The 57,671-nt window shown below is 33.0% G+C and carries 52 protein-coding genes and 2 riboswitches (2 of these 54 cut by a window edge); of the genes, 40 read left to right on the top strand and 12 right to left on the bottom strand.

The features are described from left to right. The 3 genes in view from LC076_RS18215 to LC076_RS18205 are tightly spaced (at most 13 nt apart) and all read left to right on the top strand, a layout consistent with a single transcriptional unit that may run on beyond the window. On the top strand, window positions 1-1,610 hold the 3' portion of the coding sequence (locus LC076_RS18215) for a CotH kinase family protein (protein WP_226670513.1). It extends 130 nt beyond the left edge of the window; only the last 1,610 of its 1,740 coding nucleotides appear in the window; the start codon falls outside the window, past its left edge; the stop codon is at window positions 1,608-1,610. Beyond that, on the top strand, window positions 1,607-2,305 hold the full coding sequence (locus LC076_RS18210) for a polyphosphate polymerase domain-containing protein (RefSeq protein WP_226670512.1): 699 nt from the start codon (window positions 1,607-1,609) through the stop codon (window positions 2,303-2,305). The genes LC076_RS18215 and LC076_RS18210 overlap by 4 nt, the downstream gene beginning before the upstream one ends. Window positions 2,306-2,318: 13 nt before the next feature. Continuing rightward, window positions 2,319-3,002 (top strand): DUF4956 domain-containing protein, encoded by a 684-nt coding sequence (locus LC076_RS18205; RefSeq protein ID WP_226670511.1) that lies wholly within the window; start codon window positions 2,319-2,321, stop codon window positions 3,000-3,002. A 32-nt stretch (window positions 3,003-3,034) separates the two neighbouring features. On the opposite strand, the gene LC076_RS18200 is transcribed toward LC076_RS18205, so the two are convergent. The 3 genes from LC076_RS18200 to LC076_RS18190 all read right to left on the bottom strand — a co-directional run bounded on the left by LC076_RS18200 (window position 3,035) and on the right by LC076_RS18190 (window position 5,364). Continuing rightward, window positions 3,035-3,790, bottom strand: a complete 756-nt coding sequence (locus LC076_RS18200; RefSeq protein ID WP_226670510.1) for an endo alpha-1,4 polygalactosaminidase — start codon at window positions 3,788-3,790, stop codon at window positions 3,035-3,037. Between the two features lie 907 nt (window positions 3,791-4,697). Beyond that, window positions 4,698-5,096 (bottom strand): hypothetical protein, encoded by a 399-nt coding sequence (locus LC076_RS18195; protein ID WP_226670509.1) that lies wholly within the window; start codon window positions 5,094-5,096, stop codon window positions 4,698-4,700. A 67-nt stretch (window positions 5,097-5,163) separates the two neighbouring features. Then, window positions 5,164-5,364: a hypothetical protein gene (locus LC076_RS18190; RefSeq protein ID WP_226670508.1), complete on the bottom strand. Its 201-nt coding sequence runs from the start codon at window positions 5,362-5,364 to the stop codon at window positions 5,164-5,166. A 213-nt stretch (window positions 5,365-5,577) separates the two neighbouring features. Between LC076_RS18190 and LC076_RS18185 the strand changes: the two genes are divergently transcribed. Next, the gene (locus LC076_RS18185; RefSeq protein ID WP_226670507.1) at window positions 5,578-5,763 is read left to right on the top strand and encodes a hypothetical protein; all 186 of its coding nucleotides are present in this window, start codon (window positions 5,578-5,580) and stop codon (window positions 5,761-5,763) included. 853 nt (window positions 5,764-6,616) lie between these two features. Here the strand turns inward: LC076_RS18185 and LC076_RS24235 are convergent. After that, complete coding sequence (locus LC076_RS24235) at window positions 6,617-6,748, bottom strand: hypothetical protein (RefSeq protein WP_264191599.1); 132 nt, start codon at window positions 6,746-6,748, stop codon at window positions 6,617-6,619. A gap of 21 nt (window positions 6,749-6,769) precedes the next feature. Beyond that, window positions 6,770-6,949, bottom strand: a riboswitch (cyclic di-GMP riboswitch). Window positions 6,950-7,517: 568 nt separating this feature from the next. Continuing rightward, window positions 7,518-7,603, bottom strand: a riboswitch (cyclic di-GMP riboswitch). Window positions 7,604-8,123: 520 nt separating this feature from the next. Here LC076_RS24235 and LC076_RS18180 point away from each other — a divergent pair. Further along, window positions 8,124-9,017 (top strand): ROK family protein, encoded by an 894-nt coding sequence (locus LC076_RS18180; protein ID WP_226670506.1) that lies wholly within the window; start codon window positions 8,124-8,126, stop codon window positions 9,015-9,017. 135 nt (window positions 9,018-9,152) lie between these two features. Beyond that, entirely contained in the window at window positions 9,153-9,365 is a 213-nt protein-coding gene (locus tag LC076_RS18175; RefSeq protein ID WP_226670505.1) for a hypothetical protein, read from the top strand. Between the two features lie 153 nt (window positions 9,366-9,518). On the opposite strand, the gene LC076_RS18170 is transcribed toward LC076_RS18175, so the two are convergent. Continuing rightward, entirely contained in the window at window positions 9,519-9,959 is a 441-nt protein-coding gene (locus LC076_RS18170; RefSeq protein WP_226670504.1) for a VanZ family protein, read from the bottom strand. Between the two features lie 493 nt (window positions 9,960-10,452). Between LC076_RS18170 and LC076_RS24230 the strand changes: the two genes are divergently transcribed. The 20 genes from LC076_RS24230 to rfbB all read left to right on the top strand — a co-directional run bounded on the left by LC076_RS24230 (window position 10,453) and on the right by rfbB (window position 31,460). Further along, complete coding sequence (locus LC076_RS24230; RefSeq protein WP_264191598.1) at window positions 10,453-10,584, top strand: hypothetical protein; 132 nt, start codon at window positions 10,453-10,455, stop codon at window positions 10,582-10,584. A 264-nt stretch (window positions 10,585-10,848) separates the two neighbouring features. Then, window positions 10,849-11,598: a YveK family protein gene (locus LC076_RS18165; protein ID WP_226670503.1), complete on the top strand. Its 750-nt coding sequence runs from the start codon at window positions 10,849-10,851 to the stop codon at window positions 11,596-11,598. Beyond that, the gene (locus tag LC076_RS18160; RefSeq protein ID WP_319005545.1) at window positions 11,588-12,289 is read left to right on the top strand and encodes a CpsD/CapB family tyrosine-protein kinase; all 702 of its coding nucleotides are present in this window, start codon (window positions 11,588-11,590) and stop codon (window positions 12,287-12,289) included. The genes LC076_RS18165 and LC076_RS18160 overlap by 11 nt, the downstream gene beginning before the upstream one ends. A gap of 439 nt (window positions 12,290-12,728) precedes the next feature. Further along, window positions 12,729-12,881, top strand: coding sequence for a hypothetical protein (locus tag LC076_RS18155; RefSeq protein WP_226670502.1), 153 nt, complete (start codon window positions 12,729-12,731; stop codon window positions 12,879-12,881). 86 nt (window positions 12,882-12,967) lie between these two features. Further along, complete coding sequence (locus LC076_RS18150) at window positions 12,968-14,788, top strand: polysaccharide biosynthesis protein (protein ID WP_226670501.1); 1,821 nt, start codon at window positions 12,968-12,970, stop codon at window positions 14,786-14,788. Window positions 14,789-14,941: 153 nt separating this feature from the next. Further along, complete coding sequence (locus LC076_RS18145) at window positions 14,942-15,481, top strand: hypothetical protein (RefSeq protein ID WP_226670500.1); 540 nt, start codon at window positions 14,942-14,944, stop codon at window positions 15,479-15,481. A 4-nt stretch (window positions 15,482-15,485) separates the two neighbouring features. After that, the gene (locus tag LC076_RS18140) at window positions 15,486-16,115 is read left to right on the top strand and encodes a sugar transferase (protein WP_319005548.1); all 630 of its coding nucleotides are present in this window, start codon (window positions 15,486-15,488) and stop codon (window positions 16,113-16,115) included. 28 nt (window positions 16,116-16,143) lie between these two features. Continuing rightward, the gene (locus tag LC076_RS18135; RefSeq protein WP_226670498.1) at window positions 16,144-17,043 is read left to right on the top strand and encodes an SDR family oxidoreductase; all 900 of its coding nucleotides are present in this window, start codon (window positions 16,144-16,146) and stop codon (window positions 17,041-17,043) included. A 22-nt stretch (window positions 17,044-17,065) separates the two neighbouring features. Beyond that, entirely contained in the window at window positions 17,066-18,175 is a 1,110-nt protein-coding gene (locus LC076_RS18130) for a glycosyltransferase family 4 protein (RefSeq protein WP_226670497.1), read from the top strand. A 14-nt stretch (window positions 18,176-18,189) separates the two neighbouring features. Then, window positions 18,190-19,572 (top strand): nucleotide sugar dehydrogenase, encoded by a 1,383-nt coding sequence (locus tag LC076_RS18125; RefSeq protein ID WP_226670496.1) that lies wholly within the window; start codon window positions 18,190-18,192, stop codon window positions 19,570-19,572. A gap of 2 nt (window positions 19,573-19,574) precedes the next feature. Next, window positions 19,575-20,549, top strand: a complete 975-nt coding sequence (locus LC076_RS18120) for an SDR family oxidoreductase (RefSeq protein ID WP_226670495.1) — start codon at window positions 19,575-19,577, stop codon at window positions 20,547-20,549. Beyond that, a complete protein-coding gene (locus LC076_RS18115; protein ID WP_226670494.1) occupies window positions 20,549-21,664 on the top strand; it encodes a glycosyltransferase family 1 protein in 1,116 nt (371 codons plus the stop codon). Before LC076_RS18120 ends, LC076_RS18115 begins: the two co-directional genes overlap by 1 nt. Further along, entirely contained in the window at window positions 21,658-23,013 is a 1,356-nt protein-coding gene (locus tag LC076_RS18110) for a hypothetical protein (RefSeq protein WP_226670493.1), read from the top strand. The genes LC076_RS18115 and LC076_RS18110 overlap by 7 nt, the downstream gene beginning before the upstream one ends. Window positions 23,014-23,244: 231 nt before the next feature. Further along, window positions 23,245-24,357 (top strand): glycosyltransferase, encoded by a 1,113-nt coding sequence (locus LC076_RS18105; protein WP_226670492.1) that lies wholly within the window; start codon window positions 23,245-23,247, stop codon window positions 24,355-24,357. Window positions 24,358-24,631: 274 nt separating this feature from the next. Next, window positions 24,632-26,056 carry a lipopolysaccharide biosynthesis protein gene (locus LC076_RS18100; RefSeq protein WP_226670491.1) on the top strand — a complete coding sequence of 475 codons (1,425 nt, stop codon included), beginning with the start codon at window positions 24,632-24,634 and terminating at the stop codon, window positions 26,054-26,056. A 341-nt stretch (window positions 26,057-26,397) separates the two neighbouring features. Then, window positions 26,398-26,640 (top strand): hypothetical protein, encoded by a 243-nt coding sequence (locus LC076_RS24225; protein ID WP_319005544.1) that lies wholly within the window; start codon window positions 26,398-26,400, stop codon window positions 26,638-26,640. 404 nt (window positions 26,641-27,044) lie between these two features. Continuing rightward, entirely contained in the window at window positions 27,045-28,253 is a 1,209-nt protein-coding gene (locus LC076_RS18090; RefSeq protein WP_226670490.1) for a TDP-N-acetylfucosamine:lipid II N-acetylfucosaminyltransferase, read from the top strand. A 76-nt stretch (window positions 28,254-28,329) separates the two neighbouring features. Continuing rightward, window positions 28,330-29,427 carry a DegT/DnrJ/EryC1/StrS family aminotransferase gene (locus LC076_RS18085; protein WP_226670489.1) on the top strand — a complete coding sequence of 366 codons (1,098 nt, stop codon included), beginning with the start codon at window positions 28,330-28,332 and terminating at the stop codon, window positions 29,425-29,427. 92 nt (window positions 29,428-29,519) lie between these two features. Next, complete coding sequence (gene rfbA / locus LC076_RS18080; RefSeq protein WP_226670534.1) at window positions 29,520-30,407, top strand: glucose-1-phosphate thymidylyltransferase RfbA; 888 nt, start codon at window positions 29,520-29,522, stop codon at window positions 30,405-30,407. A gap of 33 nt (window positions 30,408-30,440) precedes the next feature. Then, window positions 30,441-31,460, top strand: coding sequence for a dTDP-glucose 4,6-dehydratase (rfbB, locus tag LC076_RS18075; protein WP_226670488.1), 1,020 nt, complete (start codon window positions 30,441-30,443; stop codon window positions 31,458-31,460). 1,030 nt (window positions 31,461-32,490) lie between these two features. Here rfbB and LC076_RS18070 read toward each other — a convergent pair. After that, entirely contained in the window at window positions 32,491-33,138 is a 648-nt protein-coding gene (locus LC076_RS18070) for an acetyltransferase (RefSeq protein WP_226670487.1), read from the bottom strand. Window positions 33,139-34,370: 1,232 nt separating this feature from the next. Beyond that, a complete protein-coding gene (locus tag LC076_RS18065) occupies window positions 34,371-34,616 on the bottom strand; it encodes a hypothetical protein (protein ID WP_226670486.1) in 246 nt (81 codons plus the stop codon). A gap of 1,267 nt (window positions 34,617-35,883) precedes the next feature. Between LC076_RS18065 and LC076_RS18060 the strand changes: the two genes are divergently transcribed. The 3 genes from LC076_RS18060 (at window position 35,884) to LC076_RS18055 (ending at window position 39,099) form a co-directional block, all read left to right on the top strand. Then, entirely contained in the window at window positions 35,884-36,222 is a 339-nt protein-coding gene (locus LC076_RS18060) for a hypothetical protein (protein WP_226670485.1), read from the top strand. Between the two features lie 1,544 nt (window positions 36,223-37,766). After that, a complete protein-coding gene (locus LC076_RS24400; protein ID WP_319005547.1) occupies window positions 37,767-37,940 on the top strand; it encodes a magnesium chelatase domain-containing protein in 174 nt (57 codons plus the stop codon). Further along, window positions 37,909-39,099, top strand: a complete 1,191-nt coding sequence (locus tag LC076_RS18055) for a YifB family Mg chelatase-like AAA ATPase (RefSeq protein ID WP_319005542.1) — start codon at window positions 37,909-37,911, stop codon at window positions 39,097-39,099. The genes LC076_RS24400 and LC076_RS18055 overlap by 32 nt, the downstream gene beginning before the upstream one ends. 97 nt (window positions 39,100-39,196) lie before the next feature. Here the strand turns inward: LC076_RS18055 and LC076_RS18050 are convergent, their stop codons facing one another. Together LC076_RS18050 and LC076_RS18045 are read right to left on the bottom strand one after the other, a co-directional pair. After that, entirely contained in the window at window positions 39,197-40,342 is a 1,146-nt protein-coding gene (locus tag LC076_RS18050; protein WP_226670484.1) for a hypothetical protein, read from the bottom strand. A 9-nt stretch (window positions 40,343-40,351) separates the two neighbouring features. Next, the gene (locus LC076_RS18045; protein WP_226670483.1) at window positions 40,352-41,833 is read right to left on the bottom strand and encodes an MBOAT family O-acyltransferase; all 1,482 of its coding nucleotides are present in this window, start codon (window positions 41,831-41,833) and stop codon (window positions 40,352-40,354) included. Window positions 41,834-42,124: 291 nt separating this feature from the next. On the opposite strand from LC076_RS18045, the gene LC076_RS18040 reads away from it, so the two are divergent. The 8 genes from LC076_RS18040 to LC076_RS18005 all read left to right on the top strand — a co-directional run bounded on the left by LC076_RS18040 (window position 42,125) and on the right by LC076_RS18005 (window position 50,595). Beyond that, window positions 42,125-43,279, top strand: a complete 1,155-nt coding sequence (locus LC076_RS18040) for a nucleotidyltransferase family protein (RefSeq protein WP_226670482.1) — start codon at window positions 42,125-42,127, stop codon at window positions 43,277-43,279. After that, window positions 43,279-45,048, top strand: coding sequence for an ABC transporter ATP-binding protein (locus tag LC076_RS18035; protein WP_226670481.1), 1,770 nt, complete (start codon window positions 43,279-43,281; stop codon window positions 45,046-45,048). The genes LC076_RS18040 and LC076_RS18035 overlap by 1 nt, the downstream gene beginning before the upstream one ends. Window positions 45,049-45,051: 3 nt before the next feature. Further along, complete coding sequence (locus LC076_RS18030; protein ID WP_226670480.1) at window positions 45,052-45,966, top strand: hypothetical protein; 915 nt, start codon at window positions 45,052-45,054, stop codon at window positions 45,964-45,966. After that, window positions 45,959-46,816 (top strand): sulfotransferase domain-containing protein, encoded by an 858-nt coding sequence (locus LC076_RS18025; protein WP_226670479.1) that lies wholly within the window; start codon window positions 45,959-45,961, stop codon window positions 46,814-46,816. Before LC076_RS18030 ends, LC076_RS18025 begins: the two co-directional genes overlap by 8 nt. A gap of 17 nt (window positions 46,817-46,833) precedes the next feature. Further along, on the top strand, window positions 46,834-47,757 hold the full coding sequence (locus LC076_RS18020; RefSeq protein WP_226670478.1) for a hypothetical protein: 924 nt from the start codon (window positions 46,834-46,836) through the stop codon (window positions 47,755-47,757). Between the two features lie 223 nt (window positions 47,758-47,980). Then, the gene (locus tag LC076_RS18015) at window positions 47,981-48,265 is read left to right on the top strand and encodes a lasso peptide biosynthesis PqqD family chaperone (protein ID WP_226670477.1); all 285 of its coding nucleotides are present in this window, start codon (window positions 47,981-47,983) and stop codon (window positions 48,263-48,265) included. Between the two features lie 18 nt (window positions 48,266-48,283). Further along, window positions 48,284-50,146, top strand: a complete 1,863-nt coding sequence (locus LC076_RS18010) for an asparagine synthase-related protein (protein ID WP_226670476.1) — start codon at window positions 48,284-48,286, stop codon at window positions 50,144-50,146. Then, window positions 50,143-50,595, top strand: a complete 453-nt coding sequence (locus LC076_RS18005) for a lasso peptide biosynthesis B2 protein (protein ID WP_226670475.1) — start codon at window positions 50,143-50,145, stop codon at window positions 50,593-50,595. The genes LC076_RS18010 and LC076_RS18005 overlap by 4 nt, the downstream gene beginning before the upstream one ends. Before the next feature lie 102 nt (window positions 50,596-50,697). Here the strand turns inward: LC076_RS18005 and LC076_RS18000 are convergent, their stop codons facing one another. The 3 genes from LC076_RS18000 to LC076_RS17990 form a co-directional block, all read right to left on the bottom strand. Then, on the bottom strand, window positions 50,698-52,113 hold the full coding sequence (locus tag LC076_RS18000) for an alanine/glycine:cation symporter family protein (RefSeq protein WP_226670474.1): 1,416 nt from the start codon (window positions 52,111-52,113) through the stop codon (window positions 50,698-50,700). A 201-nt stretch (window positions 52,114-52,314) separates the two neighbouring features. Beyond that, window positions 52,315-52,728 carry a hypothetical protein gene (locus tag LC076_RS17995; protein WP_226670473.1) on the bottom strand — a complete coding sequence of 138 codons (414 nt, stop codon included), beginning with the start codon at window positions 52,726-52,728 and terminating at the stop codon, window positions 52,315-52,317. 287 nt (window positions 52,729-53,015) lie between these two features. Beyond that, the gene (locus LC076_RS17990) at window positions 53,016-53,510 is read right to left on the bottom strand and encodes a DoxX family protein (RefSeq protein ID WP_226670472.1); all 495 of its coding nucleotides are present in this window, start codon (window positions 53,508-53,510) and stop codon (window positions 53,016-53,018) included. 479 nt (window positions 53,511-53,989) lie between these two features. On the opposite strand from LC076_RS17990, the gene LC076_RS17985 reads away from it, so the two are divergent. The 3 genes from LC076_RS17985 to pseC form a co-directional block, all read left to right on the top strand. Further along, window positions 53,990-55,084, top strand: coding sequence for an acyltransferase family protein (locus tag LC076_RS17985; protein WP_226670471.1), 1,095 nt, complete (start codon window positions 53,990-53,992; stop codon window positions 55,082-55,084). 1,303 nt (window positions 55,085-56,387) lie between these two features. Then, window positions 56,388-57,362 (top strand): UDP-N-acetylglucosamine 4,6-dehydratase (inverting), encoded by a 975-nt coding sequence (gene pseB / locus LC076_RS17980; RefSeq protein ID WP_226670470.1) that lies wholly within the window; start codon window positions 56,388-56,390, stop codon window positions 57,360-57,362. 36 nt (window positions 57,363-57,398) lie between these two features. Next, window positions 57,399-57,671 carry the beginning of a UDP-4-amino-4,6-dideoxy-N-acetyl-beta-L-altrosamine transaminase gene (pseC, locus tag LC076_RS17975; RefSeq protein ID WP_226670469.1) on the top strand. It continues 900 nt past the right edge of the window, so only the first 273 of its 1,173 coding nucleotides appear in the window; it begins with the start codon at window positions 57,399-57,401; its stop codon lies beyond the right edge, outside the window.

Genomic DNA, 57,671 nt, shown 5'->3' with positions numbered 1-57,671 from the left:
CTAATCAGGTGGAAAAAACTGAGGATTCACTTGTTGAGGATAAACGAGTTTACGAAGGTCATAACGGCAATAAAGTGAAGCATGTTTATATAACAATTTTTGATCAAAATCGTGTACCAGATAACGACATTAGTTTCTATGAATTAAATGAATCGTATAAAGAATACAGCAATCTAGATGATGGACCAAAGCTGAACATTTTATTTGAAACAGGAACGAAAGAAGGTCCTGAAAAGAATGGCTTTATTGATCTAGGGAAATCGTCTCCAAATGCAAGTATTGAGTTAAGAGGTCGCTCTAGTCGTCTTGAAGCACAGAAATCCTATAAAATTCGCTTAAGTGATAACGGTGGATTATGGTATGGACAAACTGTACTGAATTTAAATAAGCATGCAGATGATGTGACTAGAGTGCGTAATAAATTAGCATTTGACTTTTTTAAAGAAATTCCCGATCTTATCAGCTTGAGAACGGATTTTGTTCAATTACATGTTAAAGATATGACGAATCCTAACTCAGGTGATGAGTTTGTTGATTATGGTCTTTATACACATGTAGAGCAGCTTAATGAAAAAGCACTAGCGGCTCGTGGTCTTAACCCTGATGGACATTTGTATAAAGCAGAGAACTTTGAATTTTATCGTTATCACGACCAACTGAAGCTCTCAGATGATCCAGCTTATAATAAAAAAACATTTGAATCTGTTTTGAAAATAAGTGGTAGTGAACAGCATGAAGAATTACTTACGATGTTAGATGATGTAAATGACATGTCAAAGCCATTTAATGAAGTGTTTTCAAAATACTTTAATGAAGAAAATTATCTCACATGGCTGGCGGTTAATGTGATGTTTGGTAATTATGACACGATGTCTACGAATTACTATTTATACAGTCCACTTAATTCAGAGAAGTGGTACTTTATTCCGTGGGATTTTGATAAAGCCCTTGGTCGTGATGCGGAAAGAACAGATGATTTTCCGAGCTGGCATTTAGGGATTCAACGATACTGGGGAACAGTTATTCATAAGAGGTATTTACGAGATCCGCAAAATGTAGAAAAGCTATCAAAAAAAATGGATGAACTAACAGCAATCATCAATGAAGAATCAATGGCTAAAAAGATTGAAGAATATCGACCGGTTGTTAAGCCTTACACTTTAAGAAATCCAGATCTCAAATATTTAGGAATTGAAGCTTCTGAATTTGATTCCTCATACAACAAGCTAAAAACAGTGGCAACAAGATATCAATCTTTATACAAAGAATCGCTGGAATTCCCAATGCCGATATTTCTCCATTACCAAAGGGAGAAAGATCAAGATGTGTTCAAATGGGAAACTTCTCATGATCTACAGGAAGATACTTTAACCTATCACCTTCAAATCAGTACTGAGCCAACATTTCAGTCAACGATACTTGATATAAAAGATGTGAAGAAGTTTTCCTACGAAACAGATATCCTCAAACCTGGTCGATATTATTGGCGTGTATTAGTAACGGATGAAGAAGGTCATACTCAAATTCCATTCGATTATTATAAAGACAATGCGAGGATTATTCACTGGGGTGTTCAGGAAATTATTGTACCAAAGGGAGCGAGCTCATGAAGAAGTTCCGCCATGAATTAAAATATTATATTACGGAAAAAGACTACTTGATTCTGCGTAATAAGATAGGTGTTATCTTAAAACAGGATAATCACTCAATTGATCAACAAGGATATTTAATTAGAAGTCTTTATTTTGATAATATTCATGATCATGATTTATTCCAAAAGAACTATGGAATACTGCGAAGAAAGAAATTCAGAATTCGGATATATAACCGTTCTGATGAAGTCATAAAGCTTGAGAAGAAAAGTAGGCAGGGAGAATATATCCTAAAAACATCTGTATCCATTTCAAAAGAGGAATACCTGAAGCTGCTTGATTGGGATTATGAATTTCTGAGGAATAAAGAGCAGCCACTTTATAAGGAATTTTATCATTATCTTAATAGTGAATATATGCGGCCACGTGTGATTGTTGATTATATTCGTGAAGCATATATCGGCCATATTAGTAATGTGAGAATTACCTTTGATAAGGAATTGAGTGTTGTGACAAATTCAACAGACTTGTTTAATCCCAACAATAGCTCAACAGAAGTGTTACCACCTTCACAGATGATTCTTGAAGTGAAATATGATGAATTTTTACCAGAATATATTCGTGCTGTTCTTCAGCTTGGTGCTCACAATCGATCAGCGATTTCAAAATATGTGTTATGCCGGATGAAGTCAATTCAATATCACGGTAATTAAAGAGGGGAAACAAATGGGAAATGATGTAACAAAATTCAATGACGTGATAAAAAATAGCTTTTTAAATGATTATATGTTTGGAAATCTAGCAGCACTTGATATTTTACTAGGATTACTAACTGCCTTTATGGCGGGTGCCTTTATTTATGTTGTGTACAAATATACCTATAAAGGAGTGTTATATAGTCCTAGCTTTAATATCACACTTCTAGTGATGACAATGATTACATCACTTGTGATCATGACAATAAGTACAAATGTTGTTCTATCACTCGGGATGGTTGGGGCTCTAAGTATTGTCCGCTTTAGAACAGCGATAAAAGATCCACTTGATGTTGTGTTTATGTTTTGGGCCATTGCAGCAGGTATTTCAAGTGGAGCGGGCTTATATCTCCTCACACTACTAGGAGCTGTGATCATCGGTGCTGTTATCGTTGTTTTATCACGCAAAAAACATACAGATACATTATATTTACTTGTTATCCACTACACTGAGGAAGCAAATGATGAAGTGAAACGGGAATTGCAAAAGCTAGATTATACCCTTAAATCAAAGGTAGTGCGGAAAAACATGATGGAAATAACTGCCGAAATCCGCCTGAAAATTGATAACACTTCATTTATGAATAAATTAGGTGATCTTGAAGGTGTGCAGGATGTTTCATTAGTTCAATATAACGGGGATTATGCGGTATAAGTGGGGGGGATTATTACACCCCCACTTCTTTATTATTGATACGTTCCACCTGTACGCATAAAAGCAGGAAAACGTTGCTTCTTGCTCAGCTTAAGGCTTTCTTCATCTGTTACAACTGTAAGTACCCGTATTTTCCCTAACAATTGCTCTTTCTTAAAATACTTCAGCCAAGTTTTTGCCCACTCACTTTCCTGCAAATCACTAGCCTTAAACCCTTCCCATAACACACTATCAATATAAGGCTTTGAAGCAGCCTTTAGTGTATCAAACCCTCGATTTTGGATAATTAATAATTCTGGGTATGCTGACTTTAACTCCTCTAGTAAAGACACATAGCCTGACCTCATGTTTTGCTGCGTTTCTTGATCTTCATGAAAATAGGAGTCAAGATCATCTACCGTATCAAAAAACACGCCATCAAGTCCATTTGCTATCACATAGTTATCTATCTTCCACCGCAATGCATCGCGATAATGTGACTCACGCAAATCCATCACATAGGTATCCCATTCTTCAATATAAATTCGTTTACCATTAAGCTCAGCATAATCAGAATCAGCAATATGCTTCTTCAGCTCCTCATTCCAATTTTCTAGCTGCATGAGACTTACATAGCCGAATACCTTAACGTCTGATTCTTGTAAACTAGTAATATCCTCTTTAGAAAAGGCTGTGGGCTCCAAAATAACCGCATCAAATTCCTTAAGTTCCTGCACCTTTTGTTCAGTAGGATTGCCATAGAAAATAGAAAAAGATTTAACATCATACAAAGGACCATACCAAAACATATGTAACAACCCTTTCGTTATAAAAAAGATAGCAGTAATAGTAAGTAGAAATAATATAATTTTTTTTATTTTAGTTGTCCTCCTGGTTTGTGGTTAATAAGGTAAAAGTAAAAGTAATGTTATTTTTCCATCGGGGATGGTGGTGTCTGCCCCTCAGTTCGGTAAGTGCTGAGAGATTGACAAGTTTTTTCACAAAATTAAAACTCATTCTCATCAATTGTTATTCATTTATCACATAGCAAACCCAAAACACAAAGTGGGAAATAACTACAAAATATCGCGGACCACTTTAAATAAATAGCACTTTTATCTGTGTATTCTAATTTTCTCATGAGACTTCCTTCCAAACGATTAACTCCTGTATCCCTCATAGTTACATGCCCTCTTCCTCAACTTCTACCCAACGATCATTCTCATCTTTTTCTAACTCTACCGCCCTATAGTAGCTACCAAATCCATCTTCTTAGCAATTGCCATCTGGATTAGCTGGTCCGCCACCGTTTTCTAGCTGTAACCCATTGAATAACATGCAGACATTTTCCCTTCAATTTCTTTATATCTATCAAGTTTTTTTGCTTCTTCTACTGCGGCAGTATGATCAGCAGCTTGTTGTTCAGCTAACTTTCTATCGTAATCCTCTTTAGAAAGTCTTTTGTTATGTTCTGCTTCGATATGACTATCTGCTCTTAAAACTGGCTTTTCAGACTCTAGAAAGGCATATCATTTAAAAATCTCTTCAACCAAGTAGAGAATTTGTTTCCCTTCTTTGCTACTAATCGTTCATACTCATTATGCGTTAGGGGATCTACTGAGAGTCCACTCTTATAGTTATCAAACAATACATTTAAATTGGAAATAATCGTAAGTTATTCTTAACACTAATGCATAGAATTACGACACTGTATTTTTATAAGTTCTCCTCTTCTATAAACTCTTCAATTTCTTGAAATCCAATAAAGCGAATAATTCTTTTAGTCATTTTTTGCCCACTACCTTTTAAACCTAGGTTTAGTTCTCCCTCAGTTACACCTAACCCTACCGATCCATTGCCTTTACTATCAAAGACCTCTTCAATTTCTACTGTTTCTGCTGTTCTAATTCTTTCTGATATCGCTAACTCTTGTTCAATCTTTGCTTGTTGCATCTTTAGCTTGTGAACAAATTCTTCCCTTTTCATGTATTCTTCTAATTCACTGTAATTTTCGTTTTTCACCTTATCAATAGCCTTTTCTGTAAGTTCCCAAGTTGCTAAATGTAAAGGTGCAGTATACTTCAAAAATGTTTTTACTTTTTCTTTTTTAATCATAAGTTCCTCCAAAAATATTAGTCTTTCTTTATATCGACAACCTTTTTTGAAAAATAAATTTTTTCCATTATAAATTAATATAAAAAGGCACCCAATGATGAGCGCCTTTTTTATTCTCGATATTCTTCAATCTTTTTTTCTTCCTCGATGAATTCATCCATTTTGACTGGCAACCAAGTAGTAAAATTAATTCCCCTCTTGCTGCTAATCGATAAAACTCATCAAGTGTTTGTGGAACTACCTTGATGTTTACTCTTGTGACTGACATCGAACTTAACCTCACTGGGTATAATTGTCTGAGAAGTCTAAGTAAATATCAATAAACACTTGTACTTATTTATACTTATTAGTATGTCGTAATAATCACCAACAACGAACCACAAAATCAATAGAAGAGCAATTTTGACAACAAAAGTCTGCATAATTTATAACCCAGTATGGATATACTTGGATTAGGACTGAAATTGAAAGGGTGATATTTTTGGTGAATCATAAAACCTTCAATAGTATCCAAGAATTTTTAAATTGGAAAGAAAATAACCCTGAAGTAAATGTCATTGAAACATCTCATGAAGTTAATGAAAATGTACAAAACATTTATCAACGTTATGATCCAGAAGCCAATGAGGTAGGTTCAATCAAAACAACAATAACTTATACTGACTAAAAGAAAGCACATAATGTGTGGTCTTTTTTATTACTAAATCATTCTTAGATATTATTTTAAACTAAGCAAACGTGTGTAAGTTAAAGGCATTCGGAAAAAATGTATAAGTTTTTTCCGAATGCCTCTAATATTTTCTTTCGTCTAAATAATTTTCAATCAGCAAACATAACATCTGCATCATCGATTACACAACCTCTAGGTGAGTAATGAAGGTAATTTGTATATTCAGGCGCTGCAAACTGGAATAAAATCACTGTTTATTTTTTATCTGGAATTCTGTAATTTTGGTTTGCGCTTCATTCTGTGTTGAAGTTGAATGAACATGATCTTAACAATGCATTAGAAACATAGCACTAACCCCTGCAACCTTAGTATATGTTGTATAGCACCCTGACATTATTCTCAAACACCAAAAATAACTCGAAGAATGATTTGTCTCTACGTACGCTGACCTCAATGCCCATTCTCATATGTCTGATTGGGAAACAATACCACTATGAAAAGTTTGACTGTGAAAAGCCATGTAATTTGAATCGATATGTCCTTCGTGTTGGGCATTTTCTTTTGATTTACTGTTTTTAATAGGTTTCCCAGTCCTAATAAAAGTGGCGCTATATATATGCTGATACTCCAATGGTTATTACTACACTTATGGTACAAGTTCCTATTAATGTACTTTTCGTGGTTGATATGTTGTAATTGTTAGTTGAAATGCATCCTAAATTAACTAGAAGGATTTACTTCTTATTGTGCGCCCGAGAAGTGAATTAGATAAGATAGTATAAAACAAACAAAAAATATGCCTCCCCTAACAATCAGCTAGGAAAGGCATATCATCTAAAACATACATCTATTAGTTCAAAAGCATCGTTACCAGTGCCGTTAATACAACCGTCGCAACTGGCATAGATACGTATAATATTGTTTTATTACGTTTCTTTATTCTCGCAACTTCTTCAGGTGTAATCCATTCATAACTTGACATCAACTTAACTCCCTTTCTACTGATGGTAGCTGGCTGGCTTTGTCTGTAAAAGTAGCTGTTTTCGTTAGCGTTGTTATAAATACTCGAAGTGAACAACAGATATGTCGCCCACTAACAACAATCTTTCAGAAAAGCGCTTTAAAGACAGAGGCCCCTATAGCTTTGCGTCGTCACCTTTAAGTGATTTTGCCATTATAAATTAATTATCGGAAAAAGCCTTTATGCTATGAATAGGAGTTAGTTCCTAAATCCAACAACAAATATAGGTATTAAGACCTAATAATTTCTGTCTTCTTAATTTAGCAAAAGTGATAAAATCTCTACATAACTTTTTTCTAGGGTATTTTCTGTACCTATCCTGTGCAATATTCCTTACTTGTGCCCCAGTAACTTGCCCCATCCTACATTACAAGAAAATGCTCAAATAAGATGTAACAAATATCACAAAAAAGTCTATTAAAGATGATTAGAAATAGACGTAAGACAATATGTACAATAGATTTGTCGTCTCGAATAATCGAAAATCAAAGTAGGACTGAACAAAATAGGGAGAATATAAGTAAAATTGCATTGTGGAATTTCTTGATTTAATGGGAGGTTCTTAATAACTTTTATTGTGGTGTTATTATGGTAGTGGTATTCATTGAGAAGGGCATTCAACTTGTTGAGCATACGTAGAAAATGATTGTAGCTATGTTGATGGGTGTTAATTCTAGTGTTATGGAGAACAAATGGGAGGTTTTTTCATATCTCATTTTTCCTTTCAAAAGACGGTATCTGGCTGGCATTGTATAAATAACAGAAGCCCCTATAGCTTTGCGCCATCACTTTTAAGTGATTTTGCCTTTCACATCATGTTTGAAAAGAAACATCCTCGAAACCAACGAAACATCTATATGTATGTATTTAACCCCTGTTAAAGATAGACTTCTTAAGCACACATCTTTTTAATCTTTCGTTTCCCTATCTTAATATATAATTTACGTTCTTGTTCGGATCGAAAGAATTTAATGCCGAACAAACCTAGAGGAGTGTGAACCTCTTTTAACTGTAACAATGGCATATTATTTATCCCTCCTAAATACCTAAAAATCATACATTTATTGTAAAAGATATAGTGAAAATTGTATAGAAATGCTTTTCTACAAAGTCCGACAATTCCGATCAGAGGAATACTTAAATGTAGAAAAAAGTCGAAAGAAGCGTTCTATGTCATAAATTTTTAAAAAAATTAGTATCCCCTCTAAATTGAAGCAATATATAACAATATCATAATCATAGAAAAATCGATTTCAAAAATCCCCACAAAACTGATAAACTAATTACATTAACACTTATCGATAAAGTTATAAAATAGAAAAGGAGGAACTACCTTATGTATACAATCGGAATTGACCTAGGTGGTACAAATTTAAGAATTGGTTTGTTTAACGAACAAGGAGAAATCATCGAAGAACAAAATTGTTCCACAGAAGTAGAAAAAGGACCTCATTATACAATCAACATCATGGCTGAAGCCATTACTTCATTGAAAGAAAAATATGAAGTTAAAGCCATTGGCATCGGAGCACCAGGACCACTGAACCCACACGAAGGTGTGATCATTGAGCCGCCAAATCTAACAGGGTGGGTGAATATCCCATTAGTAAAACTTCTTGAAGAAAAGGTAGCTCTACCTGTCAAATTAGAAAATGATGCAAACGCAGCAGCACTAGCAGAAGCAACATTAGGAGCAGGAAAAGGGGCAAGTAGTGTATTTTTTATCACAGTTAGTACTGGCATAGGCGGAGGGTTTGTTCTAAATGGCCAGCTCGTATCAGGTGCACAAGGAAATTGTGGAGAAATCGGGAATATGATCGTTAACCCAAGTCATGATGCATACCAAGGCCCAGGCCTTAACAAAGGGGCACTAGAGGGAGTAGCAAGCGGCACAGCCATCGGACGAATTGGCCAAGAACGCTTGAACATTACAAACGGTGCCCAAGGTGTGTTTCAGCTAGCAGAGCAAGGAAATGAAACTGCACAACTAATACTAGACGAAGCCATCAACTACCTTGCAATTGGTCTAGCTAACATCGTTCATACCGTAAATCCTGAAATCATCGTTATCGGCGGTGGGGTAATGAAATCACAAAGCCTGATCCTTCAACCACTAATCGAGAAAACAAAGAAATACCTCTATCCAAGTTTAAAAGCATCACTGAACATCAAACCAGCTTTGTTAGACCAAAAAGCAGGATTAATTGGTGCGGGTTTGTTGCCTAACTAAAAAAAAGCCACTGAAAATAGTGGCTTAATATTTAACTACTGCTTCACAACATACAGTTCAAAATTAATATAACTTAAAAATCTTGTTTAAAATCACCTCTTTTAACAAAACCTATGAAAAAAGAGGTGAATACAATTGACATCAACTGCATCACAACCTGGTAGAATAAACGTCATTTTCCATCATAATGAACACAAACAAAAGCAAACCCTTAACCTAGCCCAACTAACAGCACTACTTCACGCCGACTTAATAAACATCGATATATTCAAAGAACCGAAAAAACTCGATAAAAAAGTATGGACAAGTCATGTTAACGGTACAGACTTACATATCTATTTAAAGTAAAATATTCTTTTTCTATTAGTGTTTTAAGATTGCCCTTCTGAAAGAGTTCAATAATTTACCTTAGCAACATCTATTATTAAGCAATTTTTCAATAAGGGTCTTATACCTTTTATTAAAAAATCACAATGTTTTCATAAAAAAACAGACGGCTCATCACCGTCTGTTAACACTATTACCATTCTTCTTATTAAATACAAACTCAACCATCTGATAACAACCAACTAAAACCAAAAACAAAAATACCCCACTCATATCATAACCAACATCAAGCAATCGACCACTTCGTGAAAAAAACAACTGGGCAACCTCTGTTGATAAAGCAACAGCAAGAGAAATGATTAGACTCAAAAACACACTTCGCCAAACCCAATAAACCAAAACTCCTAAAAAGAAAAAAATAATGATATGCCCAATTTTCTGACTAATATATGTAGAATCTTGTAAGGTGAAATCATTTTGAAAAAACTCCAAGACAGAAGGATCTCCATTAAAGTGAAACGTCACAATCCTCTTTGATAGAAGCAATGATAAACTCTCGGTGCACGTTGCAATAAATATAAATGCAAGATAACAACAAAAAATCCAAACCCTCATCCAATGATCACCTCATCGTAATGATGGTCATAACTTCCGTTAAATAAACTCAAAAAAAGTACTTCCAAAAGTGCCTTAAGCAAAAATTCTTTTAATTGATTTTTTCCAATACTTGATATACAATTTTCCATCCTGCTGGGATTTAAAGACTTTAATTCCTACTACTCTCAATGGAGTGTAAATCTCCTTTAATTGTAATAATGGCAAGATATCCATCCCCCTAAATTCCTATTCTAGTTATAATTATAAATGTTCAGAGTATATAACGAAAGAAAATGTTCTCAACAAAGAACGACAAAACAATACAGTATGATTCATTTAATGCAGTGCTAACTACCTATCGATCATTCTTAAATCATCAAATTCTTTTCCGGTATATTAACACCTACCTAAATTTCCCTCATTAAACCATCTAAAAATAAACAAAATATCACCGATAATAACAATAGAGAAAAAGAGAGAATATTTTGTCGAACGTCGGGGGGACAGAAACATGGAAAATTGGACAACGCCAGAGGAATTGGCAAGAAAGAAAGAATTGAAGAAAAGGCTATACACCTATTCATTTCCAATCCTAGCAATAATTATCGGAGTGCTAGTAACAATGGCCGCAAATGGTTTGTAAATGACGAAAAAAGTCGAAAAGTTTTTCGATATAGCAGTTTACTATTAAACTAACGATGAAAGTGCTTACATGGTAAAAATGGTACAAATTACCCTTAAAAATATGTAAAAGATTTAACAAATGCATGCTAGAATAAGTTACAGGAAATGAAAAACAAGGTGAAAAACCACCTATTTTGTAAGAAAATGTAGATATCAACACTATATTTCTTTATAATAAGACAGTCTTACTATAATAATAGATTACACTATATCGGAGGTTATCATGGAAGAAACAATCAGCTTGAAAGAGCTGTTTCTTACATTAAAGAAACGTCTTTCACTCATTATCATCATCACGGCGATCGCAACGGCCACAAGCGGAATCGTTAGTTATTTTGTCCTAACTCCTATTTACCAGTCATCAACACAAATCCTAGTCAACCAATCAAAAAGTGATCAGCAAGCAGCATATAATGTAGGAGAAGTACAAACAAACCTACAATTAATTAACACATATAATGTCATCATTAAAAGTCCGGCAATTCTAGATAAAGTTATCGAAAAGGAAAATCTTGAAATATCTGCAGGAGCTTTAAACGGATTAGTTACAGTAGGAAGTGAGCAAAACTCACAAGTAGTGAACATCACAGTTCAAAATGAAGATCCACAAAAATCTGCAGCTATTGCAAATTCAATTGCGACAACATTCAAAGAAGAAATTTCAACAATTATGAACGTTGATAACGTAAGTATCTTAACGCAAGCTCAATTAGGTGAAAATCCATCACCAATTAAACCCCAGCCAGCATTAAACATGGCAATAGCTTTAGTAGTAGGGTTAATGGCAGGAGTGGGATTAGCATTTCTACTAGAATACTTAGATAACACAATTAAGAACGAACAAGATATCGAAAATCAACTTGGTCTTCCCGTATTAGGTGCAATTACGACGATTAATATGGAAGGCGAAATGAAAGAACAAAACAGTAAAACGACACTTCCTAGAACGCGAGGTGAGTCTGTTGGCTCGTAAAGATCGTAAACAATTATTTCAATTACAAAATAGAAGCTTAATTTCAATGACAAGCCCAAAATCACCAATTGCAGAGCAGTTCCGTACAATTCGTACGAATATTCAATTTTCAAGTATTGACCAAGAGCTCCAAACAATCATTGTTACTTCATCAGGTCCTGCTGAAGGAAAATCAACAACAACAGCAAATTTAGCGGTTGTTTTTGCACAGCAAGGTAAACGAGTACTACTAATCGATTCAGATTTACGTAAACCAACTGTTCACTATACATTTCGTACAGAAAATCATGTTGGATTATCAAATGTATTAACTAGACAAGCAACATTAGAAGAAGCTGTTCATGTAACATCTCAAGATAAGCTATGGGTATTATCAAGTGGACCAATTCCACCAAATCCTTCTGAGTTACTAGGATCAAAAGGCATGAAAGCTTTGTTAGAGCAAGCAAAAGATGAGTATGACGTTATCATTCTTGATACACCACCAGTACTCGCTGTTACGGATGCACAGGTATTATCGAATGTTGCAGATGGAGTTGTTCTTGTAGTGAGTAGCGGGAAAACAGAGAGCGATTCTGCGAAAAAAGCTAAAGAACTTCTAGAAAGTGCAAAGGCTAAGATATTAGGAGTTGTGTTAAATAACAAGAAGGTACAAGATAGTCAGTATTATTACTACTACGGGGGAAAATAGTCATTTTTCGACAAAATACCCCCTTTTCTTTGAATTTCTACTATGTTACGCTAAAGTGCGCAAGTTGTTATAGGGAAATAGCATTAAGTATTAGTAGGTATTTTCCAGAAGATAGTGGGTATTTTGTTGTAGTTATGTTTTAGTAAGCTGGAAGGACGTTTCAATAATCTGCATTGTAATTTCAATTAAAAATCCGCTTCATTAGAGCAGTAGGTTAAACATTCTATAATGACATCTAAAGAGAATGACTAACATTAACTGTATCCTCATAGCATAGTAAAACTACTTCATTTCTAAACTCATATAACTCGTTAAATATGAAGAACATATATATGTCATGAATTATTGGGAAAGTAAAGTTACTGGAAGTGGCCGATTTGTTTTGCAGTAAGCGTATATAATGTCGCTTGCTATAAATACATGAAAGGAGATACAAATAATGAACCGTTTCGAAGATCTACCAAAGTCTATCAAAAAAACGATCCGTTACCTCTATCAAGATGCTCCACTAGAAAAATTAGTAGAAATTCAAAGGATACTTAACAATGTAATAGAAAAGAGACTGCAAGAAAGTAAAATGGAAACAAAATAGATATCTAATTAAAGAGCACTAAAACAAGGTGTTTTTTCATTAGATATTTATTTTGTAAAAATTTCAATTGAAAAGAAGGGATTTTAATGAGTTACTCAAAGAGAGTGTCACTGCTCGTAGGAATGGATTCACTTATTGTTCTATTCTCAATTTATATAGGTTATTTTATTTTAAACCCTTATTTTAATTTTTACACCATATCACTGCTTACGATTAGCTCGATCACGTTGTTGATCAGTCATCATGTGTTTGCGTCAGTTTATCGTTTGTATCATAAAGCATGGGAGTATGCGAGTGTTGGTGAGTTAGTCGCAATCGTTAAAGCAATTTCTTATTCTATTGTATTAGCTGCAGTTGTTCAGTTAGTGGTTAACGGCCATATTTATGTACGTGTGTTGTTTATCACATGGCTATTACATATGTGCCTTATTGGTGGCTCACGCTTTTCTTGGAGAATTGTACGCGATCGTTATATTAAATCAAAAGTAGAAACAAAAAATGCACTTATCGTTGGAGCGGGCTCAGCCGGAACGATGCTCGTTCGCCAATTATTAAAAAATAGTGATAGTAGCTTAACACCAGTGGCATTTGTTGATGATGATGAAGCTAAAAGAAAGCTTCAAATATATGGAGTAACTGTGCATGGAACAACTGAAAATATTCCAGAAATAGTTGAAAATAAAAACATTGACCATATCATCATTGCCATTCCGTCGTTAAGTAAATCAGAAATTCAAAAGATTTACCAACAATGTAGTAAAACAAAAGCGAAAACAAAGATTATGCCAATGATCGAGGATATTGTAACAGGTAAGGTTGCCGTTAACCAATTCCGTGATGTACAGGTTGAGGATCTGTTAGGGCGAGATCCTGTTGAATTAGATTTAGAAAGCATTGCTAAAAAAGTAACAGGAAAAACAATTTTAGTAACAGGTGCTGGTGGATCAATAGGTTCAGAGATTTGCAGACAGGTTTGTGAATTTAAACCTAAAAAACTTTTATTATTAGGTCATGGTGAAAACTCTATTTATGCAATTGATATGGAAATCAGAAATCGATATCAGGAAGAAATAGAAATTATTCCTGTTATCGCTGATATTCAAGATCGTCATCGAATTTTCGATGTGATGTACGAGCATAAACCTGATGTTGTGTATCATGCTGCAGCACATAAGCACGTCCCATTAATGGAATATAACCCAAAAGAAGCAGTGAAGAATAACGTACTTGGTACAAGAAATGTTGCAGAAGCAGCAGATACATTTGGTGTTGGGACATTTGTTCTTGTTTCATCTGACAAAGCAGTAAATCCAACAAATGTAATGGGTTCAACAAAGCGGATTGCGGAAATGGTTATTCAGCAGCTAGATAAATCGAGTACAACGAGATTTGTAGCGGTTCGATTTGGAAATGTTTTAGGTAGTCGTGGTAGTGTAATTCCACTATTTAAGAAACAAATCCAAAACGGTGGACCTATAACGGTTACACACCCTGATATGACAAGGTACTTTATGACGATTCCAGAGGCTTCTAGACTTGTGATGCAAGCAGGAGCACTTGCTCGTGGAGGCGAGATCTTTGTATTAGATATGGGTGAGCCGGTTAAGATTGTAGATTTAGCGAAAAATCTGATTCGTTTATCCGGTTATACAGAGGATGAGATCGGAATTAAATATGCTGGAATTCGTCCTGGCGAGAAGATGTATGAAGAACTTCTCGGTGAGAATGAGGTTCATAGTGAAGAAGTGTTTCCTAAGATTTTTATTGGGAAAACAGTTGAATTTGAATATGGAAAAGTGAGTACGTTAATTGAAAATCATGACACATATGATAATGGTTATATAAGAGAGTATGTGCTGGGTTTAGCGAATAAGAAAGAAGAACTGTTAGTGAAAAGTGTTAATTAAATTTGAGATGATGAGATGCATAGGGTAACAAAGTCGATTATCTCTGCTGCTGGGCTACTGGATAATACAAAAGTGAGTTTTGAAGTTTATTGGAGTCAAAATAATTTCTTACTACTAATGTAATAAAACAAGGTAGAAATGGAGCTGATATACTTGGATAATAGACTACTTATAGTTGGAGCTGGCGGACATGGAAGAGTGGTTGGGGAAATTGCTACTTCCATGGAATTTTTTAGTAGAATTAATTTTTTAGATGACAATTCTGATATTGCAATTGGAGAATGTAGTGATTATAAAAAGCTTACTGCTGACTATAACTATGCATTTGTTGCATTCGGAAAAAATGAATTAAGAAAAAATTGGTTAGGAAAATTGACGGAGGTTGGATATCAGATCCCAGTTTTGATTGATCCAACAGCTTATGTAAGTCCTTCCGCTAGTATCGCTAATGGCTCCATAATATGCGCTAAATCTGTTATTAATACAAGGGTAAGAATAGAAAATGGTTGTATCATAAGTATAGGTGCATTAATAGACCACGATAGCGTTGTTGGAGAATACTCTCACATTAATACTGGTTCAATTATTAGAGCGAACAGTAATGTAGAACGATTAATAAAGTTGAATGCTGGAATGATCTATGGTGAGGAATTTACTATTAAAGAGAACAGTTATGAATTGAGGTTTAAGTAGAATGTTGTATATAAAGTTTAAAAGGTTGATAGACATTATTCTTTCTTTTATAGGACTAATCGTTTTATCACCTATCTTTTTAATTCTTATTATTGCAATAAAATTGGAATCAAGAGGACCTGTGCTGTTTAAACAAAAGCGTATTGGTATTAATAAAACTCATTTTAATATTTTGAAATTCCGTACGATGAGTATAGACACACCTAAAGACACACCAACTCATTTATTAAACAACCCAGAGCAATACATTACAAAAATGGGTAAGTTCTTGAGAAAGACTTCTCTTGACGAACTACCACAAATTTGGAACATTTTTATTGGTCAAATGAGTATTATCGGTCCACGACCTGCCCTTTGGAATCAGTATGATTTGATTGAAGAACGTGATAAATATGGTGCAAATGATGTACTTCCTGGTTTAACAGGTTGGGCACAAATCAATGGAAGAGATGAACTACCTATAGAAGTTAAGGCACAATTAGATGGTGAGTATGTTAAAAAGGTAAGTATTTGGATGGATATTAAGTGTTTCTTTGGTACAATTACTAGTGTTTTAAAGAGTGATGGAGTTGTTGAAGGTGGAACAGGTGTGAAGAAGGAAGTAACAAGTACAAAAAAAACTGGTTCTTCATGAAGTTAAATAAGATAATTGAGGTGTTAAGATGCTTCTAGTCACAGGAATCACTGGTCATACAGGTAGTTATTTTTTACAAGAACTTATTAATAATAAATATAAAGGTCCTATCCGGTGTGTTGTTAGGGGAACTTCAAACACATCAAAATTGGATAAAAGTTTTTTGGATATAGAAAAAATTATTGGGGATATAAACGATCCAGAATTCATTGAGAGTGCGATGACTGGAGTAGAAACTGTAATGCATATTTATAATATTCACCATTCTCCAATGATAGTTAAATCTGCTATAAAGAAAAAAGTAAAAAGAGTCATATTAGTACACACTACAGGCATTTATTCAGAATTTAAGTATGCTTCTGAAGGTTATAAGAAAATTGAAAAAGAGATTAGAGAATATAAAAAAGAATCTGATTGTCCTACTAGTATTACGATTCTAAGGCCTTCTATGATTTATGGAGATCTATGTGATAAAAATATAAGTAAGTTTATAAAAATGATAGATAAACTTAGAGTAATGCCTGTCATCAGTGGTGGAAAAAGTGTAATCCAACCAGTAAACGCCAGAGATTTAGGGAAAGCGTTCTTCACTGTTTTAATGTCTCCAGAAGAAACTGACGGGAAAGATTACGATCTATCCGGTGAAAAGCCAGTTAAAATGATTGATGCATTCAAGATAATTAGTAAAGAACTAAACAGGAAAACAGCTTACATCAGCATACCTATAAGTTTAGGTGTACTGATGGCAAGGGCTCTTAAAATTCTAACGTTAGGTAAGATTGATTATATAGAAAGAGTTCAAAGAATGGGAGAAGATAGAAATTATTCCCATGATAAAGCGAAAAATGATTTTGGATTTAATCCTATGACTTTTGAAAAAGGAATACAATTAGAAGTTAAAGAGTATTTACAGAGTACTAGAAATTAGTCATATGAGTAGGAGTATTAATATGAAAATCGCTGTACTTTCAAGCCACACATCATCATTGTTTTGGTTTCGTATGGATATGATGAAAGATTTTATAAAAGCAGGGCATACCGTAATTGCACTAGGCTCTGAGCCTGAAGCAGATTGGAAGAAAAGATTTGAAGAACACAATATTGATTATAGGCAACTATATGTTGAACGGAATGGAATAAATCCATTAAAAGATTTAAAAACTTTGATGTCTCTTCAATCATTTATGAAGAAGGAAAAGCCTGATAAGATATTTTCTTACCAAGCCAAGACGGTTGTTTATGGATGCTTAGCTGCAAAGATGAATGGTATATCTGAAGTTTATCCTTTAATAGCGGGACTTGGATCAATATTCAGAGGAAGAGGATTTAAAAATAATATAGTAAAAACAATAATGAATATCCAATACCGGGCTGCTTGTAAATCAAGCAAAATTGTGTTCTTTCAAAATCAAGATGATAAAAATGAGTTTATACTAAATGGTTTGATAAAGGAAGATAAGGCTGTCATTATAAATGGTTCCGGAGTTAATCTAGAAAAATTCAAACCAACTCCATTACCTATTAATCCAACCTTTCTATTTATAGGAAGACTTATCAAGGATAAAGGGATAATGGAATATTTAGAAGCTTGTAAAATAGTTAAAGCAAATTATCCGGAGGTTCGGTGTTTGCTAGTTGGCCCTTTTGATAGTAATCCTTCTGCCTTAAAACCGGAAGAACTAAACCCTTATATAGAAAATGGGATAATAGAATATTTTGGAGAACAAGAGGATGTAAGACCATATATCTCTCAATGTAGCACATTTGTTTTACCATCTTATCATGAAGGTACTCCCAAAACTGTTTTAGAAGCTATGGCGATGGGAAGACCCATTATTACGAGTGATGCTCCTGGTTGTAGAGAAACTGTAATAAATGAAATAAATGGTTATCTTGTAAAAGTTAAAGATGTCCAGGATTTGATAGAGAAGATGGAAACCCTGATAACAAACCAAGAGTTATGTAAGAAAATGGGTGGAGAAAGTTTGAGAATTGCAATTAATAAATATGATGTAAAAAAAATAAACCAGTCAATTATGAAAGAAATGAACCTAATTTAAAAGGAGAAATAATCATGAACTTATACGAGAAAATCGTTAATAAAGAAGAGAAAATATCCATAGTTGGATTAGGCTATGTTGGTATGCCTATTGCTGTTGCCTTTGCAAAAAAAGTCGAAGTAATTGGCTTTGATGTTAGTAAACCCAAAATCGAACTTTATAAGAATGGTATTGATCCTACAAAAGAAGTGGGAAATGAAGTAATTAAGAATACAACAGTTGATTTTTCATCAGATGAAGCTAGACTTAGAGAAGCAAAGTTTCATATTGTTGCAGTCCCTACACCTGTAAAAGATGATCATACACCTGATTTAACACCTATAGAATCTGCGAGCCGCACCTTGGGTAGAAACTTGACAAAAGGCTCAATAGTTGTCTTTGAATCTACAGTGTATCCGGGTGTAACTGAAGATATCTGTGTCCCTATATTAGAAAGAGAGTCCGGACTTAAGTGCGGCTTGGATTTTAAAGTTGGTTATTCACCAGAGCGAATTAATCCTGGTGATAAAATTCATAGACTAGAGACTATTATAAAAGTTGTAGCAGGCCAAGATGAAGAAACATTAGATACTGCAGCAAAAGTTTATGAGTTGGTTGTTGATGCTGGTGTGTACAAAGCAGCTAGTATTAAAGTAGCTGAAGCCGCAAAAGTCATAGAGAATTCTCAGCGCGATATTAATATAGCTTTTATGAATGAGCTTTCTATCATCTTTAATAAAATGGGAATTGATACAAAATCTGTACTAGAAGCAGCTGGGACAAAGTGGAACTTCCTTAACTTCTCACCAGGGTTGGTTGGTGGTCATTGTATAGGAGTTGACCCATACTACCTAACTTATAAAGCAGAGCAAATGGGTTACCATTCTCAAATTATCCTTTCAGGAAGAAAAATAAATGATGATATGGGTAAATATGTTGCTGAAAGTACAGTAAAGAAAATGATTAAAGCAAATAAGCAAATTAATGGTGCGAAAGTAGCTATATTTGGTGTTACGTTTAAAGAGAATTGTCCGGATGTTCGTAACACAAAAGTAGTCGACGTAATAAAAGAATTAGAAGAGTACGGAATAGACGTCAAAGTAGTTGATCCTTCAGCTGATAAAGAAGATTTATGGAATGAATATAGAATAAAACTTAGTGAAATTGAAGATATAAAAGATATGGATGCGGTAATTTTTGCAGTTCCACACGATGAATTTAAAGCTATTCAATTGGAAGATGTAAAAATGATGTTTGAATCAAATAGATATATAAATTCAGAATACATGAATGAAGTAGCTGCAACATCTGATTTTGTTATAGGTAAGTCCAGAAAAGATTGTGTACTGATGGATCTTAAAGGGATATTTAATAGGAAAGATGCAGACGATAAAGGATTTGTATATTGGAGGTTATAAAAATGGGATATGATAATCTGAAATTCCCAGAAGGTAGTACATTTTTAGTCACTGGATCAGCAGGTTTTATAGGATCTAATTTAGTAGAAGCAATCCTTAAATTAGGTTATAAGGTTAGAGGGCTTGATAATTTTTCAACTGGTAAAAAAGAGAATGTAGAAGAGTTTTTAAACAATCCTAATTATGACTTTCTCGAAGGAGATATTCGTGATATTGATACATGCTTTAAAGCCTGTGAGGGAATTGATTATGTATTAAATCAAGCTGCGTGGGGGAGCGTGCCAAGAAGTATTGAGATGCCTTTGTTTTATGAAGAGGTAAACATAAAAGGTACTTTAAATATGATGGAAGCAGCAAGGCAAACCGGTGTAAAGAAATTTGTTTATGCATCAAGCTCATCTGTATATGGTGATGAGCCAAATCTCCCAAAAATGGAAGGTAGGGAGGGGAATGTATTGTCACCTTATGCTCTTACCAAAAGTGTAAATGAGGAATATGGAAAACTCTACAAAAAATTGTACGGTCTTGATACTTATGGGATGCGTTATTTTAATGTATTTGGTAGAAGACAAGATCCAAATGGTGCCTATGCAGCAGTTATTCCCAAATTAATTAAGCAATTACTCAATGATGAGGTACCAACAATTAATGGAGATGGTCAGCAGAGTAGAGACTTTACTTACATTGAAAATGTGATTGAGGCAAACTTAAAAGCTTGTATGGCATCACACGAGGCAGCAGGACACGCTTTTAATATAGCCTATGGTGGAAGAGAGTTTTTAATTGATATCTATATGAAGTTAATGAATGCATTAGAGAAAGATATTCAACCGATTTTTGGACCAGATCGAATAGGTGATATTAAACATAGTAATGCTGATATAACTAAAGCGAAAGATTTGTTAGGATATAATCCTGAGTGGAGTTTTGAACAGGGGATTGTGGAAGCAATTGAGTGGTATAAGGAGAATTTGTAATGTCTGTGCCTATTAGAATCTTGCAGGTTTTTGCTCAAATGAATAGGGGTGGTGCAGAAACTATGATAATGAATCTGTACCGTAATATAGATAGATCTTTGATTCAGTTTGATTTTATAGTACACACCGAAGACAAGTGTGCCTTTGATGATGAAATAAAAAATCTAGGTGGAAGAATTTTTCGGATACCAGCCTATAACGGTAAAAATCACATGATTTATAAAAAAAAGTGGAAATGTTTTTTTGATGACCATCCAGAATATAAAATAGTCCATGGCCACGTTAGGAGTACAGCATATATCTATCTCAAAATAGCGAAGAAGTATGGCATAGTTACAGTTGCACATAGCCATAGTACATCTTCTGGGAATGGTGTACCTGCAATTATAAAAAATATATTTCAATATCCTATTAGATATGTTGCTGATCATTTCCTTGCTTGTTCTAAAGAGGCTGGAGAATGGCTTTTTGGCAATAAAACTTGCAGAAAGAGTAATTTTCATATTTTGAAAAATGCCATCAGTACTAAAGATTTTGTCTTTAATACCGAACTAAGGGAAAAGAGAAGAAAAGAATTTGAACTCGGAGATAAATTTGTCGTTGGTCATGTTGGTAGATTCAATAATCCGAAAAATCATGATTTTATAGTTGACATTTTTAAGGCAGTTCATGAAAAACATAGTAATTCTGTCCTAATGTTAATCGGTGAGGGTGATTTACGTCAATCAATTGAGAAAAAGGTTAATGACCTAGGGTTAACTGATCATGTGATTTTTGCAGGTGTGCGTTCTGATATTCCAGAATTACTACAAGCAATAGATATTTTTCTCTTTCCATCCTTGTATGAGGGACTTGGCATTGTTGTAATTGAGGCGCAAACTGCAGGATTACAATGTCTGGTATCTAAAGGTGTACCGAAGGAAGTATCCATTACAAATTTAGTTGAATTTATATCGCTGAAGAAGAGATCTTGTGAATGGGCTGATGTAGTATTAAAATATTTAGAATACGAAAGGCTAGATTTATACGATGTGGTGGAAAAATCTGGATACGATATTGTGAACACTGCAGAATGGGTTAAAGATTTCTATTTAAAGGTTTGTTTACGATGGTAAGTAATTCATTGATCAGAAGTGATTTTGATAAAAAACAAAAAAACACAGTATCTAGAATTGTATATTTATATATTTCAATGCTATATATTACTGTAAGTTTAGCATATGATGTAAGTTCAATAGTTGTTAAACTTTTTGTGTTTTTTTTAAGCACACTATTAATAATAAAAATATATAAATTATGTAAGAGAAGAATGAGTATTATTGGTTCTTTAGTTGCGTTACTATGTATATCAATGCCTATTTCCTTTAGAAATGTTTTTGGTGGTTCTTATGCTGAAATACCATTACCATGGTTCTATATTATTCTTATAATATTTATAATTGGAAGCTTATTAAAAATATTAAAAGATAAAACAAAAGTTTTGCCTCAATGGAGTTCTTTACTTATTTGGTTAGTTTTAGCAAGCGTGATACCATTAATGGTATCGGGGAATTTAATTGAAGGATTTAAAGAATTTTTATCCTATCTAACTTTTTTGTTAGGAGTTTTAGGAGCAATTATTCACAGAAATAATTTAGTTAAGCAAGAGTACCATGAATTAGTTAATTTTTATATATTTGGAGTGATATTTTCTTCAATTGGCATAATATTGCAATATTTTACTTTTCATCATTTATCAGCAGAATTATTTAGAATGGAATTTTACGGTGGAGGAAGAGTATATTTAAGTTTTTTATTTTTTGATATGAGCGGAATTACAGTATACATGTCAACAGCCATACTTTTTCTTATATTATTGAAAAAGAGAATGAGGTTTACACTTTCAATCTTAATAATATTAGCTATGACATTAAGCACAGCTCGAGCTGGTATTATATCATTATCAGTTGTTATGTTTATATATTTAGTATTTTCGTCAAACCTTAAAAATAAAATTTATATTTTATTATTTTTAATAGTAGGTATATCAATAGGAATAAACATTTTAAGTGCAACCAGAACAAATATTAGTGGACTTACCAATATATTATCTGAAAACAACGGTAGGTTTGAGCCAGTAATACTGACTTTAAAGGCTATTGTAAAATCACCATTAGTAGGATATGGTTATGATTTTGGTGATCAATTGGTAGCGGTTGGCAGTGTGGTTCCTCACTTCGCATTAATAAATATATTAGGACAATCTGGAATAGTAATTGCTATTTGCTATATTATTATTGTCTATAATATCTTTAAAATCGTAAAGTCAAAAAAGATGGATTCTTTGTTATGGGTAATAACTCTTTCCCTAGTAGGTTCATGTGTATCTCCAGGCTTCTTTGATCTTAGGTTTTTTACGATATTAGCAATCATTGGAGTGCTATATAGAAGAGAACCCACAATAAAGGTTGATATTATTCCGTGACAGCACTTTTTAAAATAACTTAACTTTCAGTTTTTATAGTATAGAATATTTATCCTTAAAGTAAAAGCAATTATTAATAATTGCTTTTATTCTTTAACTACAGGATACTTTTTATAATTTAATTCACTGTTGATTTACTAAAAAGACATAGTAAATCATACTGTAATCTAAGCTACAAAAGAAGGTTATCTCTCTGGTTTTTTTAAAATTTTTGATAGAAAGGAATTTCATATGAAATATCGAATTCTTCACTTTGTACCAGGCTTTGATCATGGGGGTATCGAATCAAGATTAATAGATTGGTATCACAAAATAGATAGGAGTAAATATCAATTCGATTTACTTAAACTTACACCGGATGATAACAACAGTTTAATTATGGAATTTAAGACACTTGGTGGTAATGTTTATACAATACCGAAATTCAATATAAAAAATTATGTGAAGTTTAGATTAGAATTAAAAAAATTTTTCAGAGAACATAAATATGATGCTGTGCATTGTCATTCACCAATAACTGGAAAGTTTGTCCTTGAAGAAGCACAGAAAAGTAAAATTCCCATAAGAATTATGCATTCTAGAACTGTAAAATTTGATACTAAGAGTAAGTTTTTGTTTTACAGAGAGTATTTAAAAAAAAGAGTTGTTTCATTTTCTAATACGTACTTTTCATGTTCTAAAGAAGCAGGGGAATGGATGTTTGGTGCTAAGAGTTCATTTAAAATAATTAATAATGGTATAAGAACCGATAACTTTATTTTTAATCTTGAAACGAGACAGAGGGTTCGTAAAGAATTAAATCTTAAAGATTCCTTTGTTATTGGAAACGTGAGTAGGTTTACTCAATCAAAAAATCATGATTTTTTAGTAGATTTACTTTATGAGATTGATAATAGAGGCTATAATAACTGTCGATTGCTTCTTTTAGGAGATGGACCAACTAAAATGAATATAAAAGAAAGAGCAAATGAAAAAGGTCTGTTAGATAAAGTTGTATTTTTGGGTAAGAAGGAAAATGTATGGGATTACTATCAAGCTATGGATATATTTGTATTCCCATCTGAGTTTGAGGGATTCGGAACAGTAGCAGTAGAATCTCAGGCTTCAGGATTAAAAACTATAGTCTCAACAGGCGTACCTATGTCAGTTAATATAACTAACCTCATAAAACATTTACCATTAGAAATAGGTATAGAAGACTGGGCAGATGAAGTTATAAAAAGCTTTAACTATAAAAGAGATAACAGACGGTTAGATATAATTAATAAAGGATTTGATGTAAGTACAACGGTTAAGGAATTAGAAATTATCTATAGTGGGAATAATAATAAACCACAGGATTAACTTTATAATAAAAGAATAAAACCTTTTAATATTAATTTTTAGAGTGTTTTTTTGCTGATAATGTCGTAAATTCATTAATAACAAAGAATGGTTGATATAGTATATTTTCATGGAAGAATATAGTTAAGTTTTTTAAATGGAAATGATAGGATGCCATTGCTAAGTAGTAAGAAGGTATCACTAAAATAACTATTTGCAAATATCGAATACAGTTTTCTTTGTATAAAAATTCAATAAGGTTCTATGATGAAAATTCTAATAGAGTAGGTTAATTATGAACGAAAATTTATTACAAAAATTTCTAAAGTTTTCTTATGGTAACTGGGTTGGTTTAATAATAGGTTTATTTACTACAATGGTAATAACTAGACTACTCTCACCTACTATTCTTGGAAAGGCCTCAATGTTTGAAATATTTATACAAGTAGGTTTCATTATTACAGTTGTTGGTGCAGATCAAGCATTTCTTCGCTTCTTTTATGAAGAACAACCTAATAAAAGAGGTGTACTTTTATATAATTCTTTACGTATTCCAGTCTTAACTTCTTTTACTGTTATAGTATTGATTATTTTATTTTATAAACCTATTACTGCGTTTCTTTTTGAAAAAGAAAGCTTTATTTTGGCATTAGCACTAGCATTTGGCATAGTGGCTCAATTATTTTTGCGTTTTAGTGAATTAGTAATAAGAATGCAACAAAAGGGCAATTTATATTCATTACTACAGATTTTTCAGAAGTTATTTTACTTAAGTCTGATTTTAATATTTTTCTATTTAATAGGTCCGAATTTTGAGGTTCTTGTTTTTTCAAAAGTTGCAACTTTTATTTTAACAGTAGGAATTGCGATTTATTACGGAAAATCTTTATGGAAACTAAGTAACTTTAAAATAAAGGGGGCTAAGCATACACAAAAGGATATATTAAAATATGGTTTACCTTTTGTTTTAACAATTTTTCTATCATGGTTGTTTGAAGCATTTGATAAAATAGCTATCCGTCAATGGAGTACCTATGAAGAACTAGGTTTATATTCTGCAGCTATGCGCTTGGTAATTCTTGTTATGGTATTTAGACATACATTTTCTACTTTTTGGACACCTGTTGCTTATGAAAAATTTGAAAAGCGCCCAGATGATAAAGATTTCTTTCGTTATATTTCAATTGTAGTCTCGTTCCTTATGTTTTTAGTAGCGATCTTTAGTATTGCGGCTAAAGATATTATAGTAATTTTATTAGGAAGCGACTATCGGGATTCCGCATCAATTGTGCCATTCTTAGTATTCATGCCAATTCTATATACTATTTCAGAAACAACCGTAATAGGTATTAACTTTTATAAGAAAATTAATTGGCATATATTCATAGCTGGAATAGCATGTGGAGTAAATATTTTAGGGAATTCGTTAATTGTACCGCACTTTGGGGCAATCGGTGCTTCCATTGTTACAGCATTTTCTTTCGTTGTATTTTTTACTTTGCGAACACTGATATCATTAAAATACTATAAAGTAAAGTACCCATTAATTCGTATATATTTAATGGTAATCATAATTTCAATATATGCACTCATATCTATTGAAATTACTAATTTTATGCATAATATACTCTTAGCCTTAATTCCGTTACTAATATTAAATGTACTATTTTTAAAAGATTTGTGGTACTTTGTGAAAAACAGAAAGATCCTATTAAATTAAATGTTTAATAAAAATGTGAATTCCTTTAAGAAGTGAAATAAGAACTAATACATTTTAATAGATTAATTCTAATAAATGTTTCAATAATTTGGATATAAATCATAGTATGAGGGGAGTAAAAGTCTGTGAGGAAAAATATGGTCGGGAAAATCTTTAATTTGTCTAGGAAGTTATATATAAAAAAAATACCACTGGTTCCAAAACTCTTATGGACTATAAATAGAGTTGTATTTGCATGTGATATCCCTTACACCTGTGATATACACTCTACAGTAACATTTCAACATAACGGTCTGGGAGTTGTAATCCATAATAAGACTAGAATAGGAGAAAATTCAGTCGTGTTACATAATGTGACAATCGGCGGGAACATGGGAAAGAAAGGTATTTATGAAAATCAAGAAATAACATATCCTATAGTTGGAAAAAACGCATTAATAGGGACAGGAGCTAAAATTCTTGGTCCGGTTGTTGTAGGTGATAATGTTCAAATTGGAGCAGGTTCAATAGTTTTAAATAACATTCCTGACAACTCGGTGGTTATAGGTGTACCTGCTAAGATTGTAAGAACACTAGATTCTTAAGATTTGATTTATGCATCATGTATGTGCATATAACATAAATGCTCTCCCTATATTTATAAAAGTTTTATTTAGACTAAAAAAAACTTTTATAATCTATTAATATCAACCATAATCTTAATCTATTAATGTTGTATTTTAAATTTTGTGACGGGAAATATTAATTTAAAAAATTTTATTTTAGCAGAACTGTTTAAATGATGAGATTGGAAATCAGTATGTAAAATAGTTTTTCACCGAAAAAAAGTGCATTTATTCTTTTAGAAAATCCCTATATTTATATATAAGTTCACATATTTTTATTGTTATATAAGATGGGTGGGGATGGGGATTTTATGTTGAAATCCATAGCAGTTGACGCACTGGTATTATAGAAATGCATCCTATTGATTTTTCAAGGGTATACATTGGCACTGAACAATTCAAAAGTTGTTAAGGTTGAAGTACTATTAGAGTTACTAAGATTTTTCAGGGAAATCATTCTGAAAATTAATATATTTGATTTGAAAGTCAAATGTTCTCTAAGAAAAAAAGGAATTGATAGAGTGAAAATTTTGCATTTACAGAGTATGGATAAGTTTATAGAACCATACATTAATCTTATAAATAAGTACTTTAAACCAGAGGATCATTCATTTGCTGTTCTAACCCCGAGTAAGGAAAAAGAATTTAACAGTGTTCATAAAAATATAAATTATATTTATAAAAAGCTTCCTAGTTTGTTGTCTCTGATTAAACTAATGTATAAGTCAGAGAGAATATTATTACATGGGCTTTTTAATAAGAAAATTATTATTTTGCTGTTCCTCCAACCATGGTTGTTAAAGAAATGTAATTGGATCGTCTGGGGTGGAGACCTTTATTGCTATAGTAATAAGAGAGATAAAATAAAGGATAAATTAATAGAAATGATGCGAAGAAAGATAATTCGAAATCTTAGGAATATAACTACATTAGTTAAAGGGGATTATAATTTAGCTGTGAAATGGTATGGAACTAACGCTAAATATAATCATGGGGTTTATGTTAACCCTATTAATCTTCACTACCTTGATAGTATGCCTCATTTAAATAAAACAGATATGGATATACTAAATATTCAAGTTGGTAATTCTGGAAATCCTAGTAATCAGCATATAGAAGTATTAAAATCATTAAAAAAGTTTAGAAAAGAAAATATAAAGATTTATCTTCCTCTTTCATATGGAGGATCAGAGGAGTATATAAAAGAAGTTATTGAATTTGGGTACAAAGTTTTTGGAGGAAATTTTGTTCCATTATTAAAATTCTTGAAGGCCGATGAGTATGCAAAGTACTTGTCTTCAATTGATATAGCAATATTTAATCATAACAGGCAACAAGGCTTAGGCAATATCTTTGCATTAGTGTACTTGAGGAAAAAAGTTTTCGTTAGGTCTGATATTACTAGTTGGGATTACTTAACAGAAAGTTTAGATTTAGATGTCTTTAAAACCGAAGAAATAGACCAGTTTAGTTATGAAGAATTCATCAAGAATATATCTACTGTGGATAATCCTCAAAAGGTAAAAAAATTATTTGAAGATAAATATATTGCACAGATTTGGAATAAAGTCTTCGAGGCAGAGAATAAATAATAATTATCGAAAAATAAGTAATAAAGTAGTACTGAGAGTAAGATAACTAGTTAAATTTACAGAAAGAAGGTTAATTATGAAAACCTCTATCCAAGTGACACAGTCCTCAATGCCAAGTTTCGAAGAGTATACAGAGGAAATTAAAGACTTATGGGATAGTCATTGGTTAACCAATATGGGATTGAAACATAGACAATTAGAAGAAGGATTATCCCACTATTTAAATGTCCCTTTTGTTACTCTTTTTACTAATGGCCATCTTGCATTGGAAAATGCAATTGCTGTTTATGATTTATCGGGCGAAGTGATTACAACACCATTTACCTTTGCATCTACAACACATGCAATAGTTCGAAATGGTTTAAAACCAGTTTTTTGTGACATAAAATTTGGTGATTATACTATTGACACAGAAATTCTTGAAAATCTAATTACCGATAAGACTTCAGCTATAGTACCTGTTCATGTTTATGGTAATGTATGTAATGTAAAAGAGATTGACAGAATAGCGAGTAAATATAATCTTAAGGTAATATATGATGCTGCCCATGCTTTTGGAGTAACAGTAGATGGTGTCGGAGTAGGTAATTTTGGAGATGCTTCCATGTTTAGCTTTCATGCTACAAAGGTTTTTAATACTATTGAGGGTGGAGCTATAACTCTTAGGAATGCTAGTATAGGGAAAACTTTAAATGACCTTAAGAATTTCGGAATTACTGGTCCAGAGTCTATTGAATATGTCGGTGGAAATGCAAAAATGAATGAATTTCAGGCTGCAATGGGGATTTGTAATTTACGTCATGTTGAAACTGAAATAAATAAACGAAAAATAGCCGTAGAGAGATATAAAGAGAGATTTAGTGGAGTGAAAGGAATTAAGCTACTTCAAATACAAGAGGGAGTTAAAAGTAACTATTCATATTTTCCAGTGGTATTTGATGGATATAAAATGACTCGAGATGAAGTGTCTGAAGCTTTGGCAAGAGAAAATATTATTGCTAGAAAATATTTTTTCCCATTAACAAATAGTCTTGAATGTTATAGTGAAAAATATGAAAGCGATATAACCCCAGTTGCAAAATATATTTCAGAAAGGGTACTGACATTACCGTTGTATGCAGATCTATGTTTAAAAGATATTGATAGGATATGTGATATTGTTCTAGGGATATAGGATGGAAATATTATTAAGAGGAAATGTGACAATTAATTTCCTTGAATGAACATGCAATATATTGTATTAATAATATAAAAGGAGATGTATTTATGAAAGGCATTATACTAGCAGGAGGTTCAGGTACTAGATTATATCCACTTACTAAGGCTGTTTCAAAGCAAATGTTGCCGGTATATGATAAACCTATGATTTATTACCCCCTTTCTGTTTTGATGTTAGCTGGAATAAGAGAAATTTTGATTATTTCTACACCCAGAGATTTAGAGGGATTTAAAGAACTTTTAGGTGATGGTAGTAAATTAGGAATGAGTTTTGAATATGCTATTCAAGATAAACCCAATGGTGTTGCAGAGGCTTTTATTATTGGCGAAGAATTTATAGGCGATTCAACAATTGCATTAGTTTTAGGAGATAACATATTTTATGGTTCTGATTTCGGTAATCGGTTGAAAAAGGCTGCTACATTAACAAATGGAGGGATCATATTTGGATGTTATGTTAATGATCCTAGAGCTTATGGTGTGGTAGAAGTTGATGGGAATATGAATGCTGTATCTATTGAAGAAAAACCGGATCATCCAAAGTCTTCTTATGCTGTACCGGGTTTGTATTTTTTTGATGAAAAGGTAGTTGGAATTGCTAAAAGTGTAAAACCTTCCAATAGGGGTGAGGTAGAAATCACTTCTGTAATAGAAGAATATCTCAAAAGAGGAGAACTAAAAGTACAACTTACTGGACGAGGTTTGGCGTGGCTAGATACGGGAACCCATGAATCATTACTTGAAGCATCAAATTTTGTCGAAGCAATTCAAAAAAGACAAGGGTTATATGTATCTTGTATTGAAGAAATAGCTTTTAGAAGAGGTTACATTACTCGAGAGCAACTACATGAACTTGCTCAACCGCTTTTAAAAACTGAATATGGTAAATATATAATGGAGCTAGTAAATCATAATAAAAAATATTCGACTGTTTAAAATAGTAAAAATATAATTATAAGGATGGAATAAATGAATAGAAAAAAGATACTGGTTACAGGTGGAGCAGGCTTCATTGGTGGTAACTTTGTACAGTATATGGTAAATAAATATTATAATTATGATATTTATAATTTAGACCTACTAACATACGCTGGAGATTTAACTAAACATCATATTATTCAAAATAAAAGCAATTATCATTTTATTAAGGCTGATATTGCAGACTCCGAAGCTATAAATATCCTTTTTTCACAAGAAAAATTTGATTTTGTAGTACATTTTGCTGCAGAAAGTCATGTAGATCGTTCAATCACAGATCCTGAAGTTTTCGTGCGTACCAATGTTCTTGGAACACAGGTATTACTAGATGCAGCAAAGCAAGCAGGAATCTCAAAATTTATTCATGTTTCGACAGATGAAGTATATGGCGAGTTAGAGTTTGATCCTACAACATACTTCAGTGAAGATACACCGTTACAGCCAAGTAGCCCGTATAGTGCAAGTAAAGCAGCATCAGATTTGTTAGTACATGCGTATAATAAAACTTATGGGTTGCCAATAAATATTACACGTTGTTCAAATAATTATGGGCCATACCATTTTCCAGAGAAACTGATTCCTTTAACCATTTCACGTATATTAAACGGGCAAAAAGTGCCTGTTTATGGGGACGGAAAGAACATTCGAGATTGGTTACATGTAAATGATCACTGTACTGCGATTGACTTAGTAATGCACGAAGGGGTTAATGGAGAAGTATATAATGTAGGTGGTCATAATGAACGAACAAATCTAGAAGTGGTAAAGACAATTATAAAAACTTTAGGAAAATCTGAAGAATTAATTGATTTTGTAGAAGATCGTCTAGGACACGATAAACGTTATGCAATAGATCCTACGAAACTTGTTAATCTGGGGTGGAAACCTACTTACACATTTGATACTGGTATTGCTCAAACTATACAATGGTACTTAGATAATCAGGAGTGGTGGGGGCAAATTATTAGTGGTGAATATCAGAATTATTTTCATAAGCAATATTTTAGATAATATAAAAGTGCTGTAGCTATAAAATTGTTTAAAGATTTGATTGAACTGAAAGACGGGACATTATGTCAAATAATTGCATAATGGTCGTTTTTAATAGAAGAAGGGAGTATTGACTGGGTCATACTTTCTTTTTCTAAATTTAAATTATTAAAAAAGAAAATTGTAACTTATTTTGCATATGATGACCAATATAATCTTGCAAAGCAAATTAAATTTTTGTTTTTGTAATTAAGGTTTAAAAGTGCTAATAAAACACATTCATTTAATATAATTGATAAAATTATGGTTTATTAAGTTGATTTTGCTGACAGTTTATCCTATGTAACTTTTTAAATTGAGAATATACCTATGATTAATTTGAATATCGTAATACTGCTATAAACATTTATCCAGCAATAATATAGTGATACGATGTAAATTTGGAAGGAAATAGGTATGTTGAATGCAAGAAAAAGGTAAAAATTATAGCTTATTTTAGAAGTGGGTTTTGGATCAATGTCAGAACAGTCTCTCCTCTCCTTATATTATACAATAAAAGTATTTGACAAATATTTAAAGTCCTATCTTCATTCCGCAGAGCCGGTGTTTTTCAATAATGTATTATACCTAATGATATTTTAGACTTCTAGAAAATAACCTAAAGTATATTCGTCACTTCATATTCATCATAAATCTCTTGCACTATTATAGAATGTTGGATAATCAAATTGACTGTTCTACTCCTTGAGAGCATTTAGATGGACATATTGTCGGTTTCTATGATGGTTTCGAGAATCTTAACGATAGCTTAGTCATCGAGTAGGGTATTAAGAATGAGAGTTTTCCTTTTGCATCAGGGTATCTTACACCAAGGAAATATTCTTGTGAACTCTAATCTTTTATAAGTTATCTTCTTGAATCATGGAAAATCCCTCTCAACCATGAAGTTTCTGTCAATCGTTGTTAAGCTTGCATAAGAGTAGACATAGATCATAAAGATTAATTTCATAATAATTAAAATATATGTAGGGACATGTTGTTCTCCCTGCCCCTACATATATTTTTCATTTGGTTCTCTTTGTCGTATCACTTTTGCAGGAGTTCCAAATGCCAAAACACCATCTGGAATATTACGGATAACTGTAGATCCAGCACCTATTAAGGATCCATTTCCTATATTGATTTTTTGAATAACATTGGCTCCCATTGATATTGTCGATAGAGTACCTATATTTGATTTTCCACCGATTTGTGAACCAGGTGCAACTGTTGAAAAATCACCTATTGTTACATCGTGATCAACTGATGACTGAGTATTGATAATACAGTGTTTACCAATAATTGAATTTGCATTTATAACTGAACCAGCAACAATAACAGTTCCCTCACCTAAATTCACATTTTTACCAATAATAGCACCAGGGTGAATGGCAGTTGCAAATTGAAAATCTTTTTTCATTTCTTTTATCTTATTTACTATTAACTGTCTGCTAAAATTATCTCCAATTGCAACGATTCCTTTGTTTGAGCCATAGAAATTATCTATTCTACCAAGTATCGGGTATCCCATATATTTAATCCCTTGCATTTCAGGGGTATCCACAAAAATTCCTAAGATATCATACTTTTCTTGTTTTTCTATGATGTCGATTACAACACCAGCATGTCCACTAGCTCCGAAAATGATTATTTTCTCCATACCTAGAACTCCCTGTAAGATTTTTATGAAAAGATTGGAAATTAATTGTTTTAGGTTTTGTAATTATGTTTGAAAATAGTTATACACAAAGTTTTTTCTGAAATTATGTTTGAAAAGTTCGTTTCTCGTTACAAAAAGGCAATAATATAATACATAATAATTACTCAATAGTATATTATACACTTTTTTATTTATTTTTTAAAATGAAAGTAACAAATAGATATACTATTTTTTTTGAAAAATGATTGTCAAAGGACAGAGTATAATGTCAAATAAGTCAAGCTATCGCTTGTAAGAGTGAAGGTACAATGCTTTTTACCTTATGGATACCGACTAGTGATCATAAACTTAGAATTTGTCTTATTATTTGTATTTACATGAAAAGTTGCAGAATGACAGGGTGATAGCTCACAAAAGGGTGGCTATGGTATTCAATTTATACAACATCAAGGTAACCCCTCTGAAGCTATTGATAATCCCGTTTTTTAACAAGAAGGACATAGAGTTAAGCCTTTCTTCAGGAGGATAGAGACGATTTCAAGCGAACATAGTCCTTCAAATATTGACTTAGTTTTAAACGATTGGAGTTAAAGATTATAAAAACAATAAAGAAAGAATGTAACGATTTAAAGAGTCGGGTTTCTCTGTCAATTCTAATGCATATTCTTCCAAGATGATTTGTGAAAATTCAACATCTTTTGTAATTATGTACGTAGTGGAATTCTAGTCATTCTTTAATTAACATGGTGAATCCCACTTTTATATATAACCGTTACCCTTGCTAACTGCCCAATTGTAATACGATTTATTTTTAAGCAAGCTAACATATCGTCCCTCTCTTTTTGCTTATTTGTTGAATATCTTTATAACTTAATTAAACTTCTCTATAATACTCTTAATTTCTTTTACTATTTCAGGATTATTTATCTCCAATTATCTTTGTTTCTCAGGAAGCACGGGGACGGTACTCACGCTTCTTTTGCGTTGGGACGAATTTAAATAAATCTTAAGGACAGGAGGCAGGTGCCTTGTCAAACAATAAGAACTTAAGATCTTTACACAAAATCCTTTGACATTTCCATTAGTCTGTTGTTCCACTAAAACAAAATACAAGGAACTCACAGCCAAAAAGATAAAGGTTACTACTATATAGTTGATATGATAGAAAGGTGATGCGATCTAGATATTAAAAAGCTGTAGTAACCTTCTCTGAAAACATTGAATATTATTGGTTATTTATATGCTCTACTGTAAAGATCTATCAATGCTTTCTTAGTAGCTTCTCTTTCATTTTGATCTCTTCCTTCTCCTAGACAATCTATAAAAGGTGGTTTCTTTCTAGAGATTGTTGCTACTACATGGTAATAATCTTTATATTGAACAGTTTCTAGTTCAATTTTATCATTGTGTTCATTTGTTAAATGTGAAACATCACGCGAAACGTAAGATCTATTAATATAGTCTTCTTGCCAGCTCATTCCTTCTTCCTCCCTTATATTAAGCATACATCTATTAAAATTGAAAGAGCATGCGTGGATACATTCCCTTCGATTCATTTCTATATTTCAAGTGTGAATTTTCCTTTTGTCCAGGGGAACTGCCCCTGTGGTTGTCCCATTAATCGAGTAAGGGAAGTTGCAGAGGGACTTTAAACCGAATGGTCAAAGTATGCGAAAATATAATATGGTGAAGAAGTAATGGCTAAGCTCATTTAATTGGCTATGAAGCACGGGGACGATTCCTGCGCTTCATACTTGTGTTTTATTATCTTTTCTTCTTAAGAATAAAGGTTACTTACAGTCCCTTGACTCGAATCTATCATGTCTGACCTTCTAGAATAATATGAAAGAGTAAGATCAGACGGAACATATCTATAATAGGTTTTCCTGATTTGTTATATTTTTGGGGTTCTACGCTAAGCTTTTTAATTTAAAATACTTTTTCATTCGGTTTCTGATACCTCATTATCTACTTCATCAATTTATCTACGTGTTGTCTCCTCAACTAATGACATCTAGTTAAATATACAGTAAAACATACTAAACTAAACAGTTTATTTGTAAAAGAAATGATTATTTAAGGTGTTTTATTAAACGAGATATTAAATTAATACATACTTAAAATATCACTACTTCTATCCGATATAATAGTGTAAGTGTCATGCAATAAACAATAAAAATTATAACCTTTCCTTTTTTTGTCCCATTTTGATAACAGGAGTAATAAAATGCTGTTCAATTCATTTGAGTTTATTTTTGTTTTTTTGCCTATCGTTTTTGTTTTTTATTTTTATTTCCTGAAGAAACGGTGGGGAACATTATCTCTACTTTGGTTAGTTCTTACCTCTCTGATTTACTACAGTTGGTGGAATATTTATTACTTACCACTTATATTAATTTCCATCGCGATAAATTATGTTCTTGGAGTTCTTCTTAATAAAAATGCACTTAATCCGTATAGAAAACCAATATTGATACTTGGAATCATATTTAATATTGGTTTATTGATCTATTATAAATATGCTGATTTTTTTATTTCTAATGTCAATGTAGTTTTTTCTACAAATATTCCACTATTACATTTGGCATTACCTTTAGCAATTAGCTTCTTCACCTTTCAACAAATTGCTTATTTGGTAGATATTTACAAAAGGGAAGTTACTAGCTCGAGTCTGCTGGAATACGCATTGTTTGTTACATTCTTCCCTCAACTAATTGCTGGTCCGATTGTGCACCAAAGGAAATCATGCCTCAATTCAAGCAAATAAGAATGAAAGTGATTAATTACAAAAACATTGCCATGGGGTTGTTTCTCTTTACAATAGGATTATTTAAGAAGGTAATTCTCGCAGATTCCTTCGCGGTTTGGGCATCTCAAGGATTTGATCAACCTGATCAATTAACCTTTATTGAAGGTTGGATTGTTTCTTTATCCTATACAATGCAAATCTACTTTGACTTTAGTGGATATATGGATATGGCTATGGGGGCAGCGCTGTTATTAGGAAGCACGGGGACGGTTCCCGCGCTTCCTCCAATAAAACATGAGTATAAAGGATTGTCATGGGCATCCAAGGAAGGATGAATTCATCTTCCATAGGATTCTCGAGAAGAAAGAGGTGTATCTTAAAGTATGGTCATAGTGACACCCCTAAATTTGTCTAAAGATATTTGTATATTACAAAGAAGAGTCAATCACAGAAAAAGAGATGATTGACTCTTCTTTGTAATATCGATGAAACTACTGTTCATCTAAATCTTAATGAAACTATTAAATCTTTTTCGGCACTATAATTTTACATTCCTAGGAGTTAAACGCTATTCCTTTAGTTTTTGAATGATTACAATATAAACAAAAGTCGGTACTTAACATACAGAACAAATGTTTCGTTTTCCTTCTAGTAGATTTTATTGAGAAATGTTAATATAGGGGTAGCAATTACATAAAGCGGATGGGCGGTTGACCATCTCCCAATAGAAGGGAGGTGGGAAAGTTGACGACTTACGAGGCAATAACTGTTGCACTACAATCAAACTTAGTATTGATAGGTGTAATAACATTGATTCTAATCTTCGTCAAAGAAAGAAAAAAGTAACCGTCCCAACCCCGACCAAAGGATAATGGGTAGTTACTTTTTCTAGGTAAAATACTTAATCTTAGGTCAGCCGCACTTCATGCGGCATGTATGTTGCTACTTGACTGGGTGTTCACAGCATCCAGTCTTTTTTATTATACGTTTTATTTAACTACATTATACATGATTCCTCCCTATCATTTCAATTGCAAAAAGGAAGAAGCACAGGGACGGTTCTCGCGCTTCTTTTTGATTGGACAGAGAAGCACAAGGACGGATCTCGTGCTTCTTAAATTTTCTTAGCTACGCCGGGTCTACATACACTGTGTCTGCTAGACTAATAGTTTTAATTAATGAAAATTGAATTATACCCAACTGGTTTTCTAGTTTTTCTTTTTCATCTATTAGCTCTGAAACTTGTTACTTAGCTTCTTTTGCTTTAAATATACAGGTGGAAGCATGGGGAGATTTTCTAGTTTTCACCTGAGTAAAATGTATTTTTGTATTGTTGTGAAAAAAGAAAGAATAAAATATGATAAATCTTAGTAAAGTCCTAAACCTTTCACAAGAATCCCATTATTGCATCTAATCTATTCGCTTTAAGTTTTTTTAACAACTACATAACTAGAAACATTCCTGCCTTCACTTCGACTTTTTCAAAAAGTTCAGATGACTAAGAATGAATAACGACGTATCAACATATTTTTTCGCGTTTAAAATAGTAGAATCAAAAAGTCCTAGTGTTACAAAGCATTAATACCCTTTTATTCAATTTGCATTGCTGAAACAACATTAGCAAACATAGAAACCTCGTCAGACTAACGATATATTATATTTGAAGAAACAACCCATTTTACTAAGTAGTAGGTTCTTTTTTTACATAGTGGAGGAAATTGTCGTGTCTTCAAAAGTAACGAGTATTGGTTTGAAAGGGCTTGAGGATATCGGGTTCAAGTTGAAGTGCAGGGAAAAGATGGGATAGAAATAATGATTATTGTGGGGTTACCGACGTGTTTCAGCTGCTCTTCATAGTTTAGGATTTTCGTTAGTTGATATGAAAGTGACCATTAATCTATCACCAACAGAACAAAAGAAAAATGGTCCATTATTTGATCTTGCGATAGCAGTGGTAGTTTTAAAAAAATGGAAACTTTCTAAAAGAGACTATTCCAAAGGATTCAGGTTTTATTGGAACATTGTCTTTAGATGGGTCAATTCTTCCAGTTGAGGGTATGCTTGCAGCGATTCTCGCAGCCAAGAAATTACAACTGTGCAAACTTTTTCTCCCTTATGACCCTATGATTCAAAATATCGAGATACCAGGGTTAGAGCTTGTATACATTGAAACACTTCAAGATGTAATGGATGTATTACGTGGTCAACAACTCCTGCCATTTACCAGACCGCAAAAAATGAGAGAGGATATCCAGCCTGTTTTACGTAATTTTAATCAAATTATTGTTCCTGATTTTGCAAAACGTGCATTGGAAATAGCTGCAAGTGAGGAGCACTTTGTTTTAATGGATGGTCCACCCGGATGTGGGAAGAGTTTATTAGCCGAAACCTTTCAGTCAATAATACCCCCATTATCAAAAGAGGGCCTACTGGAAAAAATAAGCCTCTATCAAATTGCGGGTGCGTCGTATCACGATTCTTCTCAACCTCCCTTTCGTCACCCTCATCATTCTGCATCACATGTTTCAGTTATAGGTGGTGGAACCTCTCCAAAACCTGGAGAAGTTTCTTTAGCGCATCGTGGCATTCTTTTTCTAAATGAATTAGGAGAATTCTCTAAAAAAACATTAGATATGCTACGGCAACCCTTAGAAAATAAAACGGTAACCATTAGTCGTGTTCATTCAACTGTAACCTACCCTGCAAACTTCATTTTTATCGCCGTCATGAATCCATGTCCATGTGGTTATTTCGGCTCTAGTGATCATTATTGTATCTGTACAGAAAAGCAGATAAAAACGTACAAAAATCGTGTATCTGGTCCTATCTTAGACCGGTTTGATATACTCCTCACCTTACAAGCAGTAAATCTAAAAGAACATAATTTTAAAGATATCGAGTCTTCCGATGACATAAAGCAACGCGTATTCTCAGCAAGGAAAATCCAGTACAACCGGTATGGGAAGGAAATTTGTAACGGTTCGGTTCCTTTTGAACAGTTAATTCAAAGCAGCCCCTTGACTCAAAAACAACAAAATGACCTGCAGCAAGTATCTAGTAAGCAGGGTATTAGCAATCGAGTCCAAATTAAAATCATTCGTTTAGCGAGAACGATTGCAGATATCGAGGGAGAGACTTTTATATCTGATCAGGATCTAATGGACGGACTCTCCCAAAGACAAGCAGTAAGGAATTCTGGGTATTTCTCTTAACCTTATGTTTAAGGCGTAAAAAAGGTTAGGTTCGTTATTAGTATTAAATTAGTATTCAATTAGGAAGCTGAAGAACCGCCCCTGTGCTTCCAAGCTTCTACTCTACTAACCCCTTAACCCGATTAACAATCTTAGGATTTCTATCTCCCCATACATCTCTTTTATATCTAATTGTCTTCAGATGCTTTTCAATATTATCTTTTGTTAACAACACTCCAAAGTCATGAGGTACTTTAGACGGCTCAATATTCATCATTCTATTGATAATTAAATTACCGATTTTTTTCCTGTAATGAGATTGGTCAATATAATAATCAAAATTAACAGGGGGACTTGTAGTAATTGAGTTATAACCAGTAAAATCCCAAACCGGGGTAATCTCAACAATTTGGCGCTTCCATTCTTCAAATTCACTCCAAATTCCTGTAGCCACAATTCCTTCGAGTTGTAATGCATGGACAGGTTGAAGGAAAACATCTAGTTGAATGTTATTTTCTGCGCAAAGAGTTACGATCTCTTTTAAGATATCAAAATTATTGTCAGATAACTGGAATTCATTTGATAAGATGTTGTAATCAAATTGGGATTTTAGATGTTTATAGAAACTATTTTGCCCTGCTGCCAACAACTTTTGGTTTTTGGAGAGTATTTGTTCTTCATTCTGGCTTCCATTTGCTAAGGTATTTTCATTAATATACCTTGCTGATTGAGTGTAATTATCTATTATTACTTTTAGGCTATCTTTAAGCGCACGTTCAGTAATTAAAGTAGTGACTAAATCGTCTTTAATAAAATATTTAGTTGTAAGTCTATCGTCATTAAACTGCTTACTTTCATTTGTTTTTATATTAAAACTTTCAAAATCTATACCGAGAATAACTCTTTTTAATGAACTGTTATTTGAGATAGCGTATTGTAAATAACTCTTATGAATCAAAATGTTAGAGTTAGATAAACCTACATTGTATGCCCTTTCCCCCGTAATTTTTTGAAAATAGAAAGGGTCTAACCCCATCTTTGTTCTTGAAGATCCTAAAAAAATTGTGTTAGGATTCTTATATACTAGCTCTCTGGCTTTCATTAAATATTCCTTAGTTTCAATCTTTTGTTCGTTAAATTTGTTATAAGTGCTTGTTTTGTAGATGTTATACGGATCAACAAAGTAATTGATACTACTAATTAATATAATAGAGAAAAAGATGATAACAATTAGGCTTTTATACCATTTTTCATATCGTTTCATAGAATAACCTCAAAAATTAAAGTATAAAAATTCACTTACTTTTGTAATGTGTAACAGAGAATAAATAAATAAAATGAGTGTGAATAACAAAGTGTACCATGTAGGCTTGAATCTTTCTATTAGCTCGTTTGTGTTCTTAAAGCAAAGAGTTATAATGAAACCAATGATAAGAAACTTAATTGCGCCGTCAATATCTGTAAGAGCCAGCTGATTATAAGTAATAGCATCATAAGATGGAAGGTTTATATATGACAATATCCTTTCAGGGAGAATAATTCCATTAAATCCGAACATTGCTTCTAAGATTTTAAAGGCGTCATTAAAATCGGATGCTCTAAAGAAAACCATAGAAAAGTTAATGAAGTTAAACGTAACAAACCAAGCCAAAACTTTGTTCATTTTACTACCGGTATGTTTCCATAACCTGTGTAATACAGTTGCTGCTCCATGCAAAAATCCCCAAAAGATAAATGTCCAGCCTGCACCATGCCATAAACCGCTTATAAGAAACAATAATAGTAAACTTATGTTTGTCCGTAATTTTACATATTTTTTGATGTTTAGGGGGATAAATACCCTTTTCAGTAAAAATCGATTTAATGGCATAAAAATATAACGATATAAAAATTTACCTAATGTGATGTGCCATCTATTCCAAGAATCCTGTATATTAAGAGCTTTGTAAGGGGAATTGAAATTAATTGGTAATTTAATGTTGAATAATAAAGCTGCCCCAGTAGCCATATCCATATAACCACTAAAATCAAAATATAATTGAAAGGTAAAAGACAGAGATACAATCCATCCCTCAATCATCGATAGTTTATCCAAGGTATCGAATCCCTCAGTTGCCCATATAGCAAAATGATCCGCCAGTATGACCTTCTTAAATAAACCAATAGAAAAAATGAACAATCCAATTGCTTGGTTCCTATAGTTAAAAAGCTTGTTCCTATACTCTGCAAATTGTGGCATCATCTCTTTATGATGAACGATTGGTCCTGCAATTAACTGAGGAAAAAATGTGACAAATAAACTATAGTTTAAAAAGTTGTATTCTCTTGTTTCTTTATGATAAGAATCAACTAAAAAAGCGATTTGTTGAAATGTAAAAAAGCTAATGGCCAAAGGTAAACCAATCTCCAATAGTTTTAGGTTTGCCCCTAAGGTGTTAAGGCTTGAAATGAAGAAGTTCGTATATTTAAAGTAGCCTAAAAAACCCACATTACAAATAATACCAAAGATTAATACAACTTTCTTATATTTTGTCGTGTTAGTTGAACTCAAGCTTCTGCCAATAAAATAGTTAAGTAAAATGGAAATAACTATCAGTGGCAAATAAGATACATTCCACCAGGAATAGAAAAATAAAGAAGATAAAAGTAACCATAATTTAGAAACGTATAATAACCTTTTTTTATTTAGATAAAAGTAGATAAAAGTAACGATCGGTAAAAAAAGGAAGATGTATTCAAATGAATTAAATAGCATGCAATTTCTCCTGAGTAGATATTCATGATTAGCTAATTAGTCAAAAAGTTTTATATATTTCAATAACTAGAACATTGACTAAAATAACTTCGATTTTTGAGAATGAAAAATTTTCACACACTAAATCTGCATTCTATTTAATATTATAGGTTACATTTGAAAATAGTCGACATAAAAATACAAATCTCCTGAAATTTCTCCTTTACTTCCAAAGAAAATAATAGATAATTAGTACTATATTAAAGAAAAATCTGCAAAAATGTAAATTATATAGAGATTGGGGGGAAGAGTATGAATATAAACAATGGATTTGCCAATGAAATAGAGCTACTTCTCGATTGTATAAATAATGAGGATGTGGAACAATTTCATGCAAAGAAAGTCAATTGGGATGAAGTATTAAGATTAGCTAAATTCCACAGACTTTATCCAATCCTTTCAGACCGTCTAACGAGCAACCGAAAAAATAAAAGCCTTCATTCATTAGAATTTGGTAATAAATTATTAAGCACAACTAAAAATGGTAAATTTAAACTCTTCCAACTTACAAGAGAATTAACAAAGATTTCGAACACATTTGCTCAACAGGATATTCCACTTATCTGCCTAAAAGGACCGGTTATTTCTTCAAAACTATATAATGACCCTATGCTTCGTCCAACTAGAGACTTAGATCTTCTAGTTCCTTTTAATAAGTTAAAGGAAGCCGAAACATTATTAATAGAAAATGGATATATTGAAGAGTATGAGATAGAGAACTTTGAAGATCTTAATTATAAGAAGCTTCATCACAAAATTTTTGTTCATCAAGAGAGTAAAGTCCTGGTTGAATTACATTGGAGGCTACACCCTAATCTTTATAAAGAGCCATTATTTGCAGAATTATGGAGTCGTAAGGAACAGATTCATATTGGAGGAACCACAGTTAACATTCTTGGTGAAATGGACTTGTTTTTATTTTTAATCACTCATGGCTCTCGTCATGCTTGGTTTCGGTTACGGTGGCTTTATGACATTCATCTTTTTTTACAAAAACCTTTAGATTATGAATCAATTAAGGAAACAGCTCAAAAGCAAAAAGTTGAGCATATGATCGGACAAGCTGTTGCATTAAGTAACTTTTTCTTTAAAACGAAAATTCCTACTGAGCTAAGTATTTATACAGGTTCGCGTAAGTGTATAAAGATATCGAGAATGGCACTAACTATATTAAAGAAAAATATAGACTTTACAAATTCTACAACTCTTAATCATTATCTTCTTCAAAGAAGGTATCACTATGCTTTACGTGTAGGAATTAGACAAAAGCTCGACTATATTTTTCAACATTTCTACCCTAATCAATATGACATTGAAACGTTAAAGCTACCTGAAAAATATTATTCACTCTACTACCCTCTCCGCCCCTTTTTATGGGTCGTTCGACGATTTAGAAGGATTAATTAATGAAAATCTTTTTTGAATTTATCTCAGATGTGTACAAGCAATTCGATCAAAAATTCATACAGGTCATATTTTTTACGGTATTAATGGCTTTTACAAACGGTTTGGGAATTATGATGCTTGTTCCACTTCTTACGATAATTGAAGTGCCTAATGAAGAAGCATCATATACGCATTTATTTATCTCAAATTTAACAAATGAAGAACAGATTATGTTTATCTTATTCATATATATACTTTTAATCTCAGTGGGAGCAATTATTAATAGAAAAGTAGCCATATTAAATACTGAGTTAATGCAAGGATATACACGGCATGTGAGAACTCAGTTGTATAGGGGCATTATCTATGCTGAATGGGAATATCTAATCGAGCAAAGGAAATCAGATCTCATTAATGCATTTACAGTAGAAACGGGGCGAATTAGTGCAGCTTTACTAAGTTACTTAAGGATACTTTCCCAATTACTTGTGGCAGTAGTTCAACTAATTATAGCCTTTGTCATTTCTGTTCCTTTAACTCTTTTTGTATGTTTGAGTGGATCGGTTTTGTTCGTTGTTCTTAGATCAAGCTTAAAGGAATCCAAACAACTTGGTGGCTCTTTACAAAAATTTAACCAAAAGCTACAAGGTGAAATAAATGATCAATTAAATGGAATGAAAGAGTGGAAAAGCTATGGGATTGAAAAAAAACAACTACATGAATTTACAAGAGTAGCAACAAAAGTAGAAGAAAATATCGTTCATTTTACTAAGGTTCAATCAAAGCCTGATCTTTTCTACAGAATTGGGGCAGCAATCATTATTAGTTTGTTTTTTTATATTGCTTTATTCGTTTTCCATGAAGAAATAACGTCAATTGTTATTATTGTGTTTATTTTCTCACGATTGTGGCCAATGTTTTCTTCTTTTCAGAACAATTTACAATTGATATTCTCTGTTCTGCCAGTGTATGACAATATAAACAGATTAAAAAAAGAAATGAATCATGCCGAAGAGATACATCAGGCAAGTGTGATTCTTCCAAATCTTCCATTAGAAAAAGGTATTACCTTCCAAGAGATTAATTTTTCATATCAATCCAACAACTCATTTAATATAAATAACTTAAATATTAAAATTCCTCCAAAAAAAGTAACCGCAATAGTTGGTGAATCTGGAGCAGGCAAAAGTACGGTTATTGACTTGCTATTAGGGTTATTAAAGCCTCATTCAGGAGATATTCTAGTGGATGATATTGTAATTGATCAAGAAAGGTTAACACAATGGAGAAGCCTAGTCGGCTATGTTCCTCAGGACACATTTTTATTGCACACAACCATTAAAGAAAATCTTCATAGGTTTAATCCTGAGGTAAGTGAAGAGGAAATGTGGAATGCCTTGCATTTGGCATCAGCAAAAAAATTTATTGAACAACTTCCTGAAGGACTAGATACGGTTATTGGTGATAAGGGAATTAAGCTCTCAGGAGGAGAACGGCAGCGACTCATCCTAGCTAGAGCCATCCTAAGAAAACCATTGTTGTTGGTGTTAGATGAAGCAACTAGTGCGTTAGACAATGAAAATGAATGGAAAATAAAACAATCAATTGAACAGTTGAGAGATAAGATGACAATTGTGTTGGTCGCTCACCGGTTATCAACTGTCAAAACGGCAGACCATGTAATCGTTTTGGACAAAGGAAGATTGATAGAAGCTGGCTCTTATGATGAGTTAGCTAGTAAAGAAAATGGATATTTGCAAAAAATGCTTAAACAAAATTATGAGGTGTAAATGGTGAGTAAGGTAAAGTGTTTGGTAACAGCTTATGGGTTAACAATCGAGTCGGATCTCAAATTGCCGGAACTTCTGACGGTTGTGTTAGATAAAGAAGTAGACGTGCGGGTTAGGTATGGTAAAGTACCACAGCATCTATCTCTACCTTCAAATGGAAACCCATGGTATGAAATTGCAAAAGGGGAATTTTTATTAAGAGTAGATGGTGTTGCCAAATATTATGTTCAAGATGGTGAGACAATTACGATTGAATCCGAGTTGCATGCTTCTGAAAAAGATATTCGCACATTCTTATATAATACGGTTTTTTCACAGCTTTTATTTCAAAGAAGTTTGTTAGTATTACATGGTTTTGCATCTATTATAGAGGGTGATGGTGTCATTTTTGTAGGAAAGTCCGGATCTGGGAAAACATCGATTGCTTTACAGCTAAATCAATACGGACACAAGATACTGGCAGACGAGCTATGTGCAATCAAAATAAACTCTAATAAGAGAAACATTCTACCGGGAATTCCTCAATTACACGTATGGGAAGATACACTAATAAAAGCTTGTGAAGATGTTAGCCAATATGAAACCGTTCGTGAAGGAATTCAAAAATATGCTATTGACCTTAAAGAGGATTTCCATCTTAGAGAAGTTAGCGTTTCAACTATTGTTGTTTTATCGAATCATAATAAAGATAACCTTCAGTGGAAATCGGTACAAGGTGCAGAAAAATACAATTCCATTATGAAAAAGCTTTATAACATCGACATGTGTGAATATGGGGAGATGAAGGGGATAACTTTCATGAATTGTACGGCGCTAGCGAATGGAGTGCGTGTGTATGAATTAGGGTTTAATCACCGGGTACATCCGCCTAGTACTCTCGTTGATTTTGTATGTAAGGAGTTAAAAAAGCATGAATAATATTATTTGGCTCTCTTCATATCCTAAATCTGGAAACACATGGTTCAGAGTGTTCATCTCACATCTATTAAAAGAGTCATACGGTGATGTTACGATTAATGGCATTAAAACAGATGGGATCTTTAGCTCAAGAATTATTTTTGATAGTATCGTAGGGATCGAATCATCTGATTTAACGTTTGATGAGATTGATAGACAAAGACCAAAAGTATATAACTATTTGGCTCAAAATTTGCAAAAGAACTTGTTTATAAAAGTTCACGATGCTTATACCTATTTGAAGGATGGAAGCCCCCTGCTTGGAACTGTAAATGCTAAAGTCATTTATATTGTAAGAAATCCATTTGATGTCACTGTGTCATTTTCTAATCATTTATCAAAAAGTATGGATAAGACAGTCGAAATTATGGGAAATGAAGAATATGCTTTCTGTAGCAAGAACGGCTCTTTATCCAATCAACTAAGACAAAAGCTACTTACATGGAGCCTGCATGTAGACAGCTACCTACATGCAACTGAAATAGATGTTCATATAGTGCGATATGAAGATATGAAGCTACACCCGTTAGAGACATTTACAAAAGCCATACAGTTTATAGGATTAACACATACCGTCGATCAGATAAAAGACGCGATTGGTAAATCAGATTTCGAGAAGTTAAAAGCAGAAGAACAATTAAATGGCTTTAAAGAGAAGCCGTATAAGGCAAAAGCGTTCTTCCGTAACGGGCAAGTCGGGGACTGGAAAAATCATTTGACGGATGCTCAAGTTGAGAAGTTGATTCTCGATCATCAAGAAACAATGAAGAGATTAGGATATATAGATGATAATGGGCAACCAGTTTATTAATAAAGGAATTTATCGTTATGAAAACATATAAAGCATTTGGACTTATCATCTTCTCAGATGTGTTATTGTCAGAATTAGTTGAGGTACATTCGCAAAAAGCTGATGTGTCGATAAAAATAGGTAAGGTTCCTGATACTTTTGATGGTATTGTGTTTGATCAAGGTAACAAAAAAATCAGTGTAGATACATTTCGTTTAGATAATGTAGGCATTGCAAAATATTATGTGAATAATGGTGACCTTATTATAGTAGAACCTTATGAAAATAGTCTATTCGAAGAAGTGAAGCTCTTTTTACTAGGCTCTTGTATGGGTGCTATTCTGCATCAAAGAAAGATTCTCCCACTACATGGTAGCTGTATCCATGTTGATGGACAAGCTATTCTATTAACAGGAAACTCAGGAGCAGGGAAATCGACCATTGCATCAGCATTCCTAAACAAAGGATATAAAATGATCACAGATGATGTTGCAGCTATTGTCATGGATGAATTAAATAGTCCGATGGTTTATCCAAGTTATCCTAGTCAAAAGCTTTGGGAAGATGCAATTGAGAGACTAGGTCGAAATGACCGTAAGAAATCACTAAATCGTATTTCGAATGACTTGGATAAATATTCTGTTGAAAGTAGGGAGCAATTTTTTGATAAATCTACTAGACTTGAATTTGTTATAGAGTTGCTTCCATCTGATGCTAAAAGAGTAGAGGTTCAAAAAATTACTGGACCGGAGAAGTTGAATATTATTTTGAAGAACACGTATAGAATGTTTATGGTCGCTGCCACAAATAACGTAGAATTGCACTTTTTACAGTGTGTGAATGTGGCGAATAAGGTAGAAGTATATAGAGTGGTTAGGCCTAGGGATGAGTGTTTGGAGAATGAAATTTGTGAAGGATTGTTAGAGATAATATTGAAAGGAGGTGAAGGGAATGAATACTGAGAAGAAAGAATGGAGTGCTCCTAAGGTTGAGGAGTTGGTTTTTACTCAGACTGCTGGTGGTTCGCCTACGCCTGGGGCGGAAGTAACAGTGTCTGCAACAAGAAGCTAATAAAGCAATAGGTAATTTAGTATTATATAAGCTCATGATAAGTATAGGGTGTAAACATAATCTTAAATGAGCTTATATATTTTTAATAGTTAAATTATAGGAAGGGTGAGTTAAATGGAGAGTATTGAACAGAAGAGTTTAATCAAAAGAAAAAGTAATATTCTAGCATCAGACATGGATGGAGAAACTGTCATGATGAACATTGAGACAGGAAAGTACTATAATATAGGCAATATAGGTGGAGCAATATGGAGCTTAATAGAAAAACCAACACAGGTTGATACACTTATTGTTCGGTTAACGGAAGAATATGAAGTGGAACGAAGTCAATGTAAAGCAGATATACTACCGTTTTTAAATAAAATATTTCAGCAACAATTAATTGAAATCGTAAAGTAAAGTCAGAGGAGAAAAAAAATGAGTGCTATCTTTGGAATATGGCATTTTGATGATAAAGAAATTAGAGAAATTCATATTGAACGAATGAAAGAGTCCCTTCTCAGCTATGGGAAGGATGATCAAGATGTGGAGATTGATAAAAGTATTGCCTTAGGAAGCTGCCTCCATAAATTAAGTATTCCTTCTCAAGAAGAGAATCTAATCATTAAGCATGAAAATATCATACTTGTGGCTGATGCTCATATCTATAATCGAGATGAATTAATAAATGACCATAAACTAACAAATCATCAAAATCTTTCAAATCAAAAATTATTGTTGCTTGCGTATTTAAAATGGGGAAAAGATTGTCCGATATATATTAACGGTGATTTTACCATGGCCATTTGGGAGAAAGATAAACACCAACTCACCCTCATTAGAGATCACTTAGGAGTTCGTCCCCTTTATTATTTTCACAACGATTCAGTTTTTGTTTTTTCCACAGATTATCGATCGATTTTGTCTCTCCCATTTGTTCCTAAGAAGTTGGACGAAAGTATATTGTTCAAATTGCTTTCAAATTCAAATAAAATGGAAGCAGAGAGTACTTACTATGATGGTATTAAAAGAGTACCACAGGCACATGTCTTTACGGTCAGCAATAAAGACATCGCAAAGAAAAAATACTGGTCACCAGGATCGGGGCAAAAAATTTCGTATAACACAGAGAATGAGTACTTTAAGGCACTTACTGACCTTGTGTCCGATGCTATTTCAAGAAGGATAAAAAGTTCTGACTTGAAAATTGGGGCGCAAATGAGTGGGGGATTAGATTCATCTGTTATTGCGATAATGGCTAATAGAGACTTGAAAAAGCAAAATAAAAAGTTGCCATTGTTTTCGTGGTCCCCTTCTTTTAAGGTCTTTGAGAAGCAACAAAGAGATGAAAGACAGTTTATTGAGGATGTTTGTAATCAGGAGAAGCTATCCTGTTCTTATTATGATGCAGTTAATAATTCAAAAGATATTGATAAAATAAGAGCGATTGAACTCAGTGAGACAGCACCATTCTATCAAGAGCTGGATTATATGAAATCAGAAGGAGTGCGACTCATCTTGTCTGGATGGGGTGGAGACCAAGGGATTAGTCACCGAGCGAATTTATTTGAATTATTTGTACATGGATATTTTAAATTATTCTTTCAAGAGTCTTTATTGTTATCCGAAAAATCTCCATTAAAGCTAGGTAAGATTATTTTGAGTAATACAATAATGAAGTTTATCAAGTTAAAAAGTGATAATGTTTCGTCTAAAGTGGATCCTATAAATCTTACAAAAGAGGAATTTTATGATCGAATGATAACGTCCTCCAAGAAAAACTTACATTATTTTAATCTTAATCCAATCAAGCATCTAGAATCGGGAAATATCCAAACGAGAACGGAATTATCTGCTTGGTTAGGAGCGGAGTATAATGTGCAGTATTTGTTCCCATTTTTAGACTACAGGGTCATTGATTTTGCCATGTCCATTCCAAAGCATATGTTTTATAAGAACGGTATTAATCGTTATGTCTTTAGAAAAGCATTTGAAGAAATCCTGCCTAGGGAGCTTTGTTATTATGTTCCCAAAGATGATGTTGCTCGATTGACTTATTATATTGATCATGTCAAAAATGATGGATCTGAAAAATTGATTTTGAATGAAAAATTAAATAGAGAGCTTTTTGCTCCTTATATTAGTTTTGATAAAGTGCAAAATTTACAGAATTTGATAGAGCAGCAAGACAACGATTTGGGTAAACTTCAATTTAAGAAGAGAATGCATATCCTCTATAATCTTCAGAAAATCATTAAACAGGCTGAAAATAATGGGCTAATAAAGGAACGACAGGAATGAGATCTATCGTTAAATTTATCAAACTACCTTTTAAAACAAAATTACTATTAGTAGAGGCTTATATTTTCCTGGGCTTTTCAAGGTTTCTTATTGTAACTACGCCATTCAAGAGAATATCCAAGCTTCTAGGAAGTGAGTATCAAGAAACAGCGGTTTCTAATGATGGCATCAATCTAAAACAGGTTCGTCAAGTATCAAGAGCGATTCAGATCATGAGCAAATATACCTTCTGGGAGAGTAAATGCTTAGCTCAGTCATATACAGCAACATTTATGTTATCAAGAAGAAAGCTTCAAACAACAACATATCTTGGTGTAGCTAAAGATGAAACAGGTAATCTGATCGCACATGCTTGGACTCGATGTGGGACGGTTTATGTGACTGGTGGGAATGGTGGGAAGTTTACGGTTACTGGTAGGTTTGCGACAAGGGATGCGTTAAGGGGTTAAAGATGAAGATCAGACCTGTCCCTTATCCTTCATCAATGTAAAATAAAAAACCTCTTTCCTATTCAAATCCTATAGGAAAAAGGTTTCTTAATTAAGTATGACTTACTTACCTTGACCCTTCTCTAAATCCTCACCCCATGCCTCAACATTCTTCAAGCCTTCAATAGAATTCGAATAAAAAACCGGATCTTTCCCACTTGCTCTCTGCTTCGTATAATCAGTAAGCGCCGAAAACGCGATCTTACCTAATAAAGTAATCGCAATAAGATTAATAATAGCCATTAACCCCATAAACATGTCTGCTAAATTCCATACAAAGCTTAAAGAAGCTAGTGAACCAAAAGCGACCATGAACACAACAGCAACACGATAAATATTTACATATAAACGTTTATTTTTAATGAATTCTATATTCGACTCTCCGTAATAATAGTTACCAACAATTGAACTGAATGCAAACATAAGAACCATGATAGAAAGAAAGATACCAGCCCATGAACCTAAAGATGTCTCAAGTGCACTTTGCGTTAAGACAATACCGTCTGGCTCTGCTGACGTGTATAGACCTGATAAAAGAATAATAAAGGCAGTTGAACTACAAATAATAAGTGTATCAACAAAAACACCAAGTGATTGAATCAGGCCTTGCTTAACAGGATGACTGACATCAGCTGTAGCAGCAGCATTTGGCGCACTACCCATACCAGCTTCATTTGAAAATAATCCTCGTTTGATTCCGTTCATCATGGCTGCACCTAAAGCACCACCAGCAGCTTCTTTAAATCCGAACGCACTTTCGAAAATTAACATGAAAACACTAGGAATCTCCGTAATATTTGTAATCATGATAAACAGAGCAACTAAAATATAAGCACCAGCCATGATTGGTACAATAACTTCTGATACCTTTGCAATTCTTTTAATGCCTCCGAAAATAATAATCGCTGTAATGACTGATAAAATGGTAGCCATCACAACTTTATTCACACCAAATGATGCATGAAAAGCACTTGTGATTGTGTTTGCTTGAACAGAGTTAAAAGCTAGACCGAACGTAAGCGTGATCAATACGGCGAATGTAACACCCATCCATCTAGCATTTAATGCTTTTTCCATGTAATAAGCAGGACCGCCACGGAAAGTATCGCCATTCTTTACTTTATAAATTTGCGCAAGCGTACTTTCAACAAAAGCAGACGCAGACCCAATTAAGGCAATAAGCCACATCCAAAAAACAGCACCAGGTCCACCAGTCGTAATCGCGATCGCCACACCTGCTAGATTACCAGTTCCAACACGAGAAGCTGTACTAATACAAAATGCCTGAAAAGAAGAAACACCCTTCTTATTCGCTCTTGCTCCTTCACCTAATAACCGAATCATCTCTCCAATTAAACGAAACTGAACAAACTTTGTGCGTACAGTAAAATATAACCCCAAACCGATCAACATAACTATTAAAATATATGACCATAACAATGTATTTGTACTACCAATGATACTTTCAATAACCTTCATATATGTACTCCACTCCTAGTAACTTATCTAGTTTGGTGTTTAATTGTTTAAACACCTATATTATTTTAGCATAGTTTTAGGATGAAGTTAATTAGTAATAACGGTGCCTGTCACTCCCCGAATAATCTTGTTACACATAATGTTTCACAAAGACATAGGGACAAGGAAACTGTTCCTATGTCCCTCAATAAGCGATTCTCACTATTTACAAAACGATTCATACAGTCTGCGAATTTCCTCTTTATGAATAGATCCCGAAACATATGAAATAAGCGACAAATCCTTAACCTGTTCTAATTCAGAAATCAAATTCCGTTTTCCGCCCTTTAGTTTGATATGTTTCCCAAAGTTTTTGATAGCAAGTTCATACGTTTCTGGATTGTAACAAATCAATTTATGATGATTCATAAATCGTTCCATTAAAGAGGTAACATCTTCAACAGAATAGCCTGATTGACAAGCCATAAGTTTTCTCGATATACGATAGATACCAATTCTATTCACATGTCTGTTTGTAAGAAGATAAAGATAAAAATATTTTTCCTGTGCTGTCATATCTAGTAAATCAAAAGAAGTATTCCAAATATTAGCATTAACCATTTGGTATTCTACCATTTCTCACCACTGCCCTTTCTCTACTTGAAATCTTTTCTTAGACTATATAGGCAGAAATGGAGAAATAGTAGCGGGTGATTTTGAAAAAGTGTGTGTCATCATTAGTCTTTTCATGATTATCATATTTTTTTAGAAAACTAGCTTTAATGATAGACAAAAAGGTGACTACAGAAAATTCGGGTGGTGACAGTCACCACCCGAACGTTATCAACACTATTCCTCAGAAAGTTCCGCTGATACGGCAATCGCAAAGCCAATAGCTAGTGAAAGACTCATAATAACAAGTGTCATGCAAAATTCTCCTTTCTTTTGTGAGTTTTTTTGAAGTATTTTGTATATTTGTTAAAGTGATTTTTGATATAAGGATCTAATCCGATTCTGCCTGCATTTCCTGCGAGAAGAATGATAAACAAATGTATAATTAACATTTGTAAATCCAATGAAGCTTGAAATGTCATCAAGAAGGAGAAGTTCATTAAACCTCCCATTAAGGCAGAGAAGCGTGTGAATACTCCTAATAAAAGGGCAATTCCTACACAAAATTCGCCAACAGTTACTAAAGCTTCAAAAAGATTAGTATTAGGTAAAACAAATAGTTTCATAAAGCCTGCCCACCAAGAAGGGAGGACCCCACTGTTAACTTGAGTTTCTAACATTGAACCTATACTAAAATCATAGACGATCTTATTTTCTGCATTAGACAACCACATATAACTTAAATAGATTCTAGCTATAACAAAAGTAGCTGCAATAAACAAACTATTCTTTAGAAAATTTCTCATTTGAAAACCTCCAAGTATATTGTTTTGTGAATTAATTCACAAGCGTAATCAAAAAATTTTAGACTGTGTTTATACTTTTATGTGAATTATTTCACATAAAAGTATAAAAAAATAGGATTCTTGAAAAAATGACCTAACAAATAGATATAAAGTATGTGATATTTTTCACAATATAATATATAGAAAATCCATGAATTATTTTCTATATATACTATTTATATGATATATCGTTAAATTATGCAACTAAAAACACTCAAGGTGACTGTCACGACCCGAAAAATCTCGTTACACACAATGTTTCACAAGAGATTTTGGCAAGATGAATTTTTCTCTGTCCACCTGTTACTCCGTCAATATGTGGGTTGATATTTATGTTTACAAGTTTTTCCTCCGTATAGTATGTTTTAACTATAAGCTAGTTTAGATAATTCTATTGGTTAGAAAAGACATATTATATTTATATTGAGGAGAAACATGTAATGAACAGCATAAAGAATTCAAGGAGATATGACTTAGATTGGATGAAAGTAATTGTGACACTTTTTGTGTTTTTGTATCATTGCTCGATGTTTTTTAACCCTTTTAGTTGGCATGTAAAAAACAATACAATTGATTCAGGTTTTATACTGGTATTTTCACTTGTGGTTGGCACTTGGATTATGCCTTTATTTTTTGTTTTGTCAGGTTTAAGCACTTCTTATTCTTTACAGAAAAGAGGGGGACTTGTTTACTTAAAAGAGCGCTTTATTCGTTTAGGTATTCCGCTATTATTCGGTATTTTTATTTTATCTCCTCCGCAAGTTTATATTGAGCGACTAACACATGGTCAGTTTTCAGGATCATTTTTGTCTTTTGTTCCTCATTATTTTGATGGCTTGTACTTAGGAATAGGTGGTAGTGGGAATTTCGCCTTTGTGGGATTACATCTTTGGTATCTTCTTGCTTTATTACTTTTTTCTATCATAACGTTGCCTTTGTTTTTAAAAACAAAACCGATAAAAGTTCCTACAACCTCATCAATTTTAGTAACACAAATACCTATTATTCTTGTTGCTACGTTTAGTAATATCGTTAATCTTGGAGGGTGGGATCTACTTGTATATCTGTTACTCTATTTAATTGGTTATTATTTTTTTACGAATTATTCCATTGATAGATTAAAGCGTAAATTATTTCTCACGCTAATATTTGTGTGGTTTATTTCTACTTGTAGTTATATCATCTGGTTTTACATAGGAGCCCCTTCAAAAGGTACGCTTACCTATTTTTTCTTTACAGCTTTACTTGTTATTAGTTGTTGGAATCTGATTTTATGTATATCTTATCTAGCTCATAAATATCTATCATTTCAAAATAACATACTAAAATATTGTAGTGAAGCAGCCATGCCTTTTTATGTTCTGCACCAACCGATCATTGTATTTCTTGGTTTCTATCTAAAAGATCTAGATTGGCCTGTAGGTGTAAAGTTTGTATTATTAATCATGTTTTCATTTACAATTATTATCTTAACCTATCACTTTATAATTCGTCGGATTTCTTTTTTACGCGTCTTGTTTGGCTTAAAGAGTTAATCGTTCCAAACAAGCACCCCAAAAATTTTCTCTGATGTTATCGACATTAATCATCAGTAAGTTCAGCTTATACAGTGGCAAAGCTGATTGCTGGAGTAATGCTCATAATAACAAGTGTCATGTGAAATTCTCCATGCTTTTGTGGGATTTATTGAGATAGCTTGATATTTGTAAGGGGATATTTGATGTTAGGCCCTAATCCGATTCTGCCAGCATTTCCAGTTTGAAGAATGAAAAAATGTATAATTAACATTTGTAATCCATTGTAGCTGGAAATGTTATCAAGGAAGAATAACTTATAAAATGCTCCCATTAAGACAGAAAAGCGTGTGAATACTCCTGGTGGAGGTACAGTTCCTACACTAAATTCACCTACAGTTACTAATGTAATTTACCCTCGAAATCATGCTTTTGTGCTTGTTACCCTAGATATATTCTCTACAGATTTATATTACTTAATACTAAATCTCAAGAAAACCTATACCATGATGTCGTCGCCAAATAAGCTCCTCCACCTTCCGAAGAAGCGTGTGATTAAGATTCACCAATCAAGGTATCTAATTCGTATACAATTCAGTTCTAATAACTCTTCTACAAAATTAAAAGAGAATATATGTTGGAACTAACAGAATGGTACTATTTTTCTCATGAGGTCCCAATATCAATTCATCGAAAAAATCAGAAAATATATTCAGATCTTTATTTTTCCAATGAGGAATGTCCAGAGTCAAACATAAATATAACGGGTAGAGAAGAATGAAGTGGTATTGTAAAGTTGTACTTACATTTCAAAAATAAGGTTATTGCATTGCCACGTTTTGAAAGAATGTAATAAAAAGAATAATAAAACAAATAATAAAACCAACAATATAAACTTTGTACTTAAGAATTGCTTTTTTATGCCGATTTAATAGTTAGAAAGACATTATTAGTTATTTTTAAGGCACTTATGTTATTGAGAAATGTCAGTAGTAGATGTTGCATCTAAATAAGTATTTATATACTGTATATTCAAGAAAAAATTCATTTCCAAATATTTTTTTTGTTGGCTCTTAAAGTAGATGATATCATCAATATAGTTAGCGAAATAATGAATTAATTTTAAATAAGTGATACAAAGCGATAATACTGAAAGGTTAAGGGTTAACTATACTTTATTGCAAGGTTTTAACTGTCTATTGTATTAATCTATTTTTAGAATGAAATGTTCGAAAGGTATATATGTGAATCTCTCTATTTCATATGAATAAATGTAAAAATAAACAAAAATGGAATATAACACTATCTTAAAGGAGCAGTCAAAATGTATAGATTCGAAGGGAAAAGTGTTTTAGTAACAGGTGGGACAGGTTCTTTTGGTAAAAAGTTTATTTCTAAGGTTTTGGAACAGGATGTTAAAAAAGTAATTGTTTTTAGTCGAGATGAATTAAAGCAATATGAAATGGCTCAGGAATACACTGATCCTCGAATCCGATTCTTTATAGGAGATGTTCGTGATAAGGACCGTTTATACAGAGCATTTGATGGAGTAGATATTGTTATTCATGCGGCTGCTTTAAAACACGTTGGTGCTTGTGAATATAATCCTTTTGAGGCGGTAAAAACCAATATTCATGGTGCTCAAAATATTATTGAGGCTGCTATTGACCGTGGAGTTGAAAAAGTAATAGCTTTAAGTACTGATAAAGCTGCAAGCCCGATTAACTTATATGGAGCAACCAAATTAGCATCAGATAAATTATTCGTTGCTGGGAATTCTTACGCAGGTAACAAAGTAACAAGATTTTCAGTGGTTCGTTATGGGAATGTAGTAGGAAGCCGCGGAAGTGTTGTACCTTTCTTTAAAAAGTTAAAGGAGCAAGGGGTGACTCAGCTTCCCATTACTGATGAACGTATGACACGTTTTTGGATTACCCTAGATCAAGGTGTACAATTTGTAATTGACAATCTTGAGAGAATGAATGGTGGAGAAATCTTCATACCAAAGATTCCTAGTATGAAAGTTGTGGATTTAGCAAAAGCAATTGCTCCTAATTGTGAAATAAAAATAGTTGGTATTCGCCCTGGTGAGAAATTGCATGAAGCAATGATAAATGAAGATGATGCTCGCCAAACTTTAGAATATGACAATTACTATGTTATCCAACCTGAATTTCCTTGGTGGAGGGAAGAATTTACAACTGGGGGTAGAACACTACCTGAAGGATTTACCTATGTAAGTGATGTGAATGAACATTGGTTAACTGTTGATGAACTTAGAGAATTAGTAAAAGAGTAATCGCTTTTTCTTCTATATATGGAAAGGAAGATTAATATGGGTACTAAAACAACCAGAGACAGTTATTTACCATATGGCCGACAATGGATCGATGAAGAAGATATTCAATCAGTGGTAAATATATTAAAAGGTGACTACTTAACAACTGGGCCAGCGGTAGCAGAGTTTGAAAAAGCTGTGGCTTCATATGTAGGAGCTAAGTATGCTGTTGCATTTTCGAATGGAACAGCCGCCCTTCATGGTGCTTGCTTTGCAGCGGGTATTGGTGAAGGAGATGAAGTTATTACAACACCAATGACGTTTGCTGCT

Source organism: Metabacillus litoralis, from assembly GCF_020524045.1.
Lineage (GTDB): Bacteria > Bacillota > Bacilli > Bacillales > Bacillaceae > Metabacillus > Metabacillus litoralis_C.
Note: the sequence above shows the minus strand (reverse complement) of the source record. Positions and strands in the feature narration are given on the sequence as shown.

Bases quoted from the DNA above. Each gene is read 5' to 3' on its own strand.
- LC076_RS18010 (WP_226670476.1), top strand. From the start codon at position 48,284: ATGAGTGCTATCTTTGGAATATGGCATTTTGATGATAAAGAAATTAGA.
- LC076_RS18045 (WP_226670483.1), bottom strand. From the start codon at position 41,833: ATGCTATTTAATTCATTTGAATACATCTTCCTTTTTTTACCGATCGTT.
- LC076_RS17985 (WP_226670471.1), top strand. From the start codon at position 53,990: ATGAACAGCATAAAGAATTCAAGGAGATATGACTTAGATTGGATGAAA.
- LC076_RS18070 (WP_226670487.1), bottom strand. From the start codon at position 33,138: ATGGAGAAAATAATCATTTTCGGAGCTAGTGGACATGCTGGTGTTGTA.
- LC076_RS18050 (WP_226670484.1), bottom strand. From the start codon at position 40,342: ATGAAACGATATGAAAAATGGTATAAAAGCCTAATTGTTATCATCTTT.
- LC076_RS24400 (WP_319005547.1), top strand. From the start codon at position 37,767: ATGAAAGTGACCATTAATCTATCACCAACAGAACAAAAGAAAAATGGT.
- LC076_RS18085 (WP_226670489.1), top strand. From the start codon at position 28,330: ATGAAAACCTCTATCCAAGTGACACAGTCCTCAATGCCAAGTTTCGAA.
- LC076_RS18125 (WP_226670496.1), top strand. From the start codon at position 18,190: ATGAACTTATACGAGAAAATCGTTAATAAAGAAGAGAAAATATCCATA.
- LC076_RS18135 (WP_226670498.1), top strand. From the start codon at position 16,144: ATGCTTCTAGTCACAGGAATCACTGGTCATACAGGTAGTTATTTTTTA.
- LC076_RS18115 (WP_226670494.1), top strand. From the start codon at position 20,549: ATGTCTGTGCCTATTAGAATCTTGCAGGTTTTTGCTCAAATGAATAGG.
- LC076_RS18020 (WP_226670478.1), top strand. From the start codon at position 46,834: ATGAAAACATATAAAGCATTTGGACTTATCATCTTCTCAGATGTGTTA.
- LC076_RS18120 (WP_226670495.1), top strand. From the start codon at position 19,575: ATGGGATATGATAATCTGAAATTCCCAGAAGGTAGTACATTTTTAGTC.
- LC076_RS17990 (WP_226670472.1), bottom strand. From the start codon at position 53,510: ATGAGAAATTTTCTAAAGAATAGTTTGTTTATTGCAGCTACTTTTGTT.
- LC076_RS18200 (WP_226670510.1), bottom strand. From the start codon at position 3,790: ATGTTTTGGTATGGTCCTTTGTATGATGTTAAATCTTTTTCTATTTTC.
- LC076_RS18025 (WP_226670479.1), top strand. From the start codon at position 45,959: ATGAATAATATTATTTGGCTCTCTTCATATCCTAAATCTGGAAACACA.
- LC076_RS18100 (WP_226670491.1), top strand. From the start codon at position 24,632: ATGAACGAAAATTTATTACAAAAATTTCTAAAGTTTTCTTATGGTAAC.
- LC076_RS18165 (WP_226670503.1), top strand. From the start codon at position 10,849: ATGGAAGAAACAATCAGCTTGAAAGAGCTGTTTCTTACATTAAAGAAA.
- LC076_RS18205 (WP_226670511.1), top strand. From the start codon at position 2,319: ATGGGAAATGATGTAACAAAATTCAATGACGTGATAAAAAATAGCTTT.
- LC076_RS24230 (WP_264191598.1), top strand. From the start codon at position 10,453: ATGGAAAATTGGACAACGCCAGAGGAATTGGCAAGAAAGAAAGAATTG.
- LC076_RS18210 (WP_226670512.1), top strand. From the start codon at position 1,607: ATGAAGAAGTTCCGCCATGAATTAAAATATTATATTACGGAAAAAGAC.
- LC076_RS18170 (WP_226670504.1), bottom strand. From the start codon at position 9,959: ATGAGGGTTTGGATTTTTTGTTGTTATCTTGCATTTATATTTATTGCA.
- LC076_RS17995 (WP_226670473.1), bottom strand. From the start codon at position 52,728: ATGGTAGAATACCAAATGGTTAATGCTAATATTTGGAATACTTCTTTT.
- LC076_RS18035 (WP_226670481.1), top strand. From the start codon at position 43,279: ATGAAAATCTTTTTTGAATTTATCTCAGATGTGTACAAGCAATTCGAT.
- LC076_RS18190 (WP_226670508.1), bottom strand. From the start codon at position 5,364: ATGTCAGTCACAAGAGTAAACATCAAGGTAGTTCCACAAACACTTGAT.
- pseB (WP_226670470.1), top strand. From the start codon at position 56,388: ATGTATAGATTCGAAGGGAAAAGTGTTTTAGTAACAGGTGGGACAGGT.
- LC076_RS18195 (WP_226670509.1), bottom strand. From the start codon at position 5,096: ATGATTAAAAAAGAAAAAGTAAAAACATTTTTGAAGTATACTGCACCT.
- LC076_RS18130 (WP_226670497.1), top strand. From the start codon at position 17,066: ATGAAAATCGCTGTACTTTCAAGCCACACATCATCATTGTTTTGGTTT.
- LC076_RS18060 (WP_226670485.1), top strand. From the start codon at position 35,884: ATGCCTCAATTCAAGCAAATAAGAATGAAAGTGATTAATTACAAAAAC.
- LC076_RS18015 (WP_226670477.1), top strand. From the start codon at position 47,981: ATGGAGAGTATTGAACAGAAGAGTTTAATCAAAAGAAAAAGTAATATT.
- rfbB (WP_226670488.1), top strand. From the start codon at position 30,441: ATGAATAGAAAAAAGATACTGGTTACAGGTGGAGCAGGCTTCATTGGT.
- LC076_RS18155 (WP_226670502.1), top strand. From the start codon at position 12,729: ATGAACCGTTTCGAAGATCTACCAAAGTCTATCAAAAAAACGATCCGT.
- LC076_RS18150 (WP_226670501.1), top strand. From the start codon at position 12,968: ATGAGTTACTCAAAGAGAGTGTCACTGCTCGTAGGAATGGATTCACTT.
- LC076_RS24235 (WP_264191599.1), bottom strand. From the start codon at position 6,748: ATGTCAAGTTATGAATGGATTACACCTGAAGAAGTTGCGAGAATAAAG.
- LC076_RS18065 (WP_226670486.1), bottom strand. From the start codon at position 34,616: ATGAGCTGGCAAGAAGACTATATTAATAGATCTTACGTTTCGCGTGAT.
- rfbA (WP_226670534.1), top strand. From the start codon at position 29,520: ATGAAAGGCATTATACTAGCAGGAGGTTCAGGTACTAGATTATATCCA.
- LC076_RS18105 (WP_226670492.1), top strand. From the start codon at position 23,245: ATGAAATATCGAATTCTTCACTTTGTACCAGGCTTTGATCATGGGGGT.
- LC076_RS18005 (WP_226670475.1), top strand. From the start codon at position 50,143: ATGAGATCTATCGTTAAATTTATCAAACTACCTTTTAAAACAAAATTA.
- LC076_RS18110 (WP_226670493.1), top strand. From the start codon at position 21,658: ATGGTAAGTAATTCATTGATCAGAAGTGATTTTGATAAAAAACAAAAA.
- LC076_RS18000 (WP_226670474.1), bottom strand. From the start codon at position 52,113: ATGAAGGTTATTGAAAGTATCATTGGTAGTACAAATACATTGTTATGG.
- LC076_RS18180 (WP_226670506.1), top strand. From the start codon at position 8,124: ATGTATACAATCGGAATTGACCTAGGTGGTACAAATTTAAGAATTGGT.
- LC076_RS18040 (WP_226670482.1), top strand. From the start codon at position 42,125: ATGAATATAAACAATGGATTTGCCAATGAAATAGAGCTACTTCTCGAT.